We start from the raw sequence: 57,671 nt of genomic DNA on the forward strand, positions 1-57,671 counted from the left end.
CATCTGCCGGCCCAGCAGGTCGCCCGCGACGGCTCGATCACCATCCCCTATGCCGGGCGCATCCGCGTCGCCGGCTCGACGGCGGCGACCGTCGAGAAAAGGATCGTCGCCGCCCTGAAGGACCGGGCGATCGAGCCGCAGGCCGTCGTCGCGGTGTCGCAGGGCAATTCGACGACGGTGACGGTGACCGGCGATGCGATCGGCGGCGCCTCGGTGCCGATCCCGACCTCGGGGCTGAAGATCCTCGACCTGATTGCGAGGGTCGGCGGGCCGAAGACGCCGATCTACGAGACCGCGGTGTCGCTGACCCGCGGCGGGCGGACGGTGCAGATGCCGTTCTCCGAACTCGTCGACGATCCGACCGAGGACGTCTATGTGCGCCCCGGCGACGTCGTGCTCATGACCCGCCAGCCGCGCACCTATGTGGCGCTTGGGGCGACGGGGCGCAGCGACCAGCTGCCGCTGCAGGGCTACGAGATGTCGCTCGCCGAGGCGCTGGCGCAGGTCGGCGGGCTCAATCCGGCGCTCGCCAATCCGATGGGGGTCTTCGTCCTCAGGCGCGAGGCGGGGGCGGAGATGCTCGCCCGCTACGAGGGCGAGGCGTTCAAGCACAGCGATCCGGGCGATCCGGAGGCGACGCGGCTGACCGGCCAGGTGCCGGTGGTCTACCGCTTCAACCTGCGCGAACCGTCCGGGCTGATCTTTGCCCAGGACTTCAAGATCCGCTCCGGCGACATGGTCTATGTCGCGACCGCTCCCTACGTCCCGGTCAAGCAGGTCTTCGACGCCTTCAACGGCGTGGTAACCCCGGCGCTGAGCGCCGTTAATACGGCCGCGGTAGCCGCAATCCGGCTCAATCAGTAGGCGGGGCTCGGCGAGCCGGGCCGATCCGTCACGGACCGGCCTTGGTCTTCCCGCGGCCGGCCCCCGGCGCATCGCGGCCGGCCCGCGTCCCGCGGCGGCGCTCCTTGTGTCAGCGCGCCGAGAACCGGTCGACGAAGCCGCGGTCGATCCAGTCCTTCAGCCGGAAGGCGATGCTGGACTGCAGTGCCAGCCGGCCCCTGACGGCGATGGCATCGCCGTCGGAAAGCGCCAGCAGCATCAGATGCGCCTTCTGGGCGCGGTATCGCCGCAGCGGCCGGCCGAGCGCCGCGCGGCGCAGGTTTTCGGCGAGCACCACGCCTTCGCGGACGGCGAAGACGCCGGCCTTCGGCCGTTCCTGCCCGAGAAGCCCGACGCAGTCTCCGGCGCCGAAGATGCGATCGTCGCTCGCGCTCTCAAGGGTCGGGCGAACGGCGAGGAACCCCCCGCCGTCGACGGCAAGGCCGGCGTCACGGAACAGCGCCGGCGCTGCGGCGGCCGTCGTCACGATCGCTTCGTCGGCATCGATCTGTCGCCCGTCGTCGAGAACGACCCGGCCCGGTCCGATCGACGCCACCCGTGCGCCCTCGATGCAGCCGATGCCGGCATCTTGCAGCGAATGCCGGGCAAGTCGGCGCGCCCGCTCCGGCAGGCCGGCGAGCAGCGTCGTGCCGGCGGCGAGGGTGATCGCGACATTGTGTCCTTTGCACGCCGCCGAAAAATTCGCGCGCCGTCTGAGGGCCTGGGCGAGTTCGAAGCCGGCAGGCCCGCCCCCGACGACCGCGAGGTGGCGGATGCGGCCGTCATCGAGGCCGTCGACGAGGCGTTCGAAACGTTGCCGGAAGGTCGAGATCGGCTTGACGAGGAGGCCATGGGCCTCGGCGCCGCCGATGGCGGAAACGTCGGGGACGATGCCGATGTCGAGGGAGAGCAGGGAGTAGGGGATCGGCGGGTGCCCCTCGACGGCGACCTCGCGCCGGCCGCAGTCGATCGCCGTCGCCGCAGCGTGGATGAAGCGCGCCCCGGCCCGTCCGGCCAGACGCTGAAGGTCGATCTCGCCGGCGTCGATCGGATACTGGCCGGACACCCGCCCGGGCAGCATGCCGGAATAGGGCGCGAAGGCTTCCCTCGCGACGAGGGTCAGCCGGACGTCGTCGAGCGGCCTCTTCGCAAAGGCTTCGAGGACGAAGAGATGGGCGTGGCCGCCGCCGACGAGGACGATGTCGTGCATCGCCCGGCTATCGCCGATGCCTCGCCGGCCGGCAAGGCGCCGCGACGATGCGTCCCAAGCCTGCCGACGAAGCGTCGTCGGATCGCCGGCCGGTAGTCAGCCGACGAAACCGCAGATCAATGCGGTGCAGAGGATCACCGCCGCTGCGAGCTGCATCAGTTCCAGCACCGGGAACGGCCGCCGGTAATGGCGCCGGTCGCCGCCGATCGGCCGGAAATCCGCCCGCTGCCGGTCCCCGGCGTCCGGCAAGCGCTGCTCCCCCGTCGCCGTGCAGCAGGTCATATGCCGCCTCCCGCGTCGACGATGCTCGGATCGGCGGAGCTTGCCTCCGGCACACGATGGGCGCCGAAGGCGACGGCGAGAAACGGCCGGATCAGGAAGTCGAGGACGGCGATCATCGGCACGAGGGCGAGCGGCATCTGAAAGAGCAGCGCCAGGAGGCCGACCAGCACCGAACCAGCGATCCGGGCGCGGATCTTCGCCCGCCGGTGCGCGGCGTCGCCGCGCGCCGCCTCTCCGAGCCAGAGACGCCCGATCGTCGCAAGGCCCGGCCCGGCCTCGGAAGAGCTCTCGGTCGAGGCGGCATTCTGAGGTCCGGCGACGCCGCGAACCACGCCGAGCGCCACCGTCTCGTTGGTCACCGGATCGATCAGGATGAACGCGCCGAGCTCACAGTTTTCGGCATAGGGCAGCGCGACGACCGGCCGTTCGGCGGTGATCGTCACCTTGCCGATCTCGTTCATCGACAGGGCGTCGGCGGGCTTTTCCTCGTAGGAATGGATGTCGATCGTCGCATCGAGGTGGCTGAGCGCCGCCGGCGTCTGCGTCGTGCCGAGCTTGAGAATCAGCCGTGCGCCCTGCACCAGGGGCCGGTTCGCCATCCAGAGGACGTCGCCGGAAAGCCGGCGCGACACCCCGGCTGCCGCCGCCTCCGCCACCAGCACGTCGCCGCGCGAGACGTCGATCTCGTCTTCGAGCGTGACGGTGACCGCCTCGCCCGCCTCGGCGCTCTCGACCGCGCCGTCCGGCCCGTGGACGCCCCTGACCCGGCTGCGGCCGCCCGAGGGCAGAGCGACGACGGCGTCGCCCTTCTGAACCCTGCCGCCGGCGATCGAGCCGGCAAAGCCGCGGAAGTCGAGATTCGGCCGGTTCACCCACTGCACCGGCAGCCGGAACGGCTCGGCCGCGGCGTCGAAGGTTTCCGGCTGGGCGGATTCGAGGCGCTCGAGCAGCGTCTCGCCATCATACCAGGGCGTGTTCGGCGAGCGCGTCGCGACGTTGTCGCCCTTCTTCGCCGAGACCGGAACGAAGGTCACGTCGGTGAAGCCGAGCGCCGGCAGGATCGCCCGGTAGCCCTCTCTGATCTCCTCGAAGCGTTGCTCGGAAAAGTCGACGAGGTCCATCTTGTTGATCGCGACGATCACCGACTTGATGCCGACCAGCGAGGTGATGAAGGAGTGCCGGCGGGTCTGCGGCAGGATGCCCTTGCGCGCGTCGACCAGGATCACCGCGAGCTCGGCCTGCGAGGCGCCCGTCGCCATGTTGCGGGTGTACTGCTCGTGGCCCGGCGTGTCGGCGATGATGAAGGCGCGGCCCGGCGTCGAGAAGTAGCGGTAGGCGACGTCGATGGTGATGCCTTGCTCGCGCTCGGCCGACAGACCGTCGACGAGCAGTGCGAAATCGAGCTCCTCGCCGGTGGTGCCGAACTTTTTCGAGTCGCGCCGCAACGCCTCCATCTGGTCGTCGAAGACGGCATTGGTCTCGAAAAGCAGCCGTCCGATCAGCGTCGACTTGCCGTCGTCGACCGAGCCGCAGGTGATGAAGCGCAAGAGCGAGGCGGCCGGCGAGGCGACCGGCCGCATCGCCTCCCGCGGGTCGATCGCCGCGCCGGCGGCGGCGGCGTCAGGCGCCGGCCCGGCGAAGGTCTCGTCTTCGAGGGCTGCGGGCGTCGAGCCCTGGGCGAGGTCGGCCTCGTCGGGAAGGCGGCGGGCGGAAATGGCGCTGTTCATCAGAAATAGCCTTCCTGCTTCTTTTCTTCCATCGAGGCGCCGGAATCCTGGTCGATCACCCGGCCCTGGCGTTCCGAGACCCGCGAGCCGCGCATTTCCGCAATCACGTCGTCAAGGGTCGCTGCCGTAGATTCGACCGCGCCGGTGAGCGGGTAGCAGCCGAGGGTGCGGAAGCGGACCATCATGGTCTCGACGCTCTCGCCCGGCCTGAGTTCCATCCGCTCGTCGTCGCGCATGATCAGCGCGCCGTCGCGCCTGACGATCGGGCGCGGCGCAGCGAAATAGAGCGGCACGACGGGGATGTTCTCGATGGCGATGTAGTCCCAGACGTCCTGCTCGGTCCAGTTCGACAGAGGGAAGACCCGGAAGCTCTCGCCCTTCCTCTTGCGGGTGTTGAACAGCCGCCAGGGCTCGGGCCGCTGGTTCTTGGCGTCCCACCTGTGTTCCGGCGTCCTCAGCGAGAACACCCGTTCCTTGGCCCGGCTCTTCTCCTCGTCGCGCCGGGCGCCGCCGAAGGCCATGTCGAACCGGTACTTGTCGAGCGCCTGCTTCAGCGCCTCGGTCTTCATCACGTCGGTGTGGACGCGCGAGCCCGAGGCGAACGGGTTGATCCCGGCCCGCAGACCCTCCTGGTTGGTGTGGACGATGAGGTCGAGGCCGAGGTCCCGCGCGATCTTGTCGCGAAACGCGATCATCTCGCGGAACTTCCAGGTCGTGTCGACATGCAGCAGCGGGAAGGGCGGCTTTCCCGGGCGAAAGGCCTTCATGGCAAGATGCAGCATCACCGCCGAATCCTTGCCGATCGAATAGAGCATCACCGGATTCTCGGCGCCCGCCGCCGCCTCGCGGATGATGAAGATCGACTCGGCCTCGAGCCGCTGCAGGTGGGTCATGTGCTTCATGGGGGAAGCCTTCGTGTTCGTATGGGAGGCGCCGCGCCGCTCTTCGGCGCGGCCGCCTGCCGACCAGACTTGGCGCCGACGGTCCGGCGCCGGGATTGATGTCGTCGTCCGCGGGTTCGTCCCGGAGATCTCCTGCCTTTCAATCGAAGGTCCGGCCGTCGGCGCCCGGCCAACCGGCATCGCCTCTGGAGCGGACGCGCCGGTCGATCATCGGGGCAAGCCCGAGGATGACGCCGCGGAGTGGGTCTCGCCGCCCTGCGTGGTGGGGGGCTGCCGGACATCCCGGCGCCCCTCGCCCTTCGAGGCTCGTTCCGCTCGCACCTCAGGATGAGGGGCTACGGAGAGGCCGCGTTCTCTCCCGCCTTCGTCATCCCGGGCTTGACCCGGGATCCATGCCAAACCGGTCGAGCCGCCGGGTCGCGTGAGACCCAAGGCTGTCTTTCGGACCGGACCGGACCGCCGCCGTCGAGACGTCGGGCCCGGGTCATGCCCGGTGGGACGACGAGGCGTTGATATTGGCGCCTCGCGCCCCTCGCCCTTCGAGGCTCGCGTCGCTCGCACCTCAGGATGAGGGGCTATGAGAGGCCGCGCCGCTTCCGCCCCGCTAAGCGCGCACCTCGGGATGAGGGGCGACGGAAAGGCCGCGACGCCTCCGTTTGTCGTCATCCCGGGCTTGACCCGGGATCCATTCCAAACCGGTCGGGCCGCCAAATCGGCTTCGGTTCGCCCCTCATTCTGGACCAAACCATCGCGTTGCCGCGATGGCATGGATCCCGGGTCAAGCCCGGGACCACGAAGCTTACAGGCTTGCGCCCCTTGCCCTTCAAGGCTCAGTCCTCAGGATGAAGGCCCTTGAAGGGCTGTGGCCTGGGCGAAATGCTGAGCGCCACGCGTTTCCCCTCATCCTGAGGTGCAAGCGCAGCGAGCCTCGAAGGACGCGGGCGTCACACCCGCTCAGATCCCCGCGCCTTCGCTCACCATCGTCCGGTCCGGCAGGTGCAGGCCGCATTCGCGCTTGACGTCGTCCTCCCACCACCAGCGGCCGGCACGTTCCGGCTCGCCCGGCTGGATCGCCCGGGTGCAGGGAGCGCAGCCGATCGACAAAAAGCCCTTGTCGTGCAGCGCGTTGACCGGCACGCCGTGGTCGTCGCAGAAATGCGCGATCTTCTCGCGCGAGAGGTCGAGGAGAGGGTTCGCCTTGATCAGCTTCTTCTGCGTCTCGTAGCTCGCGAACGGCATCGACAGCCGGTTCTGCGACTGGTCGCCCCTCAGCCCCGTCACCCAGGCCGCCGCGCCGTCGAGCGCCCGGCCGAGCGGCTCGATCTTCCTGACGCCGCAGCAGGCCAGGCGGAATTCCTTGGCGTAGTAGAAGCCGTCGATCCCCTGGTCGTCGACGAGGGTCTCGAGCGCCTCGGCCTGCGGATATTTCGCGTGGATGCGCTTGCCGTATTTCTCTTCGGTTCGGCGCCAGACGTCGTAGCTTTCCGGAAACAGCCGGCCCGTGTCGAGCGTGACGACGTCGATCTTGATGTCGTTGCCGAAGATCAGATGGGTCAGCATCTGGTCTTCCAGCCCGAGGCTCGTCGTGAAGACGATGCGGCCCTTGACCTTTTCGCGCAGGGTCTTCAGCCGATCGAGCGGCGACATTTCGGCAAATTCGGCGTCGAGCGTCGTTGCGAGGAGAGTGGGATCCTGGATCATCGGGTGGCCCCTTTGCGGGCAGTGAGGCGCTGTTGGAGGATGCTCGGCTCCGTCCCGTAGCCGGTCTGGTAGTGGACGCTCATCGTCTCTTTGGCGGCGAGCCACTGCTGCACCGGCTGGCGATTGGCCATGGTCTCGGGCAGTTCCACCTCGGTGAAGCCGCAGGCGAGCGCATCGGCGAACTGGTCGGCGATCAGCGGCCCCGAGGCGCGCAGCGTTCCCGCGAAGCCCTCGCGCCGGATCTTCCTGGCGAGCGAGAAGCCGCGCCCGTCGGAAAAGCCCGGAAACTCGACGGCGACGAGGGCGGCTGCGGCGAGATGCGGCCGGATCTCGTCGATCGACGTCGCGCCGGGCACCGAAATCCCCGTCTCGGCCCCCGGCCGCTTCGCCAGATAGTCGGCGGCGACCGGTAGCGGCACCAGAACCGGGCCCTCGGCCGCAAGCGCCGCCTCGAGCGTGTCTGCGCGGGTGAAGCGGTCCTCGGCCGCGCCGTCTTCGGTGATCAGCGTCATTATTCCGCGGCCTCGCTGGCTGGCGCCCGGTCGTCGAGGAAGCTGGCGAAACCGGCCTTGAACGGCTCGATGCCGGCCCGGCGCACGGTCTCGATGAAGCTTTCCCCGCCTTCCCGTTCGGCGAGATAGGTTTCGACGATCGCCTCGATCGCCGCCGGCACGTCCTCGGCGTCGATGCCGGGGCCGAGCCGCTCGCCCAGCGCCGCATGTTCGCTCGCGTCGCCGCCGACGGTGATCTGGTAGTTCTCGCGCCCGCCCTTTTCGAGGCCGAGAATGCCGATCGCGCCGACATGGTGATGGCCGCAGGCATTGATGCAGCCGGAGATCTTGATCGGCAGTTCGCCGATTGCCGCTTGGCGCTTCTCGTCGGCGAAGGTCTTGGCGATCGCCTGGGCGATCGGGATCGACTTCGCCGTCGCCAGCGCGCAGTAGTCGAGGCCGGGGCAGGCGATGATGTCGGTGATCAGGCCGGCATTCGCCGAAGCGAGGCCGGCGGCCTTCAGCGCCGCGAACACCGCCGGCACGTCGTCTTTTCTGACATGCGGCAGGACGAGGTTCTGGCTGTGCGTCACCCGGAACTCGTCGAAGGAGTAGGTCTCGGCGAGGTCGGCGAAGGCCCGCATCTGCGCCGCGCTCATGTCGCCCGGCACCGCGCCGATCTCCTTCAGCGCGATGGTCAGCGCGATGTAGCCCGGCTGCTTGTGGGCAAAGCCGTTCTGCGCGACGAAGCGGTCGAGCGCCGGGTCCGCCGCCCGGGCCGCGTCGAGCACCGCGGAGGTCTCGGGCAGCGTCGCGTAGGCCGGCGGCGCGAAATAGGCGGCGATCCGCCGGACTTCCTCGTCCGGCGCGTTGATCGTCGGGCCGTCGAGCCTGGCATACTCCTCCTCGACCCGGGCGCGGAATTCCTCCTCGCCGGTCTCGTGGACCAGGATCTTCACCCTGGCCTTGAACTTGTTGTCGCGGCGGCCCTCCGAATTGTAGACCCGCATGACGGCTTCGAGATAGGCGAGCAGTTCGTCCTTCGGCAGGAACTCGCGGATCACCTTGCCGATCATCGGGGTGCGGCCGAGGCCGCCGCCGACGATGACCTCGTAGCCGACGGCGCCGGCGGCATCCCGCTTCAGCTTCAGGCCGATGTCGTGGACCTTGATCGCCGCGCGGTCGTGGCTCGCGCCGGTCACGGCGATCTTGAACTTCCGCGGCAGCCAGACGAATTCCGGATGGAGGCTCGACCACTGGCGGATGAGTTCCGCGGTCGGGCGCGGATCCTCCACCTCGTCCGCGGCGACGCCGGCGAACTGGTCGGAGGTGACGTTGCGGATGCAGTTGCCGGAGGTCTGGATGCAGTGCATCTCGACGTCGGCGAGAAGGCCGAGGATGTCCGGCACGTCCTTCAGCTTCGGCCAGTTGAACTGCAGGTTCTGGCGCGTGGTGAAGTGGCCGTAGCCCTTGTCGTAGGTCTCGGCGATATGGGCGAGCTGGCGCAGCTGCCTCGAATTCAGCGTGCCGTAGGGAACGGCGATCCGCAGCATGTAGGCGTGGAGCTGCAGATACAGCCCGTTCTTCAGCCTGAGCGGCTTGAATTCGTCCTCCGACAGCGACCCGTCGATCCGGCGCTCCACCTGCCCGCGGAACTGGGCGACGCGTTCGCGCACGAAGCGTTCGTCGAATTCGTCGTAGCGGTACATGGTTGTTCCTCGAAAAATTTGCGTCTTGCGAAGGGCGCCGCGCGGCCTCGGCCGGCGCCTCGAATTGGCCGGTCCGGCCGCGTCTTATTCGAGCGGCGCGAATTCCGCCTGCTTGCCCATGTCGGGATGGACGGAGGGGCCCTTCTGGCGCATCGCGTCGCGGAAGTGCCGGGCGATCGGCAGTCCCGCCTCGGAAAGGTCCACCGGAACGAGATAGGGGTCGATCACGGCGTTCGCCGCCGCGGCCGCCTTGCCCTCGGCCTCCATCGCCGCCGCGGTCTCGGCGTCGTGGGCGATCCGCGCCGCGGAGGGATCGCGGGTCCAGCCGGCCTTGCCGAGAAAGACCGTGTCGCCCTCGATGAGATGGCTCGCCATCAGGATCGCCGGCAGCTTGTCGCCGCGCACCTTCGATCCCGCCCGGTGGTCCTTCGCCATCGTCTCGCTCCCTTCCTGCCGGCAGCCGCCGCCGATGAGGGGCGAGGCCGGATGAATCTGGTAGCATTCTAGATAAGCCGGATCGCCCGGCCGATCACCGGCGGCCATTGCGGAGTGAGCGGGCGAAGCGAAACAGATTTGCCGGGGATGGCCGCGGGACGGGAAAATCGTCCGAAGGGCTCCCGGCGATCCCCGCCATCCGCCGATCGGGGCCAGTCTCCGCCACGTCGAACCGGCCGCATCCTTCCTTTCGCTCCGCTTCGTCGCTCTCGCTCTGCGGTTCGATTTGCCCTTGCGGCGGAACTCCGCCACTCTCCCCCCGGGCATCGTGCGGGCCGGGAAGCGGCGCGCGGCGTCGGCGGCAGGGAGGCCGCCGTCGCAAGGCCGGTGCCCGGACGTTCTTCGGGAGGAGACAGGGCATGAAATTTCTGACGACGGTTCTTCTGGCGGGTGCCGCGACGGCGCTTGCCGGTGCGGCGAGTGCCGCGGACGGCAAGGGGATCAGCGACGATGCCGTGAAGATCGGCATGATCCTCGACATGTCGGGCGCCTATTCCTCGATCGACGGCCAGGGCTCGGTCGCCGCCGTGCAGATGGCGATCGACGAAATGGGCGGAAAGGTCGCCGGCAAGCCGATCGAGCTGATGTCGGGCGACCACCAGAACAAGGCCGACATCGGCTCCAACATCGCCCGGCAGTGGGCCGATCAGGACCATGTCGACCTGATCCTCGGCGGGGCGAATTCCGGCGTCGGCATCGCGCTGCAGGGCATCACCGCCGAGAAAAACGTCGCCTACATCAACAACGGCGCGGCCTCGAACGCTTTGACCAACGAGAGCTGCGCACCGAAGACCGGGCTCCACTGGACCTACGACACCGACGCGCTCGCCAACGGAACCGCCGTCGCGATGGTGAAGGAGGGCAACAAGTCCTGGTACTTCATCACCGCCGACTACGCCTTCGGCCACAATCTCGAAAAGACCGCGGCCAACGCCGTCAAGGCGAATGGCGGCGAGGTGGTCGGCTCCGTCGCCGCGCCCTTCCCGACGCCGGACTTCTCGTCCTTCCTGTTGCAGGCGCAGGGCTCGGGCGCGCAGGTGATCGGTCTCGCCAATGCCGGAACCGACACCCAGAACTCGGTCAAGCAGGCGCAGGAGTTCGGCATCGTCTCGGGCGGCCAGAAGCTCGCCTCGCTGCTGCTCTTCATCTCCGACGTCGATGCCCTCGGCCTCGACGCGGCGCAGGGCCTGACGCTGACGACCGGCTTCTACTGGGATCTCGACGACGATACCCGGGCGTGGAGCGCGAAATACGAGGAGAAGACCGGCGCCAAGCCGTCGATGGTGCAGGCCGGCATGTATTCCTCGGCACTGCAGTATCTGAAGGCGGTCGAGGCCGCCGGCACCGACGATCCGGAAACGGTGATCGCCAAGCTGAAGGAGATGCCGATCGACGACGTCTTCGCCCGCAACGGCAAGGTCCGGGCCGACGGGCTGATGGTCCACGACATGTATCTCGCCCAGGTGAAGACGCCGGAGGAGAGCAAGGGCAAGTGGGACTATTACAACATCGTCCGCACGATCCCCGGCGACCAGGCCTTCCAGTCGATGGACAAGGGCAGCTGCGAGGCGGCGAAGAAGATGTGATGGAATGACGGAGCGGCCCGCGGGCTTGTCGGCCGCGGGCCGCGGCCCTGCCCGTCGGCGTTCGCCAGGATGCGGACGCATCGAAGCTTCGTCATCCCGGCCCCCGAGCCGGGATCCATTCCAAATCGTCGCCGCCGTAGTCGCTGCTGAATCGGATGACGGGCTTTCCTGACGCCGGCGAGGTGTGTTCGCCGCCGAGGAATGGATCCCGGGTCAAGCCCGGGATGACGAGGCGGCGCGGTCTGCGGCCGTCCTGATCGGCCCCGGCCGCCTCAGATCGCCTCGCCCTGCAGCAGCCGCGGGCTCGGCCCCTTGGTCAGCCCGGCCGCCTGCCCGATGAAGAAATCCTTCAGCGGCGGAGCGCGGTCGACGAGGGACAGGCCGAAGGAGCGGGCCATGCGCAGGACGGCGTTGTCGTTGGAGAACAGCCGGTTGAGGACGTCGGTGGTGACGCCCATCGACAGCGTGTCGAAGCGCCGCCAGCGCTGATAGGTTTCCAGCACGTCGAGGGCGCCGATGTCGAGCCCGCGGCGCTCGGCGTCGACCACCACCTCGGCAAGCGCCGCGGCGTCCTTGAAGCCGAGATTGAGGCCCTGGCCGGCGATCGGATGAATGCCGTGGGCGGCGTCGCCGGCGAGCGCGATGCGCGGGCGCACGAATTCGCGGGCGAGGGTGAGGCCGAGCGGAAACGCCCGTCGCGGGCCCTCGACGGTCAGGGCTCCGAGCCGGTGGCCGAAGCGCTGTTCGAGTTCGAGTTCGAACACCATGTCGTCGGCGGCGACCAGCCGCTCGGCCTCTCTGGTCGGCTCGGTCCAGACCAGCGACGAGCGATTGCCCTTCAAAGGCAGGATGGCGAAGGGGCCGGAGGGCAGGAAATGCTCCTCCGCCCGGCCCTCGTGCGGGCGCTCGTGGGCGACCGTCGCGACGATGCCGGACTGGCCGTAGTCCCAGTGCAGGGTGCGGATCCCCGCCATGTCGCGGACCGCCGACTTCACCCCGTCGCAGGCGACGAGCAGCCGCGCCGACAGCGCCGAGCCGTCCGAAAGCCGCACCTCGACATGGCCGATGCCTTCCGCGATGCCGCGCACCGCGACGCCCTGGCGGATCGAGATGCCGAGATCCGCGGCGCGCGCGCGCAGCGCCCCGTTCAGCCTGACGTTCGGCATCATGTGGGCGAAGGGCTCGCCCGGCCGCGCCTCGCCGCCGAAGGTGAGGAAGACCGGCCGGACGGCGTCGCCGGTCTTCGAATCCGTGACGATCATCTCGGTGATCGGCTGCGCCTCGGCCTCGATGGCGCGCCAGATGCCGAGCTGCGTCAGCATGCGCACCGCCGCGGCGGCGACCGCCGAGGCGCGGGTGTCCTTTTCCCACACGCCGTCCGGCGCGGCGTCGACGATGGCGACGGAAAGATGCGGCGCCGCCTCCTTGATCGCGACGGCGGTGGTGAGCCCCACATAGCCTGCCCCGGCGACGAGGATGTCGACCCTCTCGGCCCCCGGCTTCTGATCGAACGGCACGTCACTCATGATGCTTCCCGATGCTCTTCGTCTCGTTTCCGGTCGGCTGGCCCGTGCGCGACGTCCGGCGGGGCCGGCGCCGCATCGTCGGCGGCGCGATTTCTGACCCGCCGCCGGGCCTTTGCGATCCTTCGATGCACCAGCTACGAGGAACCCTGCATCGAGCGGAGTATCTATGGATGAGCGACCCGGTTGAACAGCTTCTGGCGATCCTCGACCTCGAAAAACTCGAGGAGGACCTTTATCGCGGCGTCAGCCCGGAATTCGGCTGGCAGCGCGTCTTCGGCGGCCAGGTAATCGCCCAGGCCCTCGCCGCCGCCATCCGCACGGTGCCGTCCGAGCGCGCCTGCCATTCGCTGCACGCCTATTTCATGCGGCCGGGCGACCCCGCCGTGCCGATCGTCTATACCGTCGACCGGATCCGCGACGGCGGCTCCTTCACGACGCGGCGCGTCGTCGCCCTGCAGCACGGGGCGGCGATCTTCTCGCTTTCGGCCTCGTTCCAGAAGCGCGAGCAGGGCTTCGAGCACCAGATCACCATGCCAAAGGTGCCGCGGCCCGAGGACCTGCCGCATGGCGAGGCACTGGAGGCGACGATCCTGAAGAACGCCTCGCCGGCGGTGCAGCGCTACTGGCAGCGGCCGCGGCCGATCGAGTTCCGCCCGGTGATCCTGAAGCACTACGTCTCGGGCGAGAAGCTCGAGCCCTACCAGCACATCTGGGTGCGCTGCCGCGGCGAGATCGGCGACGATCCGGTCAAGAACGCCGTCGTCCTCGCCTATCTCTCCGACATGACGCTGCTCGACACGGCGCTCTTCGCCCACGGCCTGTCGGTGTTCGACGAGAGCGTGCAGGCGGCGAGCCTCGACCATGCGATGTGGTTCCACCGGCCGGCGAAGGTCTCGGAATGGATGCTCTACACGCAGGATTCGCCGTCCTCCTCGGGCGGCCGCGGCCTCACCCGCGGGGCGCTCTACGCCCTCGACGGGACGCTCGTCGCCTCGGTCGCCCAGGAAGGGCTGATCCGCCCGCGGCGGGGGTAGAGCTAGTGGTCCGATTCCGACATTTGGTATCGCTTTGTCGAGACCGCGCAGCGGATGTCGGAATCGAAAGACCACTAGCCAACATTATGATCCTAGTGGATTTTCCGAATTTGACATTTGATACGACGCCTCACCCGATCGGGACTCAAATGTCAAATTCAATCCGCTAGCCGTGGGCGAGGCATTGCGCGACACTCCGCCCGAAGCGACAATGGCGCGGAGTGCCTGAGGGCCGGAGCGATGGAAGTCGAGACGATGGAAGTCACGACGATCGGGGAAAGAAGGGCGAACGAAGCCGAGCGGCGAAGGAAAGCCGCCGATGCCGTCGTTGCGGCCTTGGCACGCTACGCATCGCGACACGGTGGCCGCTTCGTCGTCTTCGGCTCCTACGTGTCGGGCACCATGCGCTTTGACAGCGACTTCGACGTGCTTCTGGACTTTCCCAAAGAGGCGAGCGCCGAGGCGTGGCGCTTCGTCGAGGAAGCCTGTGCGGAGCGGGACCTGCCGGTGGACATTCACGACGCATCGACGACGACCGTGGCCTTCGTCTCGCGCGTGTGCGCGGCGGGAATGATCGTCCCGTGAGCGATGCGCGTTGGATCGAGGTCGATGACGATGTCGCGGCTGCCTGCCGGCACTATGCCAGAGCGGCGGAACTCTTCGATCTCGGTGGTTTCGGCGACGAGGGGCTCGAGGGATATCGGGCGACGATGGCACTGATGCACGCCATGCAGTCGGCCCATACGTCCGTCGAAGCCGCCCTTGGGCGCATTCTCGAGATGCTGGGTGAAGAAGCGCCGGCCGGCGACCGCTCCCATGCCGATCTCGTCAGGCGCGTGGCGAGGCCCGTGGCGTCTCCCGGCCGGGGGCGCCCTGCGATCCTTTCCGCCGAGTTGGCCGCCGATCTCGATGAATCCCGCAGGTTCCGCCACCGCGCGAGCCATGACTACGACAATTTCGATCCGTCCCGGGCGCTGCCTGCGATGGCGGCGGCCCGGCGGCTGTCGGCAACACTGGCGGGTGCGATCGCGACGTTCCGCGAGATCGTCGACCCGCCGTCGCCGGACGCGTAGAATTCCGTCGGCAACTTTGGCCTGGCCAGGCTGACGCGAAGATCGGCGGGTCCGTTGTTCGTCGCTTGGGGAGAAGCACCCGGGCAGCCGACGAAGAGACCACGAACCGGCCGCTTGCACATGCCTCGCCCGACGTTGCACACTGCTTGACCGTATGGTCAAATTTCACCGAAGGAGCGTTCATGCCGGATGCGGCGCGGCTCACGACCCATGTCCTCGACACCATGCACGGCCGGCCCGCCGCCGGGATCCGGATCGAGCTCGCGCGCTACGAGGGCGCTGCCGCCGCAACGGTGAAGACCGTCTCGACCAATGACGACGGGCGGGTCGACGCGCCGCTCCTTTCCGGGGACGAACTGCGGCCGGGTGAATACGGCCTGACCTTCTTCGTCGCGGACTATTTCCGCGCCGCCGGCGTCGCGCTCGCCGACCCGCCCTTCCTCGACGTCGTGCCGATCCGTTTCGGCATCGCCGGTCCCGCGCACTATCACGTGCCGCTCTTGATCTCCCCTTACGCCTATTCGACCTATCGGGGCAGCTGATGGCCGAGACACCGACTGCCGCGACACCGCCGAGCCGCCCGATCCGCTTCGTCCTGAACGGCGAGGCGCGTGAAGTCTCAGGCGCGAAGCCGACGACGACGCTGCTCGACCATCTCCGCCAGACCGAGCGCCTGACCGGCACCAAGGAAGGCTGCGCCGAGGGCGACTGCGGCGCCTGCACCGTGCTTCTCTGCGAGCCGGACGGAAGCGGCGGCATCGCCCGCCGCTCGGTCAATGCCTGCATCCAGTTCCTCCCGGCGATGAACGGCCGGGCGGTGGAGACGATCGAGCATCTCGGCCGCGATGGCCCGACGAAGCTGCAGACGGCGATGGTGGAAAGCCATGCCAGCCAGTGCGGCTTCTGCACGCCGGGCTTCGTCATGCAGCTCCATTCGGCCTGGCTCACCGGCGCGCTCGGCGACCGCCAGTCGGTCAAGGACGTCGTCTCCGGCAATCTCTGCCGCTGCACCGGCTACGGCCCGATCGTCGACGCTGGGCTCGCGATCGCCGGCGAGCCGGTGCCGGATACCGCCGGGGAGGATGCGGCGCTTTCGGCGCGGCTCACCGAGATGGAGGGTGCGGGCGTCTTCGCCTACGAGGCCTCCGGCGGGCGCTGGTTCACGCCGACCAGCGTCGACGACCTCGCCGACACCTACGCGGCGCACCCGGACGCCGTGCTCGTCGCCGGCGCGACGGACGTCGGCCTCTGGGTGACCAAACAGTATCGCGAACTGCCGCTCCTCATCGACGTCTCGAAGGTCCGCGACCTGATGATGATCGAGGAGCGGCAGGACAAGGTCTATCTCGGCGCCGCCGTGACCCACCGCACGGCGCGGCAGGTCCTCGCCTCGATCCACCCGGATCTCGGCGAAATGCTGCGCCGCTTTGCCGGCTATCAGATCCGCAACGCCGGCACGGTCGGCGGCAACATCGCCAACGGCTCGCCGATCGGCGACCTGCCGCCCTGCCTGATTGCGCTCGGGGCGCGGCTGTTCCTGAGAAAGGGCGACGACCTGCGCGTCGTGGCGCTCGAAGACTTCTTCATCGACTACGGCCGGCAGGACCGGGAAAAGGGCGAGTTCGTCGCCGCCGTCGAGGTGCCGCGGCTTTCCGACGACCAGCGCTTCTTCGCCCACAAGATCTCGAAACGCTTCGACTCGGACATTTCGGCGGTGATGGCGGCCTTCCGGCTGACATTTGCGGCGACGGGCGACGGCGCGGTGGTGAGCGAGGCGCGGCTCGCCTTCGGCGGCATGGCGGGAATCCCGAAGCGGGCGAAGGCGGCCGAGGCGGCGCTCGTCGGCCGGCCCTTCGACGCGGCTGCCGCGGAGGATGCGATGGCGGCGATGGCCGGCGACTTTGCGCCGCTCACCGACATGCGGGCTTCGAGCGGCTACCGGCTGAAGACCGCGCAGAACCTCCTGAAGCGCTTCCAGCTGGAGCATTCGGGCGTGGCCACCGCCCGAATCGCCGTCATCGGCCCTGACGCCCTCGAAGAGGTCGCGTGATGGACGAGACCAGGATCCAGGACCGCTCCGGCGCCGGCGGGCCGGGGCTCGCCGAACTCGACGAGCGCGCACCCTCGCACGCTCCCCGCATCAGGGGCGGCGTGGCGTCGCCGACGGTGCACGACAGCGGCCTGAAACACGTCACGGGCGCCGCCCGCTACACCGACGACGAGCCGGAACTGCCGGGGACGCTGCAGGTCTTCATCGCCATGTCGCCGAAGGCGCATGCGCGGATCACCCGGCTCGACCTTGCCGCCGTGGGTGATGCGCCGGGCGTCGCCGTGGTGCTGACCGCCGCGGACATTCCCGGCCAGAACGACTATTCCCCGGTCTTCGGCGACGATCCGATCTTCCCGCCGCTGACGGGAGACGGCGCGATCGTCCAGTATGTCGGCCAGCCGCTCTTTGCCGTCGCCGCCGAGACCGAGGGCGCCGCGCGCGCCGCGGCGAAGCTGGCGGTGGTGGAATACGAGGATCTGCCGGCGGCGGTCTCGATCGACGATGCCGTCACCCATGCCGACGAGGCGGGTGCGGACCTTTTGCCGGCCTACGAGATGCGGCTCGGCGACGTCGGGGCGGCGCTCGAAGCGGCCCCGGGGCGCGCCGGCGGCCGCGTCGAGGTCGGCGGCCAGGACCATTTCTATCTCGAAGGGCAGGTTGCCTATGCCGTGCCGATGGAGGACGGCGACGTATTCGTGCGTTCCTCCACCCAGCATCCCTCGGAGGTCCAGCACAACGTCGCCAAGATGCTCGGGCTTCCGGACCACGCGGTGACGGTGGAGCTTCGCCGCATGGGCGGCGGCTTCGGCGGCAAGGAGAGCCAGCCGGCGCTGTTCGCCGCCGTCGCGGCGCTCGCCGCGGTGAAGACCGGGCGACCGGCGAAATGCCGGCTCGACCGTGACGACGACATGGAGATGACGGGAAAGCGCCACGAGGTGCGGATCGACTACGATCTCGGCTTTGCCGAGGACGGGACGATTCTCGCCGCCGATTTCGCCCACGTCGTACGCTGCGGCTATTCCTCCGATCTTTCCGCCGCCATCGCCGACCGGGCGATGTTCCATGCCGACAACGCCTACGACCTCAAGGCCGCGCGCATCAATTCGCGCCGGCTGAAGACCCACACGGTCTCGAACACCGCCTTCCGGGGCTTCGGCGGGCCGCAGGGCATGGTCGGCATCGAGCGGGCGATGGACGAGATCGCCTTTCTGACGGGGCTCGACCCGCTCGACGTCAGGAAGCGCAACTTCTATCCGGCGGTCGGTGCGGAGCCGGCGACGACGCCCTACCACATGAAGGTCACCGACTGCGTCATCGGCGAGATCGTCGCGGAACTGGAGGCCTCGTCGGACTATCGCGCCCGGCGCGAGGCGGTGAAACGCTTCAATGCCGGAAGCGGGGTCCTCAAGAAGGGGCTGGCGCTGACGCCGGTGAAGTTCGGGATCTCCTTCACGACCACGCATCTCAACCAGGCCGGGGCGCTCGTCCACGTCTACAAGGACGGGTCGGTGCATCTCAACCACGGCGGCACCGAGATGGGGCAGGGGCTCTTCGTCAAGGTGGCGCAGGTCGTCGCCGAGGAGTTCCAGATCGATCTCGACCGGGTGAAGATCACCGCGACGACGACCGCCAAGGTGCCGAACACCTCGGCGACGGCGGCATCCTCCGGGTCGGACCTCAACGGCATGGCGGCGCAGGCGGCGGCGCGGACGATCAAGGACAGGCTGATCGCCTTTGCCGCGACGCGCTATCACGTCGCCCCCGATCAGGTGGTGTTCAAGCCGAACCGGGTTCTCGTCGGCAACATGGAGAAGCGCTTCTCGGACCTCGTCGGCGAGGCCTATCTCGCCCGCGTCTCGCTTTCCTCGACCGGCTTCTACGCGACGCCGGAGATCGACTACGACCGTGAAGCGGCGAGCGGCCGGCCGTTCTACTATTTCGCCTATGGGGCGGCATGCTCCGAGGTCGTCGTCGACACGCTGACCGGCGAATACCGGCTGCTCCGGGCGGACATCCTGCACGACGTCGGCAGGTCGCTGAACCCGGCGATCGACATGGGGCAGATCGAGGGCGGCTTCATCCAGGGCATGGGCTGGCTGACGACGGAAGAGCTCTGGTGGAACGACAAGGGCCGGCTGATGACCCACGCGCCCTCGACCTACAAGATCCCGACCGCCAACGACCGGCCCGACGACTTCAGGATCGCCATCTGGGAGAAGGGCGAGAACCGCTCCGAAACGGTCTATCGCTCGAAGGCCGTCGGCGAACCGCCCTTCATGCTGGCGATCTCGGTCTTCTCGGCGCTGACCGACGCGGTGATTGCGGCGGGCGAGGGGAAGGCGTTTCCGCGCCTCGACGCCCCGGCGACGCCCGAGCGGGTGTTGAAGGCGGTGGAGGAGGTGAGAGACGGGCTGTGATGGGCGACGCGATCAAGATCGACGGTCATGAAGCCAGGGTAGCGTTCGATCCGGAGATCGGGATGTTTCGCGGCGAGTTCCTAAATCTCCGGGGCGGGGCCGACTTTTATGCCTCGACCGAAGACGGGCTGGAGCAAGAGGGGCGAATTTCCCTGCAGGTCTATTTCGATCTTTGCTCCGAGTACGGCCTCGATGGGATGTCTGGCGGCCGAAAGGCCTGACGCAATGGCGCCGAGGCACCCCCCTCTGTCCTGCCGGACATCTCCCCCGCAAGGGGGGAGATTGAAGGCGTCGCTGCTTCCGCCTTTTGCTGAAACATCCCTGCCACGACGAACGCCGAATTCGAGGCAGCGGCGTTCGTGCGAGGTCGATCTCCCCCCTTGCGGGGGAGATGTCCGGCAGGACAGAGGGGGGTGCGCAGGGGCGCCGACTTGCGACCGTCTGGAAGCTTTTCGCTGTCGGGAAAAATCAGACGTCGGGCGGGCCTTACCCCGATGACCAGCCTCCTCGCAGCCGTAAAGACCGCGTTCGAACGGCGCGACGCCGCCGTCCTCGTCACCGTCGAGACCGCCCTCGGCTCCACCCCGCGCGAGGCGGGGGCGCGGATGCTGGTGACGGCGGGCGGGACCGCCGGCACGATCGGCGGCGGGCGGCTGGAATTCGATGCCATCGACAAGGCGCGGGCGATGATAGCCGCCGCCGAGGCCGAAGCGACGTGCGACGTGCCGCTCGGGCCGGAGATCGGCCAGTGCTGCGGCGGCCGCGTCGGCCTGTCCTTCCGGCGGATCGACGCGGCGGAGCTGGCGGCCATGGCCGAAGAGGAAGAGCGCCGGCGTGCTCGGCTCCCCGCCGTCCTGGTCTTCGGCGCCGGCCACACCGGCCGGGCTCTGGCGACGGCGCTTGCGCCGCTGCCGCTTGCCGTCAGCCTCGTCGATTCGCGGCCGGAGACGTTCGTCGGCCTGCCGGAAGGCCTGTCCACCGTCGCCGCCGCGATGCCGGAATCGCTGGTCGAGGGCGCGCCGCCGGGCGCCGCCTATGTCGTCATGACCCACGACCATTCGCTCGACTTCCTGATCGCCGCGGCAGCGCTCGCCCGGGCCGACGCCGCCTATGTCGGAATGATCGGGTCAGCGACCAAGCGCGCGCGCTTCCGGCGCCAACTGGAGGCGGAAGGACGCGCGGCCGACGCCGCCCGCCTGACCCTGCCGATCGGCGGCTCGGCCCTGCGCGACAAGCGCCCGGCGGTGATCGCGGCGCTGGCGGCGGGGGAGATCGTCACGTGCCTGTTAAAACGTCACCAAGAAACCCTGCCGTGAAGCTTGGCAGGGGGCTCTTCCGGATGCCATAGTGCCGAAGCAACATCGGGTTGAGGCAGGGACGGAGATCCATGGCGGGAGCGGCGGCGGCGCCACGTCTGGAATTGCGGGAGATCTCCAAGCGGTTTCCCGGCGTCGTCGCCAACGACGCCGTGTCCTTCCAGGTGCCGGCCGGCGCCATCCACGCGCTGCTCGGCGAGAACGGCGCCGGCAAGTCGACCCTCGTCAAGATCATCTACGGCGTCCAGCAGGCGGACGAGGGCGAGATCGCCTTCGATGGCAGGCCCGTTCACATCGGCTCGCCGCGCGAGGCGCGGGCCCTCGGCATCGGCATGGTGTTCCAGCATTTCTCGCTGTTCGAGGCGATGACGGTGCTCGAAAACATCGCGCTCGGCATGGACGAGCCGCCGCCGCGCGGCGAACTCGAGACGCGGGTGCGCGAGCTGCTCGATTCCTACGGCCTCGCCCTCGATCCGCACCGCCGCGTCCATACGCTTTCGGTGGGCGAGCGCCAGCGCATCGAGATCGTCCGGGCGCTGCTGCAGAATCCGAAGCTGCTGATCATGGACGAGCCGACCTCCGTCCTGACGCCGCAGGAGGTCGAACAGCTGTTCGGAACGCTCCGGCGCCTCGCCGCGGAGGGATGCTCGATCCTCTACATCTCCCACAAGCTGCACGAGATCAAAGCGCTGTGCGAATCGGCGACGATCCTTCGCGGCGGCAAGGTGGTGGCGAGCTGCGACCCGCGTGAGGAATCGGCCAGGTCCATGGCCGAGCTGATGATCGGCGGCTCCCTGAAGGACCTGTCCCAGAAATCCACCGGCGCGGCGGGCAAGGAGCGCTTCGTCGTGTCCGCACTCTCCGCCCCCGGTGAGCCGCCCTTCGGCACCAGCCTGAAGGACGTCTCCTTCATGGTGCGGGCCGGCGAGATCTTCGGCATCGCGGGCGTCGCGGGCAACGGCCAGAACGAGCTTCTCGCGGTGCTTTCCGGCGAGGAGCGGGCCGGGGTCACCGGCTCGATCCGCCTCGACGGGCGGGAGCTCGCCGCCCTCTCCGTCGGGGCGCGGCGCCGGGCGGGGCTCGCGACCTCGCCGGAAGAGCGCAACGGCCATGCCGCGGTGCCGGGCATGTCGCTCTCCGAAAACGCCCTCCTCTCGGCCCGCAGCCGCATGGGCCTTGCATCCGCCGGCGTCGTCCGGGCGGGCGCGACGAAAGCCTTCGCCGCAAAGGTGATCGAGGCCTTCTCGGTCAAGGCGACCGGCCCCGGCGCGGCCGCGGGCAGCCTTTCGGGCGGCAACCTGCAAAAATTCGTCATGGGCCGGGAGATCATGGAGAATCCGGCCGTCCTCGTCGTCTCCCAGCCGACCTGGGGCGTCGATGCCGGGGCGGCCTCCTTCATCCGCCAGGCGATGATCGACCTCGCGGCCGGCGGTGCCGCCGTCGTCGTCGTCAGCCAGGATCTCGACGAACTCCTCGAACTCTGCGACCGTCTCGCGGTGATCAACGAAGGGCGGCTGTCCGAGACGATGGACGTGACCGGCATCTCCATCGAGCGCGTCGGGCTCCTGATGGGCGGCATCCACGGCGGCGCCCACGCCGCCGGGCAGGCCGGCGCTGCGGCCGGGCATGACGGCCGTTCTCCGGCGCCGCGCCAGCCGGAGCCCGCCCTGTGAGCCTCCTGCGCCTCGAACCGCGGCGGCAGGAAAGCCGGGCGATGATGCTGGCCGCGCCGGTGATCGCGGTGGCGGCGACGCTCATCGCCGGAGCGATCCTCTTCACCCTCCTCGGCCATGACGGCCTCGGCGCGACGCTGGAGATCTTCGTCAAGCCGCTGTTCGATCCCTATCGCTGGCAGGATCTTCTGGTGAAGGCCGCACCGCTCGCCATGATCGCGACGGGCCTTGCCATGGGCTTCAGGGCGAATGTCTGGAACATCGGCGCCGAGGGCCAGTACATTCTCGGCGGCCTCGCCGGGACGGGCGTCGCGCTCTCGACCCTCGACATGACCGGGTCGTGGATCCTGCCGCTGATGCTTATCTGCGGCGTCGTCGGCGGTATGGTCTGGGCGGCGGTCCCGGCGCTCTTGAGAACGACCCTCGGCGTCAACGAGATTCTCTCCAGCCTGATGCTGAACTACGTCGCGATCCAACTCCTCTTCTATCTGATGCGCGGGCCGTGGAAGGATCCGGAGGGCTTCAACTTCCCCCAGACGGCGATGTTCTCCGCCGACCAGACGCTGCCCATGGTGGTGCCCGGAACGCTGATCCATCTCGGCGTGCCGCTCGCCGCCGCCGTCGCGCTGACCGCCTTCTTCGTGATGGCGCGCACCGTGACCGGCTTCCAGCTCAAGGTGGTCGGGCTGGCGCCGCGGGCCGCGGCCTTCGGCGGCTTCGGCGCCGCCTCGACGGTGTGGATCGCCATGCTCTGCGGCGGCGGCCTCGCCGGGCTCGCCGGCATCCTCGAAGCCGCCGGGCCGTTCGGCCAGATGGTGCCGCAATTTCCGACCGGCTACGGCTACACGGCGATCATCGTCGCCTTTCTCGGCCGGCTGAACCCGCTCGGCATCCTCCTCGCCGCTCTCGTCCTGGCGCTGACCTATGTCGGGGGCGAGAGCGCCCAGACGACGATCGGCCTTCCCTCCGCGGCGACCGGTGTTTTCCAGGCGATGATGCTGTTCTTTCTGCTCGCCGCCGACATCCTCGTGCGCTACCGGATCGTCTCCGGCCGCGCCGCCGCGGCGTCCGCGCCCCACGCGGCCGCCGCCAAGGAGGCCGAGCCCGCCAAGGGCAAGGCGGTGACGGCATGAGCCTCGATCTCCTGGTCGCCATCCTGATGACGGTCGCCGGCGCCGCGACGCCGCTTCTCATCGCCGGGCTCGGCGAACTCGTCGTCGAAAAGTCGGGCGTCCTCAATCTCGGCGTCGAGGGGATGATGCTGATCGGCGCGGTCACCGGCTTTGCCGTCGCCACCTCCACCGGCGTGCCGGTCCTCGGCGCCCTGGCCGCGATGGCCGCCGCCGCCGCCGCCTCGCTGATCTTCGCCGTCCTCGTCCTGACCCTGATGGCCAACCAGGTGGCGACCGGCCTTGCCCTGACGATCTTCGGCACCGGCGTCTCGGCGCTGATCGGCGCGCCCTTCGTCGGCATCACGACGCCGACCCTCGGGCCGGTCTTTCCGGATTTCTTGACGTCGTCGCCGCTCCTGCGGCTCGTCTTCGGCCATTCGCCGCTGGTCTATGTCGGGCTGATCCTCACCGTCGCCGTCGCCTTCTTCCTCAACCGCTCGCGTTCCGGGCTGATCCTTCGCGCGGTCGGCGAATCCGACGCCGCCGCCCATGCGATCGGCTATCCGGTCCTGAAGATCCGCTATCTCGCCGTCCTCTTCGGCGGCGCGATGGCCGGGCTCGCGGGCTCCTACTATTCGCTGGTCCTGACCCCGATGTGGGCCGAGCGGCTCACCGCCGGCAGAGGCTGGATCGCCATCGCCCTCGTCGTCTTCGCCTCGTGGAAGCCGGGGCGCATGCTCGCCGGCGCCTATCTCTTCGGCCTCGTCATGACCATGGAGCTGCAGGCCAAGGCCGCCGGCTTCAACGTCTTCGCCCCCGAGCTCCTCGCAGCGCTCCCCTATGTCGCGACGATCGCCGTCCTCGCCATCATTTCCGCCGCGAGGCGCACCGGAACGGCCGCGCCCGCCTGTCTCGGCAAGCCGTTCCGGGCGGCCGCCTGACCAGATCCCCGCCATCCCCTCAAGAGGAGACACGAAGATGTTTCAGACCAATCGCCGCCACCTTCTCGCCGGCGCCGCAGCGCTCGGCGCCAGCTCTTTCGTCGGGCTTCCGGCCCGCGCCGCGATCGGCGAGAAGAAGGACAAGGTGAAGGCCGCCTTCGTCTATGTCGGCCCGGTCGGCGACTACGGCTATTCCTTCGCCCACGACCAGGGCCGCAAGTATCTGGAGAAGGAGCTCGGCGACAAGGTCGAGACGAACTTCGTCGAGAACGTCGCCGAAGGGCCGGATGCCGAGCGTGTCATCCGCCAGCTGGCGCAGGGCGGCAACGACATCGTCTTCACCACCTCCTTCGGCTTCATGAACCCGACTCTGAAGGTCGCCAAGCAGTTCCCGAAGGTCGCCTTCGACCACGCCACCGGCTACAAGACCGCCGCCAACATGGGCGCCTACAATTCGCGCTTCTACCAGGGCCGCGCCGTGCTCGGCACCATCGCCGGCATGATGTCGAAGACCGGCGAGGGCGGCTACATCGCTTCCTTCCCGATTCCCGAAGTCGTCATGGGCATCAACGCCTTCACGCTGGCGGCGCGGGCGAAGAACCCGAAATTCGTCACCAAGGTCGTCTGGGTCAATTCCTGGTACGACCCGGCCAAGGAGGCCGACGCCACCAAGGCGCTGCTCTCCCAGGGCGTCGACGTGATCAGCCAGCACACCGATTCGCCCGCCCCGCTGCAGGCGGCCGAGCAGGCCGGCGTCATCGCCTTCGGCCAGGCCTGGGACATGTCGAAATTCGCGCCGAAGTCGCACATGACGGCGATCGTCGACCACTGGGGCCCCTATTACGTCGACGAGGTGAAGAAGCTCCTCGCCGGCGAGTGGAAGCCGAGCGACATCTGGTGGGGCATGAAGGAGGACATCCTCGAAATGGCGCCGTTCAACGACGCGATGCCCGAGGACGTGAAGAAGGCGGCGCAGGACATCGTCGATCGCACCAAGGCGGGCGAATACGACGTCTTCACCGGCCCGATCAACAACCAGGCCGGCGAAAAGAAGGTCGCCGATGGCGAGAAGATCCCGGACGCCGACCTCCTCAAGATGGACTGGTACGTCGAGGGCGTGCAGAGCTGAGGCGTCAAGAAGTCCGGCGGCCTTGCTTTCAGAGAGACTCAGCCATTCCAAAGGTCGGCTGAGTCTCGAAGAGGCGTGAAGGGGTGCAGGCAATCGCTTCTGCGACGCTCGCGCCGAGGCACCCCCCTCTGTCCTGCCGGACGTCTCCCCCGCAAGGGGGGAGATCGGCGGCTTCGCCCGTTTCGCCTTCTCTGAAGTGCTGGTGTCGGCTTCGGCACCGAAAGTGAGCCACGGCGTCCCTGCAGGGTCGATCTCTCCCCTTGTGGGGGAGATGCCAGGCAGGGCAGAGGGGGGTGACCGGCGCCGACGTCCATGAATGGCCGGAAAGGGTGGGCTGCGCGGAGGCGATCCGTCCTTGCATCCAGCCCAATCCCATGTCGCGCAAATCCAAGGGACCCGACCCCGCATGTGGACATACCTTTCCGAATGGCTGCAGTTCGCGGTGCGGTGGATCCACGTCGTCACCGCCATCGCCTGGATCGGCTCGTCCTTCTATTTCATCGCCCTCGACCTCGGCCTGAGGCGCCGCCGCGCGCTGCCCGAGGGGGTTTCCGGCGAGGCCTGGCAGGTGCATGGCGGCGGCTTCTACAACATGCAGAAATACACCGTGGCGCCCGACGAGATGCCGGACGAACTCACCTGGTTCAAATGGGAGAGCTACGCGACCTGGCTGTCCGGCGCGGCGCTGCTCTTTCTCGTCTATTACGTCCAGGCCGATCTCTTCCTGATCGACCCTAAGGTCGCCGACCTGCCGGTCTGGGGCGCGAGCCTCATCGGCATCGCCGGCCTCGGCCTCGGCTGGATCGTCTACGACCTCCTCTGCAAGTCGCCGCTGAAGGAGAACGACACGGCGCTGCTCGCCGTCCTCTTCGTCTATGTCGTCGCGTCGAGCTATCTGTTCTCCCAGGTGTTTTCCGGCCGCGGCGCGATGCTCCACACCGGCGCGCTGATCGCGACGATCATGACCGCCAACGTCTTCCTCCTGATCATTCCGAACCAGAAGATCGTCGTCGCCGATCTGAAAGCCGGCAGGAGCCCCGACCCCGCCCTCGGCAAGGCGGCCAAGCAGCGCTCGCTGCACAACAACTATCTGACGCTGCCGGTCGTCTTCCTGATGCTGTCGAACCATTATCCGCTGGCCTTCGCGACCGAGTGGAACTGGGCGATCGCCGGCCTCGTCCTTTTGATGGGCGCGGTCGTGCGGCACTTCTTCAACACCATGCATGCGACGGGCGAAAAGCTCTGGTGGTGCTGGCCGGTCGCCGGGATCCTCTTCACCATCGTCATCACGCTCTCCGGCGCGCCGGGCTGGCGCAGCGCCGGGGCCGGGGCCGGGGCCGGAGACGAGAGCTCGCAGCGGGAATGGGGCGGCGATCCGCAATATGCGCTCGCCAACTCGCCGCATTTCGAGGCGGCGGAATCCATCGTGCTGTCGCGCTGCTCGATGTGCCATGCGAAGGAGCCGCTCTGGCCGGGCATGATCCACGCGCCGAAGAACGTCCGCCTCGAGACGCCCGCCGAGATCGTCCACTACGCCGCCCTGATCGAGCGCCAGGCGGTGCGCAGCCACGCCATGCCGCCCGGCAACGTCACCGGCCTCGAACCCGCCGAGCGCGAGATGCTGGGCCGCTGGCTCGCCGACGGTGCGGCGCCGGGTCTCGGTCGGGGACTGTAGGAACCGGGGCTGCGGGGAGGGGCTGTCGGGCCGCCGCGTTTGCGGCTATGACCGGGACATGACAGCAAGGCCCGGCACGATCGCGATCCGCGGACGGCTTCTCTCCTTCGATGCGGACCCCGCGATCGAGGCGGAGGCGCGCGCCGTCCGCTTCATCGAGGACGGCATCGTCGTCGTGCGCGACGGCCTGGTCGCCGAGGTCGGCGAAGGGCCGGCGATCGCCCGCCGCCTCGATCCCGGAACGCCGCTCGTCGACCACCGGCCGCATCTCGTCCTGCCGGGCTTCGTCGATCCGCACCTGCATCTGCCGCAGACCCAGGTGATCGCCTCCTACGGCACCGAGCTGATGGAGTGGCTGCAGAAATACACCTTTCCGGAAGAGCTGCGCTACGGCGACTCCGGCGTTGCCGGCGATGCCGCGCGCTTCCTGCTCGATACGCTGGCGGCGAACGGCACGACGACGGCGGCGGTCTACTGCACCTCCCATCCGATCAGCGCCGAGGCCTTCTTCCACGAGGCCGGGCGGCGGAACCTCAGGATGGTCGCCGGCAAGGTGATGATGGACCGCAACGCCCCGGCGGGCCTCCTCGACACGCCGCAGCGTGGCTACGACGAGACAAAGGAGTTGATCGCGACGTGGCACGGCCGCGGCCGGCTCGAAGTCGCGATCACGCCGCGCTTCGCCCCGACCTCGACCGAGGCGCAGCTGGAAGCCGCCGGGGCGCTCGCTGCCGAATATCCCGAGCTGCCGGTCCAGACGCATCTCTCCGAGAACGCCGCCGAGATCGCCTATGTCGCGGAGGCCTTGCCCTGGTCGACGGACTATACGGACGTCTACGAGCGCTACGGTCTCGTCCGCCCCCGCGCGCTCTTCGGCCACTGCATCCATCTTACCGGCCGCGAGCGCGCGGCGCTCGCCGAAAAGGGCGCGTCGGCGATCTTCTGCCCGACCTCCAACCTCTTCCTCGGTTCGGGGCTCTACGACCTTTCTGCATCCCGCGCCGCCGGCCTCATGACCGGGATCGCCACCGACATCGGCGGCGGCACCTCCTATTCGATGCTGACGACGGCCGCGGAGGGCTACAAGGTGCTGGCGCTGAAGGGCCAGAAGCTGCCCGCCTTCGAGGCCTTCCACATGCTGACGGCCGGCAATGCCGCCGCCATGGGCCTTCAGGACAGGGTCGGCCGGCTGGCGCCGGGCCTCGAGGCCGACATCGTCGTCCTCGACAGCCGCGCCACCGAGGCGATGCGCCGGCGCATGGAGCGCGTCGAGACGCTTGCCGAGGAGCTGTTTGCCCTAATGATCCTCGGCGACGAGCGGGCGACCGTCGCCACCTATGCGATGGGACGGCGGATCTTCGACCGCCATCACGCCGGCCGTCTGGCGCCGAAGCTCGACCAGCCGCCGCAGCCGAAGACCCCGCAAGGCGGCGAGAGCGCGCAGTAGGTCAAGTGGAGGCGAGGCGGCCGCCCTCTGCCCGTTTCGCGGCTTCGATTTCGCCGAACGTCCGGAGGTCGTGCGGTGAGTAGTGCAGAATGTTCTTCAGCAGGTTCTGCCGCGCGCTGATCCTGATGAGAGCGCTCTTGTCTGGCCGCCCGAAGCTTTCCTGCACGGCGTTGTAGGCGATCGCGTTGACGACATGGTAGGTCGGCGGCTCCTCGCCGTAGAAGGTCGCCATTTCGCTCTCGATTTCCGCGGCCAGACGGTCCGGCTCGCTCCCCGGCCGCTCCGCCTTTGCCAACAGGCCGTAGAAGCGGGCCTGGAACATCGCGTGGTCGCGGGCGCGGCCGCCGAAGTTGAAGACGAGCTGCAGGCCTCCGACGAGCGCGACGAGAAAGCCGATCGCGAGAGCCGCGTTGTTCTCGTCACCGATCGTCCGTGCCGTCACCTGCGCGACGCTGGCGGCGCCGAGGAGGAGGACGGCGAGGTTGCCGAGCCGTTCGCAGCGCTCGAAGAATTGCCGGCGCATCGAATGATAGATGCCATTCCGCATGGCGCGCATTCGGGTGAGGTCGATTGGAGTGAGATCGCTCATCGCGTCAATATACACACCTGCGTCGTCTATTTCCCGTCTTTCGGGGGACGTGGATCGGGAGGAAGTCTGCCGGCGTCGCGATCCTGCCTGACGATCTCCCGCGAAATGCGCGCCTGATTTGCCGGCGAAAGCGGGCCGGGCCGGCGTCTGCCGCCGTCGGAGGAGCCTTGGCGATCGCTGCCGGCACCGCGACTTCCCCCATGTCGCGGATCCTTTCCCACACCACGCTCCTCGAACCCTTAGTTGCATGATGTCCTGGATGCAATGAGGCAGTCAACACGACGAGCCGACGGAGGTGCGCGCTTTTTCGCCTCGGAGGGTCGAACCCCGGAGCCTCTTCGGGCGTTGCGACTGGACATGCCACCCGGCCCGCCTATCCCTTAACCAAGTGCTCAGCGACCGCCGTCACCTGTCGGCGGTCATCGCCCGACCCGAAATCTCGTCTCGGAAGGTTCGTGCATGTCCGATGTGGAATTGCAGTCGAAGAAGCCGAAAAAGTCCGCGAAAGCCGGCGACCCGGCGAGCGAGGCGCGGCTCTTCGCCCTTGCCGAGAACCGTGTGGCGATCGAGGGCGTCGAGCCCGAGATCGACGGTGGCCGCTTTGCGGTCAAGCGGGTCGTCGGCGAGCCGCTGACCGTCTCGGCGGACATCTTCTGCGACGGACACGACAAGATCGACGCCGCGCTGATCTACGGCCCGGCCGAGGTCGACCCGGCGAAATGGTCCGAGGTGAAGTTCGAATTCGTGGAGAACGACCGCTGGCAGGCGACGGTCACCTTCGACCGGCCCGGGCCGTATCGCTATTCCATCATCGCCTGGCGCGACCTCTACGCCTCCTGGCGGGACGAGGCGAAGAAGAAGCGCGCCGTCGGCAAGCTCACCGACCTCGAACTCATCGAGGCGCGCGAACTCGTCGCCAAAGCCGCCGATTCCGGCCGCGGAACGCGAGCCGATCAGCGGGGCCTCGCCAAGCTCTCCGAAAAGCTCGAAAAGCTCGGCCAGAAGGGCGATCATGAGGGCCAGTATGCGCTGCTGGCCTCCGACGAAGCGATCGGCCTCCTCATGGCCGCCGGCCACCGCACGCATCTGTCGCGCTATCCCGGGCAGGTGCCGGTCTGGGTCGACCGCGAGCGGGCGGCCTTCTCGGCCTGGTACGAGCTCTTCCCGCGCTCGCAGTCCGGCGATGCGGGCCGCCACGGTACTTTCGACGACGTCATCGCCCGCCTGCCGGACATCGAGGCGATGGGCTTCGACGTCCTTTATTTTCCGCCGATCCATCCGATCGGCGTCACCAACCGCAAGGGCAAGAACAACTCGCTGAAGGCCGAGCCCGGCGAGCCGGGCAGCCCCTATGCGATCGGCGGCAAGGAGGGCGGCCACCTCGCCATCCATCGCGAACTCGGGACCTTCGACGACTTCCACCGGCTGATCGACGAGGCGAAGAAGCACGGCCTCGAGATCGCCCTCGACATCGCGCTCAACGCCTCGCCGGACCATCCCTGGATCAAGGAGCATCCGGAGTGGTTCGACTGGCGACCGGACGGCACGATCAAATATGCCGAGAATCCGCCGAAGCGCTACGAGGACATCGTCAACTTCCACTTCTACCGCGGCGCGCTGCCTTCGCTGTGGTTCGCCATGCGCGACATGTTCCTGCACTGGATGAAGCACGGCGTCCGGATCTTCCGCATCGACAATCCGCACACCAAGGCCTACCCGTTCTGGGAGTGGGTGATCGGCGAGGCGCGCAAGGTCGATCCCGGCGTCATCTTCCTCGCCGAGGCCTTCACCCGCCCGAAGGTGATGAAGCGCCTCGCCAAGGTCGGCTACAACCAGTCCTATTCCTACTTCACCTGGCGGAACGAGAAGTGGGAACTCGCGGAATATCTGACCGAGCTGACCACCGAGGAATGCGCCGAATACATGCGGCCGAACTTTTTCGTGAACACGCCGGACATCAACCCGATCTATCTGCAGACCTCGGGCCGCCCGGGCTTCCGCACGCGGCTCGCCCTCGCAGCCTCGCTCGCCGGCAATTACGGGATCTATTCCGGCTTCGAGCTCTGCGAATTCCTGCCCATCCCCGGCAAGGAAGAGTATCTGAACTCCGAAAAATACGAGATCCGCGCCTTCGACTGGCATGCCGAAGGCAACATCCGCGACGACATCGTCTTCTTCAACCGGCTGAGGAAGGACGAGGCGGCGATGAAGGACTTCCGCTCGCTCGCCTTCTTCAACTTCTGGAACGAGCAGGTCCTCTACTACGGCAAGCGGACGAAGGATCGTTCGTCCTATCTCCTGTTCATGGTGAACCTCGATCCGCATCACGATCAGGGCGGGCATTTCGAGGTGCCGCTGTGGGAGTTCGGCCTGCCGGACGACGCGACGATCCATGCGACCGACATGGCGACCGGCAACGCCTTCGCCTGGACCGGCAAGATCCAGCACTGGTGGCTGAATCCGCAGGACCGGCCCTACGCCGTCTTCAAGCTGTCCCGATAAGAACCAGAACGCCGAAAGCGCCCGCCTCAATGAACGAGTTTGCCGCCATCGTCGCCCCGGAGACCACTTCTGGGCCGGATCTCAACGCCCCGGACTGGTACAAGGACGCGATCATCTACCAGCTCCACGTCAAGACCTTCGTCGATTCGAACGGCGACGGGATCGGCGACTTCGCCGGCCTGTTGTCCCGGCTCGACTACATCCAGGAGCTCGGCGTCACCGCGATCTGGCTCCTGCCGTTCTACCCGTCGCCGCTGCGCGACGACGGCTACGACATCTCCGACTACCGCTCGGTGAACCCGTCCTACGGCACGCTGGAAGACGTCGAGCGGCTGATCGAGGAGGCGCACAAGCGCGGCATGCGGGTGATCACCGAGCTGGTGATCAACCACACCTCCGACCAGCATCCCTGGTTCCAGGCGGCGCGGCGCGCGCCGAAGGGGAGCCCCGAGCGCGACTTCTACGTCTGGGCGGACGACGACAAGGGCTACGACCTCACCCGCATTATCTTCCTCGACACGGAGACCTCGAACTGGACCTGGGATCCGGTCGCCCAGCAGTATTTCTGGCACCGCTTCTATTCGCACCAGCCGGATCTCAACTTCGACAATCCGAAGGTCATGGAGGAGGTTCTCTCCACCATGCATTTCTGGCTGGACAAGGGGGTCGACGGGCTGCGCCTCGACGCGATCCCCTATCTCGTCGAACGCGAGGGTACCAACAACGAGAACCTGCCCGAGACCCACGACGTCCTGAAGGCGATCCGCGCCGATCTCGACGTGCACTATCCCGGCAAGATGCTGCTCGCCGAGGCGAACCAGTGGCCGGAGGATACGCGGCCGTATTTCGGCGAGGGCGACGAATGCCACATGGCGTTCCACTTCCCGCTGATGCCGCGCATGTACATGGCGCTGGCCCAGGAAGACCGGCACCCGATCACCGACATCATGCGCCAGACGCCGGACATCCCGGACAACTGCCAGTGGGCAATCTTCCTCAGGAACCACGACGAGTTGACGCTCGAAATGGTGACGGAGGAGGAGCGCGACTATCTCTGGTCGACCTATGCCGCCGACACCCGCGCCCGCATCAATCTCGGCATCCGCCGGCGCCTGGCGCCGCTGATGGGCAACGACCGGCGCAAGGTCGAGCTCCTGAACGCTCTCCTGATGTCCATGCCCGGGACGCCCGTCGTCTATTACGGCGACGAGATCGGCATGGGCGACAACTACTATCTCGGCGACCGCGACGGTGTCAGGACGCCGATGCAGTGGTCGGCCGACCGCAACGGCGGCTTCTCGCGCTCCGATCCGCAGCGGCTCTATCTGCCGGTGATCCAGGACGCGGTCTACGGCTACCAGGCCCTCAACGTCGAGGCGCAGTCGAACAATCCCGCCTCGCAGCTCAACTGGATGCGGCGGCTGATCCAGGTGCGCCGGACGAAGGAGGCCTTCGGGCGCGGCGAGATCAACTTCATCCTGCCCTCCAACCGCAAGGTCCTCGTCTATCTGCGCGAATTCGCCGAGGAGCGGGTGCTGTGCGTCGCCAATCTCTCGGGCTCCGCCCAGGCGGTCGAGATCGACCTTTCGGCCTATGCCGGCTCGGTGCCGATCGAGATGCTGGGGCTTTCCGCCTTCCCGCAGATCGGCACGCAGCCCTACGTCCTGACGCTGCCGGCCTACGGCTTCTTCTGGTTCGATCTCGCCGACGGCAGTGCGGCGCAACAGCGCTATCCCTCCGCGCCGGTGGCGCTGCCGGCCTTCTCGACGCTGGTCGCCCAGGGCGATCTCAAGGCGACGGTCGGCGGGCGCAACCTCACCGAACTGAAGACGATCCTGCCCGACTACGTCGCCAACCAGCGCTGGTTCGCCGGCAAGGCGGCCGGGCGGCGGGCCCTCGACGTCTCGGTGCTCGGCCCGCCGTCGCCGGACAGCCGCCGCCACCTCCTCACCGAACTGCGGGTCGACACGCCGGACGGCGGCCAGAACTATTTCATGCCGCTGTCGGTGCGCTGGGGCGAGGCGCATCTGTCGACCCAGGACCCGGACCTGCCCTACACCATCGCGAAGGTGCGCCAGGGGCCGCGCATCGGCGCGCTGATCGACGGCACGCGCAGCGCCGATTTCGCCAAGGTCGTGATCGCGCTGATCGCGGCGGACGCCGGCGTCGAGCTCTCCGGCGGCGAACTCGTCGTCGAGGCTTCGGCGAGCGAGCGCGAGGGGCTCGCCCGCACCCTTCTCGTCGACAACGATGCCATCCGCGTCCTGTCCGGCGAACAGTCGAACACCTCGCTGCTGATCGGCGGCGAGGCGATCCTGAAATACTACCGGCGGCTGCGCGACGGCATCCAGCCGGAACTCGAGGTCACCCGCTTCCTCACCGAAAAAACCGACTTCGAGGCCGCACCGGCGCTCTACGGTTCGATCGAGCTGAAGCGGCCGGACGGAACCCGCACCGCCATCGCGGCGCTGTTCGAGCAGGTGCAGAATCAGGGCGATGCCTGGACGGTGATCGTCGAGGCGCTGGCGCGCTACCTGCGCGATCACGCCTATGCCCATCAGCCGCTCGCCGACGAGAATCTCGAAACCGGCGCGCTCAGCGAACCGAAGCTGCAGATCCAGATCGATCCGGCCGAGGTTCTCGGGCGCCGCACCGGCGAGATGCATGCCGCGCTCGCCACCTCGACCGGGGATCCGGCTTTCGAACCCGAGCCCCTCGACGACGACAGCTACATGGCGATCGTCAACGAAGCGAAGGAGGATGCGCGCGAGGCGCTGGGCGTCCTCGCCAAGGCGCGCGCGAACCTGCCGGCCGAGGAGATGGAGAACGTCGACCGGCTGCTCGGGTCGGAAAAGGACATCCTCACCTTCTTCGACCGCTTCGGCGGGCTGAAGGTCGAGGCAGCGAGAACCCGCATCCACGGCGACTACCATCTCGGTCAGATCCTCGTCGCCAAGAACGACGTCGTCATCCTGGATTTCGAGGGCGAGCCGGGCCGGTCGCTGGAGGAGCGCCGCGCCAAGACCTCGCCGCTGCGGGACGTCGCCGGCATGCTGCGCTCGTTCGACTACGCGGCTTTCGCCGCGAGGGACCGCTCCGGCCCCGTCGACGAGGCGACGGCCGAAAGGCTGCGCGAGATGGCGACGAGCTGGCGCGACGAGGTGAGCGAGCAGTTCCTCCTGCACTGGAGCGAGGCGTCGAAGATCGCCCTCGACGAGCCGATGCGCCAACTGCTCGATCTCTTCGTCCTGCAGAAGGCCTTCTACGAGCTTCGTTACGAGGCCGCCATGCGGCCTGCATGGCTGTCGATTCCCCTGCGCGGCATCGTCGCCCTCCTCGAGAAACGACAGGTACTGAAATGAACATGATTCCCGCAAAACCTCCCGAAGGCGTCGAGCACAGGCCCGACGAGCGCCAGGCCTGGGAGATCGGTCGCGGCGTTCACGGCGACCCGTTCTCGATCCTCGGCCGCTTCCCCACAGACGGCGGCGCGATCGTCCGGGTCTACCGGCCCGGCGCGCATTCGGCCAAGGTGGTCGACGCCGGCGGCAAGGAACTCGCCTTGCTGGAATCCTTCGGTCCTGAAGGGTTCTTCACCGGCTACGTGCCCGGCCTCGACGGCGGCGCCGCCTATCGCATGCGCTACGGCCATGGCGGCGGCCAGGAGTGGGACGAGGAGGATCCCTACCGCTTCGGACCGATCCTTGGCGATCAGGACGTCTATCTTCTCGCCGAGGGCAACCACTACCGCTTCTACGAGAAGCTCGGGGCCCATCCCAAGGAGATGGACGGCACCTCCGGCGTCGCCTTCGCGGTCTGGGCGCCGGGCGCCCGCCGCGTCTCGGTGGTCGGCCACTTCAATTCCTGGGACGGCCGGCGCTCGGTCATGCGCAAGCGTCACGAATGCGGCGTCTGGGAGCTCTTCGTGCCGAATCTCGGCAGGGGCGAGGTCTACAAGTTCGAGGTGATCGGTCCGGACGGCAACGTGCAGCCGCTGAAGGCCGATCCCGTCGGCTTCCGGCAGGAACTCGCTCCCTCCACCGCCTCGCTCGTCGACGGCCTCGTCGAGCACGAGTGGCAGGACGCCGAGTTCCGCGCCCAGCCCGACGACTGGCAGAGCCGCGAGAAGCCGATCGCCATCTACGAGGTGCATCTCGGCTCCTGGCGCCGCGGCGACGGTAACGAGATGCTCGACTACGACGCGCTCGCCCGCGAGCTCGTCCCCTATGTCAAGGACATGGGCTTCACCCATGTGGAGTTCCTGCCGGTCTCCGAGCACCCGTTCTACGGCTCCTGGGGCTACCAGCCGATCGGCCTCTTCGCGCCGACCTCGCGCTGGGGATCGCCCGAGGCCTTCGCGCGGCTCGTCGACGCGCTGCATCAGGAGGGGATCGGCGTTCTCCTCGACTGGGTGCCCGGCCACTTCCCGACCGACGTGCACGGCCTCGTGCGCTTCGACGGCACGGCGATCTACGAGCATCCGGATCCGCGGCGCGGCTTCCACAAGGACTGGAACACGCTGATCTACGACTACGGCCGGCCGCAGGTGAAGAACTTCCTCGTCGCCAACGGCATGTACTGGCTCGACCGCTTCCACATCGACGGGCTGCGCGTCGATGCCGTCGCCTCGATGCTGTATCTCGACTATTCCCGCTCGCACGGGGAATGGGAGCCGAACATCTACGGCGGCCGCGAGAACCTCGAGGCGATCACCTTCCTGAAGGACGCCAACGAGCGGATCGGCGAGTACTACCCGAAGGCGACCACCCACGCCGAGGAATCGACGGCCTTTCCGGACGTGTCGAAGCCGACCTATGCCGGTGGCCTCGGCTTTCACTTCAAGTGGAACATGGGCTGGATGCACGACACCCTGCATTACATGCAGGAGGACCCGGTCAACCGGCGCTACCACCATCATCACATGACCTTCGGGATGGTCTACGCCTATTCGGAAAACTTCGTCCTGCCGCTCTCCCACGACGAGGTCGTCTACGGAAAGGGCTCGCTGCTCGGCAAGATGCCCGGCGACGAGTGGCAGAAGTTCGCCAATCTGAGGGCCTATTTCGGCTTCATGTGGACCCACCCCGGCAAGAAGCTGCTGTTCATGGGCGGCGAGTTCGGCCAGTGGGCGGAATGGAACCACGACCAGTCGCTCGACTGGCACCTGCTCGACAATCCGCGGCATGCCGGCGTCCAGAGGCTGGTGCGCGACCTCAACACCCTCTACCGCGAGGTGCCGGCGCTGCATCAGCTCGACTGCGACCCCGGCGGCTTCGAATGGGTCGACACCGCCAATGTCGACGAGAGCGTCATCGCCTTCCTGCGCAAGGACCGCGACGGGCGGCAGGTGCTGATCGTCTCGAACTTCACGCCGATCCCCCGGCACGACTACCGGGTCGGCGTCTCGAAGGACGGCACCTGGACGGAACGGCTGAACACCGATGCGGAGATCTACGGCGGCTCGAATGTCGGCAACATGGGCGGCAAGGCGGCGGAAGAGCATTCCGTCCACGGACGGCCCTATTCGATCTCGCTGACGCTTCCGCCGCTCGCGACCGTCGTCATGGTCCACGAAGGCTGAGGCACCGTCCGCTCAGACGGGCAGACCCATCCCGCGCGGGAGGATCGGCGGGGTTTCGGCCTCGGCCTCTCGCAGGGCGGCGTCCTCGACGCGGTTGCGGCCGCTGGTCTTCGCCCGGTAGAGCGCCTCGTCCGCCCGGAAGAGCAGCGCCTCGAGCCTTTCAGGTTCCTGGGTCGTCGTCAGGCCGATGCTGACCGTCGCCGAGACCGGGCCGAGGTCGAGATCGAGCATCGCACGTTCGAAGTCGAGGCGGATCGCCTCCGCGAGGCGCCATGCGCCCGCCGGGTCGCCGTCGGCGATCACGACGGAAAATTCCTCGCCGCCCAACCGGGCGAAGATGTCGCCGGGCGCGAGGCGCGCCCGGACGATCGCGGCGAAGCGCCGCAGCACCTCGTCGCCGAAGCTGTGGCCGAAGATGTCGTTCACCTGCTTGAAGTTGTCGAGGTCGAGCATCATCAGTGCGGCCGTCCGATGCGGGCCGGCCCTGGCGAGCGCGCGCTCGGCCTTCAACTGGAAGGCACGGCGGTTGTCGGCACCCGTCAGAAAGTCGGTCTCGGCGAGCCTGATCAGCGAGGTCTCGCGCTTCTCCCGCAGCAGGGCGAGCATCAGATAGCCGACGAGGACGGACGTCCAGAGGCCTTCCATGATGACGATCTGGAAGCCGACGCCGCGGGCTGCGTCGCTGACCGGACCGAGGGCGCCGACGGACCAGATCAAACGCCCGAGAAAGAAGGCGGCGCGCAGCGACATGACGACCGCGAGAACGCGGCCGAGCCGGTCGATCCGCGGGGAAAAGGCCAGACGGGCGCTGATTGCCGAGATCGTCGCCGTCGCCGCCGACATGACGACCACCCTCGTGTCGAAGTCGGCCGCCAGGGGGGAGGTGAACCAGAAGACCAGCCAGCAAAGGCTCGGGAACAGGACGAGGGCAAGGCTCGGTCGCCGGCCCGCAAAGGCGGCGATGCCGGCGCCGACCGCGCTGTAGGAGGCGAGGAAGGCGGCGTTCGACAGGCCGATCGAGAGAAAGTCGAAGGCCAAAATTCCCCGCAGCGGGAAGACCGATGCGCCGGCGGCGCTCGAAAGGAAGGCCGCGCACCACCAGCCGGCGGCGGGATCGCGAAACTTCCGCCACTCGGACAGCATCGCCGCGCCGGCGATGAGGCAGGTACCCATGGTGAGACAGAGAATGAGCGGGATGTTGCCGGTCATCGGCGGCCCGCGAGGGGAGCAAATTGCGACTTCATCTGCCCACGACCTCGCCCCGACCCTCGTTCCAGGCGTTCCCGCCACTCGCAGCACCGAACCTCGCGCCGCGGATGGCGCGCCGCGATGCGGCAGGCGCCTCCAGGACGGGCATCTCCTCATCGCTTTCCGCCGTCCGGTGGCGAGGGTCTCGGGCGTCCCCGGTCCCGTCTTTCCCTGGACGGTCGGCGACGACAGTGCGGCCGATATCTGGAAAAAGCCTTAACGCATGACCGGAGAATTCCGGGCGGCGGGGCGGTCGGTCCGACCGGCGTTTCGCGCGGGCCGGAAACGCCGAGGTCCGGCGACGAACCGTTCACATCAGGCGACCGGCACCACGTCGACGAAGTGCCGGGTCTCCTGCGAGCCGGAGGTGACGAAGGTGCCGGCGATCGGCTGGGCGTCCTCGTAGTCGCGGCCAACGGCGACGACGATGTGGTCGTCGCCCGCGGCGATGCCGTTGGTGGGGTCGAAGCCGACCCAGCCGCAGTCCTCCCCGAGCCATGCCTCGATCCAGGCATGCATCGCGTCGGCGCCTTCGAGGCGCGGCTGGCCCTTCGGCGGGTCGGTGCGCAAAAAGCCGCTGACGTAGCGCGCCGCCATCCCCCGGGCCCTGAGGCCGGCGATCATCAGATGCGAGAAATCCTGGCAGACGCCGCGCCGTTCGGCGAAGATCTCGGCGACGCTGGTACCGACGACGGTCGAGCCCGGCCGATAGGCGAATTCCTCGCGGATCCTCCTCGCAAGCGCCATCACAGCCTCGCCAGCCGGGCGCTTCGCCGTCTCGAACGTCTCGGCGACCCAGTCGGAAAGCGGCGCGAAGCCGCTGATCCTCGGGCTCGGCCCGAGATGATGCAGCGGCGAGCCGGCGTCGAGCGAGCGGACGGCACAGGTCTCTGCGAGAATCCGCTCGATCTCCGGCGTCTCCGACAGCCGCGCCGCCGGCCGCTCGACGCTCACGTCGGCCCGCATATCGATGGCGAGTTCGGTCTGCGGGGCGAAGAAGGCGATCGCGTCGACGGGGTTGCCGAAGAAGTCGGTCTCGCCGCGCTGCTCCTCGGGGCGCGGAGCGATCGAAACGGCGACGTTCCGCACGAACTGGTCCGTCTCCCGGCGCGGGCGGATGCGCAGGAGATGGCGCGCATCGGTCACCGCGGCGGGATAGTCGTAGGTGATCCTCAGCCGGACGGCGTATCTCATTCCGGACCTCCGAGCCATTCGGCCCTCGCCCGCGGGCTCGACAGGAGGTAGCGCTGGGTGAGGAGGTCGGAGATCAGCGAGAGATCGCCGACCACCCGGTCGAGAAAGGCGCTGTCGACCTCCACCGCGTCGGCCGTCTGCAGGCGGACGCGAAGCCGCGCCAGACGGCGGATCAGAAGATCCGGCGTCTCGCCGAGATGGACGCCCGGCAGCGCCGAGGTGACCTCGGCGAGCCTGTTGACCTGGAAGGCGAGGGAGCGCGGATTGAGCGGATCGAGCACCGCGAGGTCGACGACGGTCTCCTCGGAAAGATCCACCGAATAGCGGCGCCGGTAGGTGACGGAGGAGTCGGTGAAGGTCAGCACCGCCTCGAGCGCCCCGACGGGAGCTTCGCCTGCGATGAGCGACGAGATCACCGCCGCCGTCGCCTGGCCGCGTTCCAGCGCCCGGCCGCACTGCATGAAACGCCAGCCGGTGAACTGGTACATGTTCTCGTGGGCGAGGCCGGCGAAGCCCGAGAGCTGGGTGAGGATCGCGCTGGTCAGCTCGACGGTCGCCTGGTCGTCCTCGGCGATGGCATCGAGCACCAGGGAGACGATCTCGTTCAGCGTGCGCCAGGCGTCGGGGGAGAAGCGCTCGCGGATGCGCGAGGCGGTGTCGGCGGCCTGCCGGGCGAGGGCGAGCAGGCCGCGCTTCGGCCGGCCGGGATCGATGTCGACGCCGTAATCCTTGAGGATGACGGCGAGCCGGGCTTCCAGTTCGCCCGCCGCCCAGCCCTCGGTGGTCCTCGCGGCGTGGAGCCGCGTCAGCCGGGTGGCGCCCTCGCAACGCTCGGCGTAGCGACCCAGCCAGAACAGGTTGTCGGCGGCACGGGCCGGCAGCGCGCCGGGCAGCCGACGGGCGAAGCGGTCGCCGCGCGGCCCGATCAGGGAGATCGGCTTGATCGGCTGGTCGGAGGGAATCCAGACGTCGATCGAGCCGCCGCCGCGCTGCATCGAGATCACCCGCGCGTCGCGGGAATCGGCGACCCGGGCGAAGCCGCCCGGCATGACGTGCCAGCCTTCCTCGTCGCGCATCAGAAAGGCGCGCAGCGTCACCGGCCGCGGCTCGAGACCGCTTGCCCCGAAGACCGGCGTCGTCGAGAGGGCAGCGATCTCCTGTCCGACGAAGGCGACGCCCTCGCGCGCCGTCGCCGGCATCGCCTGCGGTTCGCTTCTGCGCTGGGCGGAGGTTTCGTCGCCCGCCGCCGCCATGGTCGCGGGAAAGGCCGGGCCGAGCTGCAGGCGTCCGGCATTTTCCGCGACGTAGCGGCGGACCGCCTCGTCGCCGCACCACCATGTGGCGATCGTCGGCAGTTTCAGCTCCTCGCCGATCAGCGCCTTCGCCAGCGCCTTCTGGAAGGCGAGCAGTGCCGGGGTCTCGAGAATGCCGGAGCCGAGGGCGTTGACGAGGCTGAGCGCGCCGGAGCGCACGGCCCGGCAGAGCCCCGGCGTGCCGATGCGCGAAGCGCCGAAAAGCTCCAGCGGATCGCAGAAATCGGCGTCGAGACGGCGCCACAGGACGCGGATCGGCTGGAAGCCGTCGACCGTGCGCACCTCGGCGCGGTCGCCATGGACGATGAGGTCGCCGCCTTCGAGGAGCAGCAGGCCGAGATAGCGGGCGAGATAGGCGTGCTCGTAATAGGTCTCGTTGTGCGGGCCGGAGGTGAGGAGGCCGATGCGGCTGCGCTCCGGGCCGCCGAGGGCGAACAGCATCTCGCGGAAGTTGCGGAAGAAGCCGGCGAGACGTTCGACGTTGAGGGCGCGCGACAGGTCGGGGAACGCCTTTGAGGTCGCGACCCGGTTTTCCAGCGCGAAGCCGGCGCCGGAGGGTGCCTGGGTGCGGTCGCCAAGCACCCACCAGCGCCCGTCGGGGCCGCGGCCGAGATCGACGGCGATGAAGGACAGAAGCGGGATGCCGAGACGCGCCTGGTCGGCGACCGGGCGCAGGAATTCCGGATTCCGGCCGACGAGGACGCCCGGCAGGACGCCCTCCGCCACCACGCGGCGCTCGCCGTAGAGGTCGGTCAGCAGCGCTTCGAGAAACCTCGCACGCTGAACGAGACCCGCTGAAAGCGCCGTCCATTCCGCCCGGTCGATGATCAGCGCCGGATGGCCGAGCGGCCAGTCGTGGCTCTGCTCGCTCTCCTCGCCATAGACCTGGTGGAACACGCCGGCTTCGGAAAGATACTGCCGTGCCGAGGCGAAGCGGCGTTCGACCTCGCCGCCCGGCATCGCCGCCAGCCGCCGCATCAGCGGCGTCCAATGCGGCCGGACCGCACCGCCGGGCGCGATCATCTCGTCGCGCGACTTGGCGGCGAGGCTGGCATAGCGACGGAGTTGGACGGTATCGGGAGGCACGTTCGTCCGCGCGTTGCGGCATCGCTCTGGTCGGAAGTCGCAGGCGATTTCCGATCGGCAAAATGCCTGGATCCAAGGTGCCGGAGCGTTCTTCGGGCGTTTGAGAGAACGCCCGAAGTATCAGCCCGGCCGGGGCAAGCTACAGCATGGCCGGCACGATGGGGAGACGTCGGCGTCGTCGCTTCGCGGTTCGGCGCGGGCGCGCGGCCTCGGATTATCGCGGCGGGGCCTTCGCTCCTGCGTCAAGCCTGATGCCGTCGACCGGTCACCGTCGGCCAGCGGGAGACATCGATCCCCGTCAGGGCCGAAAACTCGCGTACATCGGCGAGATACCGATCGCGCAGAAACCGGAAATCCTCCGCCGACGGTGCTCGATAGTCCTCGAGATCGCCACGGCGCATCAAATGCGCAGCCGTACCGTTTGGCGGGGCGTCGAGACCGAGGAAGTCCATGATCTCCCGCATCCGGAAATCATCGTCCTGCCATACGTCTTCCGCCTGCAGGAAGAGCACCTGCTCGCGCGGGAAAAGGGAAAGTATCCGTTCGGCCTGGCCATGATAGTATCCCCGGCCGACATAGCTGTAGATCCGGGCCTCCCGGGACAACGCCATGCCGATACGCGAGGTCTCGCTCCGGATCGCCTCGGAAAAGCCCTGCCTCTCCAGTCCCCTCGCATGCTCCATGCACCAGTGCGACCATGCCCGCTCGATCGGGTCACGGAAGACCACGATGATCTTCGCGCCGGGATTATACGTGGCGATCCGCTCCATGGCCGGCGGCCAGAAGCAGTAGATCGGCGTCGAATCGATCCACATCTTCGCCGTCGAATCGAAAAACGCGTCGATCGGACGATAATCGGGATCGTCCCAGTCGACCGTCAGCTCGTCGTCGAAGAAATGAAGTTCCTTGCGTGTCGGCGCGGCAATCCGCGGATGATCGGTCATCCGACTGTGGAGAGATGACGTCCCGCCCTTCTGGACGCCGCAGATGAAAACGTCGATCTTCTTCAAGCCGCAACCCGACCACTGAGATGGCGGCTCGAATCCACTGTCTGCCCTGCCGACGCGATCGCCGCGCGTCGGCGAAGCCTCCTAAAACCGCACGCCGTTGCGTCAAATTCAACAGTTTCCGCAACCGAATGCAATGCGACAATTAATCTTCGGCAACGATCTCATACGCCCAGCCGGCCCGCGGGACGCCGCAGATCGAGCGTCATCGGGAAGCTCGGATCGGGGAGTTCGCGGACCGGCTGGTAGCCGCCGGGGGTGTGGCCGATGGCTTCGAAGCGCGCGAGGCGGCGCGCCTCCGCCTCGTAGGAATTCACCGGGAAGGTCTCGTAGCTGCGCCCGCCGGGATGCGCGACGTGATAGACGCAGCCGCCGAGCGAGCGCTTCGACCAGCGATCGTAGATGTCGAAGGTCAGCGGCGCGTGGACGGGGATCGTCGGATGCAGGCCCGAGGCCGGCTGCCAGGCCTTGAAGCGGACGCCCGCGACCGCCTCCCTGCCGCGCCCCGTTGCCGCCAGCGGCACTTCCCGGCCGTTGCAGGTGACGACGTGCCGGGCCGGCTCGAAGTCCGACAGCTTCACCTGCAGCCGCTCGACGGAGGAATCGACGAAGCGCACCGTGCCGCCGATCGCCCCGGTCTCGCCCATCACGTGCCAGGGTTCCAGCGCCTGGCGCAGCTCCAGCGTCACGCCCTCGCGCTCGATCCTGCCGCAGAAGGGGAAGCGGAACTCGGCCTGCGCCTCGAACCATTCGGGCCGGATCGGATAGCCGGAGCGGCCGAGGTCGTCGAGGACGCCGAGGAAATCCGCCCAGACGAATTCCGGCAGCATGAAGCGGTCGGCGAGCGCCGTTCCCCAGCGCACGAAGCTGCCGTCCTCCGGCTCCTTCCAGAACTTCATGATCAGCGCCCGGATCAAAAGCTGCTGGGCGAGGCTCATCCGGGCGTCCGGCGGCATCTCGAAGCCGCGGAACTCGACGAGGCCGAGCCGGCCGGTCGGCCCGTCGGGCGAATAGAGCTTGTCGATGCAGATCTCGGCGCGGTGGGTGTTGCCGGTGACGTCGACGAGGAGGTTGCGGAACAGCCGGTCGACCAGCCAGGGCGGGGTCGAGAAGCCGTCCTGCGTCACCTGCGCCATGGCGATCTCCAGCTCGTAGAGCTGGTCGTGGCGGCCCTCGTCGATGCGCGGCGCCTGGCTGGTCGGACCGATGAAGAGGCCCGAGAAGAGATAGGAGAGCGAGGGATGGCGCTGCCAGTAGAGGACGAGCGACTTCAGGAGGTCCGGGCGACGCAGGAAGGGCGAATCGAGCGGCGTCGCGCCGCCGACCACGACATGGTTGCCGCCGCCGGTGCCGGCATGCTTGCCGTCGATCATGAACTTGTCGGTGCCGAGGCGGGACTGGCGGGCGTCCTCGTAGACGCCGGTGGTGATCGCCTTGGCCTCCTCCCATGACGCGGCGGGATGGACGTTGACCTCGATGACGCCGGGGTCGGGCGCGACGCGGATGACGCCGAGCCGCGGGTCCGGCGGCGGCGCGTAGCCCTCGATCTGCACCGGCAGGCCCTCGGCGGCGGCAATTTCCTCGATCGCCCCGAGAAGGTCGAGATAGGCCTCGGCGAATTCCAGCGGCGGCATGAAGACGCAGAGCTTGCCGTCGCGCGGCTCGACCGAGAGCGCGGTGCGCACGGAGCCCGAGATCTCGGTCGAGAGCGGGGCGAAGCTGCCGAAGCCCGGCATCAGGCCGCCGGCCGCGCCGCCGCCCGCTGGCAGCGGCGGCAGCGGCGGCATCCACTGCCGCATGCCTTCCCGGCCCATCTTCTGGCTCATGCCGCCTTCGTCAGCCGCCTGGGCGGAGCCGCCTGCCGCGCCGAGATGCTGCTGCATCTCGATCCGCCCCCATTGCTGGCGGCTCTGCGGCGGCAGCGGCGGGAAGGGCTGCGTCGGATCCTCGGGATGGATGAACGGATAGTGCGAGGGGCCGAGATGCGGCAAAGCGGAAAGCGGCAGGCGGTAGCCCATGGCGGAATCGCCTGGAACGAGGAAGAGCTGCCGGCGCCGGGTCGACCAGCGCTCGGAGAACCACCTGACGCCGCGGGCCCGGCCCTGCCAGGCCTGGATCGGCAGGACGTGGCCGGTCGGCTTCGGCAGGCCGCGCTCGAACACCTTGGCGAGCCGCGCGCGCTCTTCGCGGTCTTCGAGCTTGGAATTCGTCGGTTCGACGTTTTCCGGCAGTTGCGCCTCGCGCAGCAGCCAGTAGGCGGTGTCCTCGTAGGCCGGCAGGACGTAGTCCGTCGCCACGCCCAGCGCGTCGGCGACGGCGCGCGTGAAGCGCTCGGACTCCGCTGCGCCGACCGCAAGTCCGGTCTTTTCGCGGGCGATGGTCTCGGCGTTCTGCCAGATCGGCACGCCGTCCTTGCGCCAGTAGAGGGAGAAGGTCCAGCGCGGCAGCGTCTCGCCCGGATACCACTTGCCCTGGCCGTAATGCAGGAAGCCGCCGGGCGCGAAGCGGTCGCGCAGGCGCCGGATGAGGTCGTCGGCAAGGCCCCGCTTGGTCGGGCCGGTGGCGTCGGAATTCCACTCCGCCGCCTCGAAGTCGTCGATCGAGACGAAGGTCGGCTCGCCGCCCATGGTCAGGCGCACGTCGCTGGCCTTCAGTTCGGCGTCGACCCTTTCGCCGAGCGCGTCGAGTTCCTGCCAGCTTTCCTCGGAGAAGGGGTGGGAGACGCGCGGTCGCTCCTCCACCCGCGTCACCGACATGGAGAAGTCGAACTCGACCTCGGCATAGTCGACGGCGCCGGTGATCGGGGCGGCGGAGCGGTAGTGCGGGGTCGCCGCGAGCGGCACGTGGCTCTCGCCGGTGAGAAGGCCCGAGGTGGGGTCGAGGCCGATCCAGCCGGCGCCGGGAAGATAGACCTCGGCCCAGGCGTGCAGGTCTGTGAAGTCGTGGGAGGTGCCGGCCGGCCCGTCGATGGCCACCTTGTCGGGCTTCAGCTGGATCAGATAGCCGGAGACGAAGCGCGCGGCGAAACCGAGGTGCCGCATCACGTTGACGAGGAGCCAGGAAGAATCGCGGCAGGAGCCCGACCCCTTGCCGAGCGTCTCTTCGGGCGACTGCACGCCCGGCTCCATGCGCACCAGATAGTCGATGCGCTTTTCCACCGCCTGGTTCAGCCCGACGAGGAAGTTGACGGTGTTCTTCTCCGAGCGGTCGAGCTCTTTGAGAAATGCCGCGAGCAGTCGGCCCGCCGGCTCCGGGACCAGATAGGCGGCAAGGTCGCTCTTCAGGATCTCGTCGTACTGGAACGGCCATTCCTCCGCCGCTTCCTCCACGAAGAAGTCGAACGGGTTGTAGACGGTCATGTCGGCGAGGAGGTCGACCTCGATGCGGAACTCGGTGGTCTTTTCCGGAAAGACGAAGCGGGCGAGATAGTTGCCGAAGGGGTCCTGCTGCCAGTTGACGAAGTGGTCCTCGGGCGTCACCCGCAGCGAATAGGACGGCACTTTCGTCCGCGAATGCGGCGCCGGGCGGAGCCGGATGGTCTGGGGTGCGAGGGAAACGGGGCGATCGTATCGGTAGTGGGTGACGTGGTTGAGGGCGGCAAGGATCGACATGGTCGCTTTCGTTCATCCCGTTTCGTTGGCGGGAAGCTTAATCGCATCTCGCAATGCGGCAAGCGCCTCGACACGCGACCTCGACACGCGACATGGGCGAAGCGGTCGTAGAGGCAGGGAAAATTCCCGCGGCCACCGGTCCGGCCCGGAACCCTTCGCCCCCGTAAGCATTGATGCGCGCAACCGATATCCGGCGATATACGGCGATTTCCGGCGCGGCGCCGCGCCCTGAGGACCTCGATGAAACTCTTTTCCTGTCCCGCCTGCGCGCAGGTCGTTTTCTTCGAGAACGTCGTCTGCGAGCGCTGCAACCACGCCCTCGGCTACGAGCCGGATTCCAACCGGATGCTGGCGCTCGACCCGGCGGACGGCATCTTCGTCGCCGCCGGCACCCATAGCGACGGCTCGAAGTGGAAATACTGCGCGAACTATGCCTTCGGCGTCTGCAACTGGCTGGTTCCGGGCGAAGGCCCGGAGGTCTACTGCAAGGCCTGCCGCCACAACGTGACGGTGCCCGACACGTCCGACCCGACGAACGTCGCCCGCTGGCAGAAGATGGAGATCGCCAAGCGGCGGATGTTCTACACGCTGCTGCGCCTACGCCTGCCGCTGGCGACGCGCGACGAGGCGGGGGAGGGTCTCGGCTTCGACTTTCTCGCCGAAACGCCCGGCGAGCAACATGTGATGACCGGCCACGACCTCGGCCTGATCACCATCGCCCTCGCCGAGGCCGACGACGCCGAGCGGGAGAAGCGTCGGACGTCGATGGGCGAGCCCTATCGCACGCTGCTCGGCCACTTTCGCCACGAGGTCGGCCACTGGTACTGGGACCGGCTGGTGCGCGACGGCAATCCGGGCGCGCTGCAGGCATGCCGGGCGATCTTCGGCGACGACACGGTCGACTACGGCGAGGCGCTGCAGCAGCATTACATGAACGGCCCGAAGCCGAACTGGCAGACGGAATACGTCTCCTCCTATGCCGGCTCGCACGCCTGGGAGGACTTCGCCGAGACCTGGGCGCATTACCTCCACATCGTCGACAGCCTCGAGACCGGCCACTGGTGGGGTGTCTCGGTGGATCCGCGCGTGCGCGATTCCGGCCTGCTCACGACGACGATCGATTTCGACGTCTATCGCGACGAGGTGACGATCGACGAGATCGCCGATGCCTGGCTCGCGCTGTCGGCGGCGCTGAACTCGTTCAACCGCTCGATGGGCCATCACGACCTCTATCCCTTCGTCATTTCCGAGACGGTGAAGCAGAAGCTCGGCTTCATCCACGATCTGGTGCGGGGCAGGGCGGGCCGTTAGTCGCCTGCCTGGACGGTCGATGCGTTGCCGACCCCTGGCGGCGTGCGCATGCCGCGGGATCGTCCGACGTAGTCTCCGGCCGAAAACCGTCGGAACGCTCGCGGTGCGTTGGCCCGACAGCCGAATACGGAAATTTCCTCGACAGCAAGGGCTGGAAGCCTGCGCGCCCGCTTTAATTAAGATGCGGTGCGGCAAGCGGTCCGCTCGACCGCGAGCGTCTGTGGCCTCGGTTCGGGACCTCGTAGGCAAGACCGCCCGCACGGAAATCAGCCTTCAGGGACGGGGACTGAGGACATGGCACAAACTGCCGACCGCTTCTTATTCGAGACGCATTGGGGCCCGCGCCTTCTTGCAGGCCGGACCGAATTCCGACTCTGGGCGCCGTCGGCGCCATCGATCGAACTCGCGATGGGGGACGGGGCCGGCAAGCCGGCCGGTTTCCTGCCGATGGAAAAGGACGCCCGAGGCTGGTGGCGGATCGAGACCGACCGCGTCGCGGTCGGGCAGGGATACGGCTTTCGGCTCGACAGCGGCCTCGTCGTTCCCGATCCCGCGGCGCGGGCGCAATGCGGCGACGTCCACGGCCTGTCGAAGCTGGTCGATCCGAAAGCCTATGCCTGGAAGACGGCAGGCTGGAACGGCCGCCCCTGGGAGGAGGCGGTGTTCTACGAACTCCACACCGGCACCTTCTCGCCCGAGGGGACCTTCGACGGCGTCGCCGAGCGGCTCGACTATCTGAAGGAGACCGGCGTCACCGCCGTCGAGCTTTTGCCCGTCGCGGAGTTCGCCGGCCGCCGGGGCTGGGGCTATGACGGGGTGCTGCTCTACTGCCCGCACGAGGTCTATGGCGGCGGCGACGGGCTGAAGCGGCTCGTCGATGCCGCGCACGAGCGCGGCCTGATGGTGTTCCTCGACGTCGTCTACAATCACTTCGGGCCGGACGGGAACTACATCGGCTCCTACGCGCCGGAGTTCTTCCATCAGGAGATCCACACGCCCTGGGGGGCGGCGATCGCCTATGACGAGAAGCCGGTGCGCGACTTCATGATCGACAACGCCCTGTTCTGGCTGGAGGAGTTCCGCATCGACGGGCTCAGGCTCGACGCGATCGATTCCATCGAGGACACCACCGACGTGCCGCTGGTGCGCGAACTCGCCGCGACGGTCCGCGCCGCCTTCCCGGACCGCCACGTCCACATCACCACCGAGGACGACCGCAACATCACCTGGCACGTCGAGCGCGAGAACGGCCGGGCCGCCCTCGTCTCCGGCGAGTGGAACGACGACTTCCACCATACCGCCCACGTCATCGCCACCCACGAGGAAGAGGGCTACTACGCCGACTATTCCCGCAAGTCGGTGGCGCAGATGGCCAAGGCGCTCGCCACCGGCTTCGTCTTCCAGGGCGAGCACTCCAAGCATCGCGGCCGCGACGTCGGCAGACCCTCCGGGCACCTGCCGCCGACCGCCTTCGTGAACTTCCTGCAGAACCACGACCAGATCGGCAACCGCGCCTTCGGCGACCGGCTGACCGACCTCGCCTCGCGCCGCGTGGTGGAATGCCTGCAGGCGATCCTCCTGCTCTCGCCGCAGATCCCGCTCATGTTCATGGGCGAGGAATACGGCAACACCGATCCGTTCTGCTTCTTCACCGACTTCGACGGCGAACTCGCCGACGCGGTGCGCGAGGGGCGGCGCGCCGAATTCAAGAAGTTCGCGGCCTTCCACGATGCCGACGCCCGCAAGCTGATCCCCGATCCGAACGCCGAGACGACCTTCAAGGCGTCGAAGCTCGACTGGTCGCTGCTCGACCGCCCGACCTACCGGCGGCGTTGGGCGATGGTGAAGACGCTGCTCGAAAAGCGCCAGCAGCGCGTCGTGCCGCTGATCGCCGGCGAACTGGCGGGCGGCTGCGGCGAATATCACGTCTCCGACGACACGCTGGCCTTCGTCGTCGCCTGGCATCTGAAGAACAATGCCGTGCTGCATCTCTTCGCCAATCTCGACGACGAGCCCTGGGCGCTGCCCTCCGACGTCGTCAAGAGCGATCTGACCTGCGGCGACCTCCTCCACTCCCATCCGAAGGACGCTGCCCCGATGCTTGAAACCGGCTGCCTGCCCGGGCCCTCCGTGGTCTTCCGCATCGAAGGACAGAAGCTGATCTCCGGGACCGCACGATGACGTCACGCCTCGACCTGCTTGCCGCGAGCCACGGCATCCAGCTCGCCTACGTCTCCGAACTCGGCGAAGAGAAGGTCATCGACGATACCGCCAAGCGCGCGCTTCTCGGCGCCCTTGGCGTCGATCCAGAGACCGGCGCGCCCGGCGACTTCCACGACAGGGTCGAGGCGCCGCGGCGCGCCTGTCCGCTGCCGGAGGCGATCGCCGACCACCGGCACTGGGGCGTCGCCTGCCAGCTCTATGCGCTCCGCTCCAGCCGCAGCCTCGGCATCGGCGATTTCGAGGATCTCGCCCGGCTTTCCGTCATCGCCGCCGGAGAGGGGGCCGCCTTCGTCGGCGTCAATCCGCTGCACGCGCTCTTCCTCGCCGAGCCGGCCCGCTACAGCCCCTATTCGCCCTCGACACGGCGCTTCCTCAACCCGTTCTATCTCGCCGTCGACCACATGGAAGGCGGCGCTGCGGCGATCGAGGCCGTCAGGGCGCAGGCGCCGGAACTCTTCGACGGGCTCGAGGGCGACCTCGTCGACTATCCGGCCGTCGGCCGGCTGAAACGGGCGCTGTTTTCCCGGCTGTTCGAGGCCCGCCGCGGCGAGATCGAGGACGAGCAGGCCTTCCAGCGTTTCGTCGAGGCCGGCGGGGAGGCGCTGCAGGGTTTCGCCCTGTTCGAGGCGATCTCGGAAGCCGAGGTCGAACGGGGCGGCCATGCCGGCTGGCATCACTGGCCGGAGGCAATGCGCGACCGCCATTCGCCCGAGGTCGCCCGCTTCGCCGAGGAACGGCGCGAGCGCGTGCTCTTCCATCTCTGGCTGCAGTTCGAGGCCGAGGAGCAGCTCGCCAGCGCCCAGGCCCGGGCAAGGGGCGCCGGCATGGCAATCGGCCTCTATCTCGATCTCGCAGTCGGCGTCACGCCCGATGGGGCCGAGACCTGGGCCGATCCGGCGCTCACCGTCAACGGCGCGCGGGTCGGCTCGCCCCCCGACATGTTCAACAGCCAGGGCCAGGACTGGGGCCTTGCGCCGCTGTCGCCGAAGGCCCTCGCCGAACGCGACCACAAGCCGCTGTTCGAGGCCTTCACGGCACTGACCCGCAATGCCGGCGCGGTGCGGATCGACCACGCCATGGGGCTTGCCCGGCTGTGGTGGATCCCGAACGAGGCGCGCTCGGCCGGCGGCGGCTACGTGCGCTATCATCTCGGCGCGATGATCGACGCCGTGGCGAAGGCCGCCGCCGACAACCGCTGCCTCGTCATCGGCGAGGATCTCGGCACCGTGCCGCCCGGCTTTCGCGAGGTGATGGCGGCGGCGAACGTCTTCTCCTACCGCGTGCTTTACTTCGAGCGGCATGCGGACGGCAGCTTCGTCGACCCCGGCGCCTATCCGCGGCTCTCCCTCGCCTGCATCTCGACCCATGACCTCGCGACGCTGTCGGGCTGGTGGACGGCCGGCGACATCGCGCTGCGTTTCGAAGCGGGCACCCAGGACGAGGCGGCGACGGCGCGCGACAGGCAGTCCCGGTCGGGCGAGAAGCGCATGCTGCTCGAAGCGCTGCACCGGTCGGATCTCCTGCCGGAAAGTCTCGAGGCCGTGCGCCGCGGCGCCGCGGCGATGCCGGAGGAACTGCCGGACGAACTCGCCGTGGCGGTCCACCGTCACCTCGCCCGCAGCGCCGCGCTGGTCTTCGCCGTCCAGCTCGACGACATGGTGGGTGCCGTCCGGCAGGCGAACCTTCCCGGCACCACCGACCAATATCCGAACTGGCGCATCAGGACGCCGGTCCCCCTCGAGGACCTGTCGAGCGACAGGCGCTTCCTCGAAATGGCGGCCGCCATGCGCGAAGAAAGGCCCACCCGTTCATGAGCCGCATGCTCGTCGCAACCTATCGCCTGCAGTTCCGCGAGGGGATGGACTTTGAGACCGCCGCCGGCCTCGCCCCCTATCTGAAGAAGCTCGGCGTCAGCCATCTCTATGCCGCGCCGATCTTCGCGGCGGCCGCCAACTCCACCCACGGCTACGACGTCACCGACTACAACGCCCTCGACGAGGCCCTCGGCGGCGTCGCCGGCTTCACCGCGATGAGCGACGCGCTGTCCTCGGCCGATCTCGGCCTGCTGCTCGACTTCGTGCCCAACCACATGGGCGTCTCGCCCGCCAATCTGTGGTGGGAGGACGTCCTGCGCTGGGGCCAGGAAAGCCGTTTCGCCCGCACCTTCGACATCGCCTGGGAGGCCGAGAAGATCCTCGTGCCGGTGCTCGGCAAGCCCTATGGCGAGGCGCTGGAGGCGGGCGACCTCTCGGTGCGGCTGGACGGCAGGGCCGGCACGCTCCGCTTCGACGCGTCCGGATACGGTCTGCCCATCGATCCGCGCAGCTACGGCCACGTGTTCGGCCTCATCGACCATGCCGAGCGGGACCGGCTCGTCCGGCGCTTCTCGGTCTCCACCCCGGCGGAGGCCGACGAGCTGGCCGAGCTCCTGCTCGAGCACCTGCAGGAAAAGGATTTCTCCGAGGCGCTGGAAAAGGCGCTCGCCGCCATCAACGCCGACCAGGCGGCGCTGCACGATCTCCACGAGGCCCAGGCCTGGCGCCTCGCCTGGTGGCGCACGGCCCGCGAGAAGCTGACCTACCGCCGCTTCTTCGAGATCGCCGACCTCATCGGCGTGCGCCAGGAGTCGCGCCGCGTCTTCCGCGAGTCGCACCAGCTGGTCATCCGCCTCGCCCGCGAACGCCGGCTCGACGGCATCCGCATCGACCATGTCGACGGCCTCGCCGACCCGAAGGGCTATCTCGAACAGCTCCGCCAGGCCTTCCAGTCGGTGCGGCGCTCGCCGTCGATCCACGTCGAGAAGATCCTGACCGGCGACGAGCGGCTGCGCACCTCCTGGGAGATCGAGGGCACCACCGGCTACGAGTTCATCACCGCGCTCGCCGGCCTCTATGTCGACCCGGCGAAGGAAGCGGCGATGAACGGGGCCTATCACGCCTTCGTCCGCGACGAGCCGGACCTGCGCGCGATGATCCTCCGCCAGAAGCGTTCGATCTTCCAGCGCAACCTCGCCGGCGAACTCGCGGCGCTGACCGGCCTTGCGCTTTCCGTCGCCTCGCGCGGCCTTTCCACCCGCGACCTCGGCCCGGACACGATCGCCCGGGCGATCGTCGAGGTGGCGGCGGCGCTGCCGGTCTACCGTACCTACGTCTCCGTCGACGGCGTGCCGCGCCGCGACATCGCCGTCATCGACGAGGCCGTCGACCGCGCCCTGACGTCGCGCGAGGTCGAGGCCGACGAGCCGATCCAGTTCATCGGCCGGCTCTTGAAGCTCGACTTCACCGACGGCGCCGACATCGCCGGCGCGCTCGACTTCACCCGGCGCTTCCAGCAGACCACCGGCGCCGTCATGGCGAAGGCCGTCGAGGACACGGTGTTCTACCGCTACAACCGGCTGATCGCGCTGAACGAGGTGGGCGGCGAGCCGGATCTCTACGGCGCCGAGGTGGAGGCGTTCCACGACGCCATGCGCATCCGCCTCGCCGACCAGCCGCTGGGCCTCCTCGCCACCTCCACCCACGACACCAAGCGCGGCGAGGACGCGCGGGCGCGGCTCTACACCCTCTCCGAGGAGCCGGAGCGCTGGCGCGACCTCGTCGCGGAATTCGCCGAGGCGCTCGGCGCCTCGCGGCTCGAGGTCGAGCCCGGGCTCGATTCGCCCGACCCGGAGACCGAATGGGGGCTCTACCAGTCGCTGCTCGGCGTCCTGCCGGCGGATTTCGATCCGGGCGATGCCGCGTCCCGCGAGGCGGTCGCCGCACGTCTTGCCGCCTATGCCGAAAAGGCGGTCCGCGAGGCCAAGCGCTGGACCAGCTGGACATCGCCGGCCGAAGCCTACGAGGCGGCGCTGGCAGGCTTCGTCGCGGCGATGCTGGAGGGCGGCGGCGAGGGCTCCTTCATCGCGAGGTTCTGGCGCGCGGCCCAGCCCTTCGTTGCCGCCGGTGCCCTCAATTCCCTGTCCCAGACCGCGATCAAGCTCGTGGCGCCCGGCGTGCCGGACATCTACCAGGGCACGGAATTCTACGACTTCTCCCTCGTCGATCCGGACAACCGCCGGGCGATCGACTTTAAGGCCCGCTCCGCGGTCATCGGGACCGACGGCAGCATCGCCGACGACCTTCGCGACTGGCGCTCCGGCGCGATGAAGGCGCGGATCGTCTCGGCGGGGCTGACGCTGCGCGGCGAGATGCCGGAGTTCTTCGCCGCCGCCGCCTACGTGCCGATCGAGCCCCAAGGGCCGCGGGGCGCCCACCTCGTCGCCTTCCTGCGCCGGGACGAGGACCACGGCGCGGTCCTCGCCGTCGCGCCGCGCCTGTCGCTGACGCTCCTCGACGGAGCCGAGGATCTTCTCCCCGCGACCACCGGGTGGGAAGGCACCAGCCTGCCGCTTCCCGAGGGGCTGGCGACGCGGGGATGGCGCAATATCTTCACCGGGGAGATGCTCGCCCCGGCCGGCGCGCTCGACGTGGCGGGGGTGTTTTCCGACCTGCCGGTGGCGATCCTCGTCGCCACCTGAGGGCGGGAGCGGGCAGGGCACGAAGATCGAGGGGTGCCCGCGACCCGCAGGTCGCCCCGGGGAGATATCGCATGACCATCCGCGCACTCGTCTGGAACGAGTTCTTCCACGAACGCCACAATGACACCGTCAGGGCGATCTATCCGGACGGCATCCACGCGACCATCGCCGGCTTCCTCGGCCGCGAGCCGGACATCGAGGCCGCGACCGCGACGCTTCCCGAAGCCGGGCACGGACTTTCGCAGGAGCGGCTCGACGCGACCGACGTCCTCCTGTGGTGGGGCCACAAGGCGCATGGCGACGTCGAGGACGCGGTGGTCGATCGCGTCGCCGAACGCGTGCATCAGGGGATGGGCCTGATCGTCCTGCATTCCGGCCACTTCTCCAAGCCGTTCAAGCGGCTGATGGGTACGCCCTGTTCGCTGAGATGGCGGGAGGCAGGCGAGCGCGAGCGGCTCTGGGCGGTCAACCGCTCGCATCCGATCGTGCAAGGGGTGGGGCCGGCGATCGAACTGCCGAACGCCGAGATGTACGGCGAGCCCTTCCTTGTCCCCGAGCCGATGGAGACGGTGTTCATCTCCTGGTTCGAGGGCGGCGAGGTGTTCCGCTCCGGCCTCACCTACCAGCGCGGTGCGGGAAAGGTCTTCTACTTCCGGCCCGGTCACGAGACCTATCCGATCTACCACAACCCAGACATCCAGCGGGTCATCGTCAACGCCGTGCGCTGGGCCCACAACCCGGTCCCCGCCTGGACCGACGTCTCGGCCGCGCCGAACGTTCCGGTCGACAAGGCGCCGGAAAAGATCGAGCAGAAAGGCGGCTCGCTGCACAAGCCGGGCGAAGAAGGCTACCGGTAGGGCGCGGGCGGATCCATGGCCAACCAGACCCATCAGGCCGCCCGCGAGGCGGCGGCCGTCGCCGGCGAAAAGCGCATCATGATCCTCGGCACGGGTGCGATCGCCCATCGCCATGCCGAGCATTTCATCTCGATCCCCGGCTGCAAGGTGGTCGCCGCCTGCGACGTGGTTCTCGACCGCGTCCGCGCCTTCGCCACCCTGCACGGCATCGACAAGGCCTTCGCCGACCTTTCCGAGGCGCTGGCCTGGGGCGCGTTCGACGCCGTCGTCAACGCCACGCCCGACGCCGTGCACAAGGCGACGACGCTGCAGGTCGCGGCCGCCGGCAAGGCGATCTTCTGCGAAAAGCCGCTGGCGCTGAACGCCGAGGACGCCTTCGAGATGGTCGGGGCGGTCGAGCGGGCAGGGCTGATCAACATGGTCAACCTGACCTACCGCAACGCCCATGCCATCCAGCTCGCCCGGCGCATGGTCGAGGCCGGCGACATCGGCGCGGTCCGCCATGTCGAGGCGAGCTACCTCCAGAGCTGGCTCACCGGCAGCCACTGGGGCGATTGGCGGACCGACGAGCGCTGGCTGTGGCGGCTCTCCTCCGGCCACGGCTCGAAGGGCGTCGTCGGAGACATCGGCATCCACATCCTCGACTTCGTCACCTACGGCTCGGGGCAGGGGATCGCGGCGCTGCAGGCGCGCATGAAGACCTTCGACAAGGCCGAGGGCGGCGCCATCGGCGCCTATACGCTCGACGCGAACGATTCCTGCGCGATGACCGTCGAGTTCGACAACGGCGCTCTCGGCGTTGTCCATATGAGCCGCTACGCCACCGGCAAGGCGAACGATCTCGACCTGACGATCCACGGCACGACCGGGGCCCTGAAGGTCTGGTCGAACACCACCGATTCGAGCCTCGACGTCTGTCTCGGCGAGGACATCCACACCCAGACCTGGCGCCGGGTCGAATGCCCGCCGACGCCGCGCAACGCCGACCGCTTCGTGCTGGCGCTTTTGTCGGGCGTCAACGGCGAGCCGGACTTCCGGCATGCGGCCGAGGTCCAGAAGCTGCTCGACCTCGCCTTCGTCTCCGACGCCGAGCGGCGCATGCTGCCGGTGGTGCTGCCGCCGGTCTGATCCGAGATCCGCTCGATCGAAGCGGGGCTCGTATCAAGCCTGCGCGGCGAATGAGCGTCTTTGTTTTCGGCATCACGACGTGATCTGCCGGAAACCGTCTGACGCCGGCGCCGCGTCTTCGGGCCGCTTGCCTTCGCCGGAACTTTGGATTTTCCGGGTCCGCGTTCAGGCGGCGGTAAGCAGATCGAAAGCATCGCCGTGGCAGGCCGGCCGCCCTTAACGCTCCGTTAGGCATAAGCGGCTATGGCTCGATCCGACGGACTGCGTCCGCCTTCCGGGGAGGGTGTGCGCGTGCCGAGCAACGGGGCCGCCATGCTTTCGACCTTCACGACCTACCAGCTCTACACGCGCGACCAGTCCCGGGTGCTCGACCGGATCGCCGCCGACCCGACGAACAAGCGTCTTGCCGACTACTACCGCGAGAACATCGGCAATGTGACGTCCATCGACGAGTTCATGGGCGACTACAAGCTCTATTCCTACGCGATGACCGCCTATGGTCTGGAAGACCAGATCGATTCCCGCGCGCTGATCAAGAAGGTGCTGGAGAGCGACCTCACCGACACGTCGAGCTTCGCCAACCAGCTCTCGGACGAGCGCTACCGCGACTTCGCCAAGGCCTTCAACTTCACCGCGGCGGCGACGGAGACCGACCCGACGGCCCAGTCCGCCGCCCAGCAGCAGGTGATGGTCGAGAGCTATTCCGAGCACCGGGTGCTGGCCGGACAGGCAATCGCCGCCAACGCCAACTACTTCATGGACAAGATCGGCTCGGTGAAGACCGTCGACCAGTTCCTGTCCGACAGCAAGCTCTTCACCGTCGCGCTGGAGGCCGCCGGCATCGACGCCTCCGTCGCCTCGGAGAGCTTCATCCGCGAGGTCCTGACCGGCACCAAGGCCGACGAGATGTCGAAGAAGGGCGACGACCGCTATCTGCTGCTCGCCGCCATGCTGCCCTTCGGCGAGGACGGCAGGGCCCCTTCGGACGGGCTGCAGTCGAGCTCGGAAGCCAACAGCACCGCCTATCTCTACTACAAGCAGAAGGGGCTCGAGGCCTCGCCCCAGGCCGCCGCCCTGCAGGCCTCCTATTACGAGGCCGAGATCGGCAACGTCACGTCGGCCGACGA

General features: G+C 68.3%; 41 protein-coding genes (1 of these 41 running past the window's edge). 26 read left to right on the forward strand and 15 right to left on the reverse strand.

Annotated features, from left to right (window positions below; translation table 11 throughout):
* Positions 1-864: polysaccharide biosynthesis/export family protein (locus tag J1C47_RS12165; protein WP_207351041.1), on the forward strand; the 864-nt coding region annotated here is incomplete at its 5' end.
* Positions 865-973: 109 nt separating this feature from the next.
* Here the strand turns inward: J1C47_RS12165 and J1C47_RS12170 are convergent.
* The 8 genes from J1C47_RS12170 to J1C47_RS12205 form a co-directional block, all read right to left on the reverse strand.
* A complete protein-coding gene (locus J1C47_RS12170) occupies positions 974-2,092 on the reverse strand; it encodes an FAD-dependent oxidoreductase (protein ID WP_207351042.1) in 1,119 nt (372 codons plus the stop codon).
* A gap of 96 nt (positions 2,093-2,188) precedes the next feature.
* Positions 2,189-2,374 (reverse strand): hypothetical protein, encoded by a 186-nt coding sequence (locus tag J1C47_RS12175; protein WP_207351043.1) that lies wholly within the window; start codon positions 2,372-2,374, stop codon positions 2,189-2,191.
* Complete coding sequence (gene cysN / locus J1C47_RS12180; RefSeq protein WP_207351044.1) at positions 2,371-4,101, reverse strand: sulfate adenylyltransferase subunit CysN; 1,731 nt, start codon at positions 4,099-4,101, stop codon at positions 2,371-2,373. The genes J1C47_RS12175 and cysN overlap by 4 nt, the downstream gene beginning before the upstream one ends.
* Complete coding sequence (cysD, locus tag J1C47_RS12185) at positions 4,101-5,183, reverse strand: sulfate adenylyltransferase subunit CysD (RefSeq protein ID WP_207351045.1); 1,083 nt, start codon at positions 5,181-5,183, stop codon at positions 4,101-4,103. The genes cysN and cysD overlap by 1 nt, the downstream gene beginning before the upstream one ends.
* 774 nt (positions 5,184-5,957) lie before the next feature.
* Positions 5,958-6,704 carry a phosphoadenylyl-sulfate reductase gene (locus J1C47_RS12190; RefSeq protein ID WP_207351046.1) on the reverse strand — a complete coding sequence of 249 codons (747 nt, stop codon included), beginning with the start codon at positions 6,702-6,704 and terminating at the stop codon, positions 5,958-5,960.
* Positions 6,701-7,216 carry a DUF934 domain-containing protein gene (locus J1C47_RS12195; RefSeq protein WP_207351047.1) on the reverse strand — a complete coding sequence of 172 codons (516 nt, stop codon included), beginning with the start codon at positions 7,214-7,216 and terminating at the stop codon, positions 6,701-6,703. Before J1C47_RS12195 ends, J1C47_RS12190 begins: the two co-directional genes overlap by 4 nt.
* The gene (locus J1C47_RS12200) at positions 7,216-8,904 is read right to left on the reverse strand and encodes a nitrite/sulfite reductase (RefSeq protein WP_207351048.1); all 1,689 of its coding nucleotides are present in this window, start codon (positions 8,902-8,904) and stop codon (positions 7,216-7,218) included. The genes J1C47_RS12195 and J1C47_RS12200 overlap by 1 nt, the downstream gene beginning before the upstream one ends.
* An 84-nt stretch (positions 8,905-8,988) precedes the next feature.
* Positions 8,989-9,339, reverse strand: a complete 351-nt coding sequence (locus J1C47_RS12205) for a DUF2849 domain-containing protein (protein ID WP_207351049.1) — start codon at positions 9,337-9,339, stop codon at positions 8,989-8,991.
* Positions 9,340-9,758: 419 nt separating this feature from the next.
* On the opposite strand from J1C47_RS12205, the gene J1C47_RS12210 reads away from it, so the two are divergent.
* Complete coding sequence (locus J1C47_RS12210; protein WP_207351050.1) at positions 9,759-10,985, forward strand: ABC transporter substrate-binding protein; 1,227 nt, start codon at positions 9,759-9,761, stop codon at positions 10,983-10,985.
* Positions 10,986-11,257: 272 nt separating this feature from the next.
* Here J1C47_RS12210 and J1C47_RS12215 read toward each other — a convergent pair whose 3' ends face one another.
* Positions 11,258-12,511: a ubiquinone biosynthesis hydroxylase gene (locus J1C47_RS12215; RefSeq protein ID WP_207351051.1), complete on the reverse strand. Its 1,254-nt coding sequence runs from the start codon at positions 12,509-12,511 to the stop codon at positions 11,258-11,260.
* Between the two features lie 170 nt (positions 12,512-12,681).
* On the opposite strand from J1C47_RS12215, the gene tesB reads away from it, so the two are divergent.
* The 14 genes from tesB (at position 12,682) to guaD (ending at position 28,378) form a co-directional block, all read left to right on the forward strand.
* The gene (gene tesB / locus J1C47_RS12220) at positions 12,682-13,545 is read left to right on the forward strand and encodes an acyl-CoA thioesterase II (RefSeq protein WP_207351052.1); all 864 of its coding nucleotides are present in this window, start codon (positions 12,682-12,684) and stop codon (positions 13,543-13,545) included.
* A 240-nt stretch (positions 13,546-13,785) separates the two neighbouring features.
* Positions 13,786-14,130 carry a nucleotidyltransferase family protein gene (locus J1C47_RS12225; RefSeq protein WP_207351053.1) on the forward strand — a complete coding sequence of 115 codons (345 nt, stop codon included), beginning with the start codon at positions 13,786-13,788 and terminating at the stop codon, positions 14,128-14,130.
* A gap of 125 nt (positions 14,131-14,255) precedes the next feature.
* Positions 14,256-14,618 (forward strand): ribonuclease toxin HepT-like protein, encoded by a 363-nt coding sequence (locus tag J1C47_RS12230; RefSeq protein ID WP_207351054.1) that lies wholly within the window; start codon positions 14,256-14,258, stop codon positions 14,616-14,618.
* A gap of 182 nt (positions 14,619-14,800) precedes the next feature.
* Positions 14,801-15,160, forward strand: coding sequence for a hydroxyisourate hydrolase (gene uraH, locus J1C47_RS12235; protein ID WP_207351055.1), 360 nt, complete (start codon positions 14,801-14,803; stop codon positions 15,158-15,160).
* Positions 15,160-16,668 (forward strand): xanthine dehydrogenase small subunit, encoded by a 1,509-nt coding sequence (xdhA, locus tag J1C47_RS12240; RefSeq protein WP_207351056.1) that lies wholly within the window; start codon positions 15,160-15,162, stop codon positions 16,666-16,668. Before uraH ends, xdhA begins: the two co-directional genes overlap by 1 nt.
* On the forward strand, positions 16,668-19,085 hold the full coding sequence (gene xdhB / locus J1C47_RS12245; protein WP_207351057.1) for a xanthine dehydrogenase molybdopterin binding subunit: 2,418 nt from the start codon (positions 16,668-16,670) through the stop codon (positions 19,083-19,085). The genes xdhA and xdhB overlap by 1 nt, the downstream gene beginning before the upstream one ends.
* The gene (locus tag J1C47_RS12250) at positions 19,085-19,306 is read left to right on the forward strand and encodes a type II toxin-antitoxin system HicB family antitoxin (RefSeq protein WP_207351058.1); all 222 of its coding nucleotides are present in this window, start codon (positions 19,085-19,087) and stop codon (positions 19,304-19,306) included. The genes xdhB and J1C47_RS12250 overlap by 1 nt, the downstream gene beginning before the upstream one ends.
* 273 nt (positions 19,307-19,579) lie before the next feature.
* Positions 19,580-20,401, forward strand: coding sequence for a xanthine dehydrogenase accessory protein XdhC (gene xdhC / locus J1C47_RS12255; protein WP_207351059.1), 822 nt, complete (start codon positions 19,580-19,582; stop codon positions 20,399-20,401).
* 71 nt (positions 20,402-20,472) lie between these two features.
* Positions 20,473-22,074 (forward strand): ABC transporter ATP-binding protein, encoded by a 1,602-nt coding sequence (locus J1C47_RS12260; protein WP_207351060.1) that lies wholly within the window; start codon positions 20,473-20,475, stop codon positions 22,072-22,074.
* Between the two features lie 41 nt (positions 22,075-22,115).
* Positions 22,116-23,207: an ABC transporter permease gene (locus tag J1C47_RS12265; protein WP_207351083.1), complete on the forward strand. Its 1,092-nt coding sequence runs from the start codon at positions 22,116-22,118 to the stop codon at positions 23,205-23,207.
* A complete protein-coding gene (locus tag J1C47_RS12270) occupies positions 23,204-24,127 on the forward strand; it encodes an ABC transporter permease (protein WP_207351061.1) in 924 nt (307 codons plus the stop codon). Before J1C47_RS12265 ends, J1C47_RS12270 begins: the two co-directional genes overlap by 4 nt.
* A gap of 37 nt (positions 24,128-24,164) precedes the next feature.
* Positions 24,165-25,256 (forward strand): BMP family ABC transporter substrate-binding protein, encoded by a 1,092-nt coding sequence (locus tag J1C47_RS12275; RefSeq protein ID WP_207351062.1) that lies wholly within the window; start codon positions 24,165-24,167, stop codon positions 25,254-25,256.
* A gap of 406 nt (positions 25,257-25,662) precedes the next feature.
* Positions 25,663-26,931: a urate hydroxylase PuuD gene (locus J1C47_RS12280; RefSeq protein ID WP_207351063.1), complete on the forward strand. Its 1,269-nt coding sequence runs from the start codon at positions 25,663-25,665 to the stop codon at positions 26,929-26,931.
* Between the two features lie 58 nt (positions 26,932-26,989).
* Positions 26,990-28,378: a guanine deaminase gene (guaD, locus tag J1C47_RS12285; RefSeq protein ID WP_207351064.1), complete on the forward strand. Its 1,389-nt coding sequence runs from the start codon at positions 26,990-26,992 to the stop codon at positions 28,376-28,378.
* Between the two features lies 1 nt (position 28,379).
* On the opposite strand, the gene J1C47_RS12290 is transcribed toward guaD, so the two are convergent.
* On the reverse strand, positions 28,380-28,925 hold the full coding sequence (locus J1C47_RS12290; protein WP_207351065.1) for a hypothetical protein: 546 nt from the start codon (positions 28,923-28,925) through the stop codon (positions 28,380-28,382).
* Positions 28,926-29,426: 501 nt separating this feature from the next.
* On the opposite strand from J1C47_RS12290, the gene J1C47_RS12295 reads away from it, so the two are divergent.
* Genes J1C47_RS12295 through glgB form a run of 3 tightly spaced genes read left to right on the forward strand, consistent with a single transcriptional unit; the run spans position 29,427 to position 37,050 of the window.
* Positions 29,427-31,469: an alpha-1,4-glucan--maltose-1-phosphate maltosyltransferase gene (locus J1C47_RS12295; protein ID WP_207351066.1), complete on the forward strand. Its 2,043-nt coding sequence runs from the start codon at positions 29,427-29,429 to the stop codon at positions 31,467-31,469.
* Between the two features lie 29 nt (positions 31,470-31,498).
* Positions 31,499-34,831: a maltose alpha-D-glucosyltransferase gene (treS, locus tag J1C47_RS12300; RefSeq protein ID WP_207351067.1), complete on the forward strand. Its 3,333-nt coding sequence runs from the start codon at positions 31,499-31,501 to the stop codon at positions 34,829-34,831.
* A gap of 2 nt (positions 34,832-34,833) precedes the next feature.
* Positions 34,834-37,050 carry a 1,4-alpha-glucan branching protein GlgB gene (gene glgB / locus J1C47_RS12305; RefSeq protein ID WP_207351084.1) on the forward strand — a complete coding sequence of 739 codons (2,217 nt, stop codon included), beginning with the start codon at positions 34,834-34,836 and terminating at the stop codon, positions 37,048-37,050.
* 12 nt (positions 37,051-37,062) lie between these two features.
* On the opposite strand, the gene J1C47_RS12310 is transcribed toward glgB, so the two are convergent.
* From J1C47_RS12310 to J1C47_RS12330, 5 genes are all read right to left on the reverse strand, one after another.
* On the reverse strand, positions 37,063-38,259 hold the full coding sequence (locus tag J1C47_RS12310; protein ID WP_207351068.1) for a GGDEF domain-containing protein: 1,197 nt from the start codon (positions 38,257-38,259) through the stop codon (positions 37,063-37,065).
* Between the two features lie 354 nt (positions 38,260-38,613).
* Positions 38,614-39,492: a transglutaminase family protein gene (locus J1C47_RS12315; protein WP_207351069.1), complete on the reverse strand. Its 879-nt coding sequence runs from the start codon at positions 39,490-39,492 to the stop codon at positions 38,614-38,616.
* Positions 39,489-41,891: a circularly permuted type 2 ATP-grasp protein gene (locus J1C47_RS12320; protein WP_342591974.1), complete on the reverse strand. Its 2,403-nt coding sequence runs from the start codon at positions 41,889-41,891 to the stop codon at positions 39,489-39,491. The genes J1C47_RS12315 and J1C47_RS12320 overlap by 4 nt, the downstream gene beginning before the upstream one ends.
* Before the next feature lie 242 nt (positions 41,892-42,133).
* Positions 42,134-42,901: a sulfotransferase family protein gene (locus J1C47_RS12325; RefSeq protein WP_207351070.1), complete on the reverse strand. Its 768-nt coding sequence runs from the start codon at positions 42,899-42,901 to the stop codon at positions 42,134-42,136.
* 161 nt (positions 42,902-43,062) lie between these two features.
* Positions 43,063-46,509 (reverse strand): transglutaminase family protein, encoded by a 3,447-nt coding sequence (locus tag J1C47_RS12330; RefSeq protein ID WP_207351071.1) that lies wholly within the window; start codon positions 46,507-46,509, stop codon positions 43,063-43,065.
* A 240-nt stretch (positions 46,510-46,749) separates the two neighbouring features.
* Between J1C47_RS12330 and J1C47_RS12335 the strand changes: the two genes are divergently transcribed.
* From J1C47_RS12335 to J1C47_RS12365, 7 genes are all read left to right on the forward strand, one after another.
* On the forward strand, positions 46,750-47,820 hold the full coding sequence (locus tag J1C47_RS12335) for a zinc-binding metallopeptidase family protein (protein WP_207351072.1): 1,071 nt from the start codon (positions 46,750-46,752) through the stop codon (positions 47,818-47,820).
* Between the two features lie 294 nt (positions 47,821-48,114).
* A complete protein-coding gene (treZ, locus tag J1C47_RS12340; protein WP_207351073.1) occupies positions 48,115-50,001 on the forward strand; it encodes a malto-oligosyltrehalose trehalohydrolase in 1,887 nt (628 codons plus the stop codon).
* The gene (gene malQ, locus J1C47_RS12345) at positions 49,998-51,857 is read left to right on the forward strand and encodes a 4-alpha-glucanotransferase (RefSeq protein WP_207351074.1); all 1,860 of its coding nucleotides are present in this window, start codon (positions 49,998-50,000) and stop codon (positions 51,855-51,857) included. The genes treZ and malQ overlap by 4 nt, the downstream gene beginning before the upstream one ends.
* A complete protein-coding gene (treY, locus tag J1C47_RS12350; protein WP_207351075.1) occupies positions 51,854-54,559 on the forward strand; it encodes a malto-oligosyltrehalose synthase in 2,706 nt (901 codons plus the stop codon). Before malQ ends, treY begins: the two co-directional genes overlap by 4 nt.
* Positions 54,560-54,630: 71 nt before the next feature.
* Entirely contained in the window at positions 54,631-55,416 is a 786-nt protein-coding gene (locus J1C47_RS12355) for a ThuA domain-containing protein (RefSeq protein ID WP_207351076.1), read from the forward strand.
* A 15-nt stretch (positions 55,417-55,431) separates the two neighbouring features.
* Complete coding sequence (locus J1C47_RS12360; RefSeq protein ID WP_207351077.1) at positions 55,432-56,544, forward strand: Gfo/Idh/MocA family protein; 1,113 nt, start codon at positions 55,432-55,434, stop codon at positions 56,542-56,544.
* A 291-nt stretch (positions 56,545-56,835) separates the two neighbouring features.
* Positions 56,836-57,671 carry the start of a DUF1217 domain-containing protein gene (locus tag J1C47_RS12365; protein ID WP_207351078.1) on the forward strand. 1,687 nt of this gene lie beyond the right edge of the window, so 836 of the gene's 2,523 nt are visible here — the first part of the coding sequence; it begins with the start codon at positions 56,836-56,838; its stop codon lies beyond the right edge, outside the window.

Source organism: Jiella sonneratiae (assembly GCF_017353515.1).
Lineage (GTDB): Bacteria > Pseudomonadota > Alphaproteobacteria > Rhizobiales > Rhizobiaceae > Jiella > Jiella sonneratiae.

Excerpts from the sequence above, each read along its gene's own strand:
- J1C47_RS12280 (WP_207351063.1), top strand. The coding sequence starts at position 25,663 with ATGTGGACATACCTTTCCGAATGGCTGCAGTTCGCGGTGCGGTGGATC.
- J1C47_RS12260 (WP_207351060.1), top strand. The coding sequence starts at position 20,473 with ATGGCGGGAGCGGCGGCGGCGCCACGTCTGGAATTGCGGGAGATCTCC.
- xdhC (WP_207351059.1), top strand. The coding sequence starts at position 19,580 with ATGACCAGCCTCCTCGCAGCCGTAAAGACCGCGTTCGAACGGCGCGAC.
- xdhB (WP_207351057.1), top strand. The coding sequence starts at position 16,668 with ATGGACGAGACCAGGATCCAGGACCGCTCCGGCGCCGGCGGGCCGGGG.
- J1C47_RS12195 (WP_207351047.1), bottom strand. The coding sequence starts at position 7,216 with ATGACGCTGATCACCGAAGACGGCGCGGCCGAGGACCGCTTCACCCGC.
- J1C47_RS12265 (WP_207351083.1), top strand. The coding sequence starts at position 22,116 with ATGATGCTGGCCGCGCCGGTGATCGCGGTGGCGGCGACGCTCATCGCC.
- J1C47_RS12175 (WP_207351043.1), bottom strand. The coding sequence starts at position 2,374 with ATGACCTGCTGCACGGCGACGGGGGAGCAGCGCTTGCCGGACGCCGGG.
- treS (WP_207351067.1), top strand. The coding sequence starts at position 31,499 with ATGAACGAGTTTGCCGCCATCGTCGCCCCGGAGACCACTTCTGGGCCG.
- J1C47_RS12215 (WP_207351051.1), bottom strand. The coding sequence starts at position 12,511 with ATGAGTGACGTGCCGTTCGATCAGAAGCCGGGGGCCGAGAGGGTCGAC.
- J1C47_RS12225 (WP_207351053.1), top strand. The coding sequence starts at position 13,786 with ATGGAAGTCGAGACGATGGAAGTCACGACGATCGGGGAAAGAAGGGCG.
- J1C47_RS12270 (WP_207351061.1), top strand. The coding sequence starts at position 23,204 with ATGAGCCTCGATCTCCTGGTCGCCATCCTGATGACGGTCGCCGGCGCC.
- J1C47_RS12200 (WP_207351048.1), bottom strand. The coding sequence starts at position 8,904 with ATGTACCGCTACGACGAATTCGACGAACGCTTCGTGCGCGAACGCGTC.
- J1C47_RS12310 (WP_207351068.1), bottom strand. The coding sequence starts at position 38,259 with ATGACCGGCAACATCCCGCTCATTCTCTGTCTCACCATGGGTACCTGC.
- J1C47_RS12275 (WP_207351062.1), top strand. The coding sequence starts at position 24,165 with ATGTTTCAGACCAATCGCCGCCACCTTCTCGCCGGCGCCGCAGCGCTC.
- J1C47_RS12330 (WP_207351071.1), bottom strand. The coding sequence starts at position 46,509 with ATGTCGATCCTTGCCGCCCTCAACCACGTCACCCACTACCGATACGAT.
- cysN (WP_207351044.1), bottom strand. The coding sequence starts at position 4,101 with ATGAACAGCGCCATTTCCGCCCGCCGCCTTCCCGACGAGGCCGACCTC.
- J1C47_RS12230 (WP_207351054.1), top strand. The coding sequence starts at position 14,256 with ATGGCACTGATGCACGCCATGCAGTCGGCCCATACGTCCGTCGAAGCC.
- treZ (WP_207351073.1), top strand. The coding sequence starts at position 48,115 with ATGGCACAAACTGCCGACCGCTTCTTATTCGAGACGCATTGGGGCCCG.
- J1C47_RS12315 (WP_207351069.1), bottom strand. The coding sequence starts at position 39,492 with ATGAGATACGCCGTCCGGCTGAGGATCACCTACGACTATCCCGCCGCG.
- glgB (WP_207351084.1), top strand. The coding sequence starts at position 34,834 with ATGATTCCCGCAAAACCTCCCGAAGGCGTCGAGCACAGGCCCGACGAG.
- J1C47_RS12355 (WP_207351076.1), top strand. The coding sequence starts at position 54,631 with ATGACCATCCGCGCACTCGTCTGGAACGAGTTCTTCCACGAACGCCAC.
- treY (WP_207351075.1), top strand. The coding sequence starts at position 51,854 with ATGAGCCGCATGCTCGTCGCAACCTATCGCCTGCAGTTCCGCGAGGGG.
- J1C47_RS12360 (WP_207351077.1), top strand. The coding sequence starts at position 55,432 with ATGGCCAACCAGACCCATCAGGCCGCCCGCGAGGCGGCGGCCGTCGCC.
- J1C47_RS12335 (WP_207351072.1), top strand. The coding sequence starts at position 46,750 with ATGAAACTCTTTTCCTGTCCCGCCTGCGCGCAGGTCGTTTTCTTCGAG.
- cysD (WP_207351045.1), bottom strand. The coding sequence starts at position 5,183 with ATGCCGGTTGGCCGGGCGCCGACGGCCGGACCTTCGATTGAAAGGCAG.
- J1C47_RS12295 (WP_207351066.1), top strand. The coding sequence starts at position 29,427 with ATGTCCGATGTGGAATTGCAGTCGAAGAAGCCGAAAAAGTCCGCGAAA.
- J1C47_RS12205 (WP_207351049.1), bottom strand. The coding sequence starts at position 9,339 with ATGGCGAAGGACCACCGGGCGGGATCGAAGGTGCGCGGCGACAAGCTG.
- malQ (WP_207351074.1), top strand. The coding sequence starts at position 49,998 with ATGACGTCACGCCTCGACCTGCTTGCCGCGAGCCACGGCATCCAGCTC.
- J1C47_RS12290 (WP_207351065.1), bottom strand. The coding sequence starts at position 28,925 with ATGCGGAATGGCATCTATCATTCGATGCGCCGGCAATTCTTCGAGCGC.
- J1C47_RS12250 (WP_207351058.1), top strand. The coding sequence starts at position 19,085 with ATGGGCGACGCGATCAAGATCGACGGTCATGAAGCCAGGGTAGCGTTC.
- xdhA (WP_207351056.1), top strand. The coding sequence starts at position 15,160 with ATGGCCGAGACACCGACTGCCGCGACACCGCCGAGCCGCCCGATCCGC.
- tesB (WP_207351052.1), top strand. The coding sequence starts at position 12,682 with ATGAGCGACCCGGTTGAACAGCTTCTGGCGATCCTCGACCTCGAAAAA.
- uraH (WP_207351055.1), top strand. The coding sequence starts at position 14,801 with ATGCCGGATGCGGCGCGGCTCACGACCCATGTCCTCGACACCATGCAC.
- guaD (WP_207351064.1), top strand. The coding sequence starts at position 26,990 with ATGACAGCAAGGCCCGGCACGATCGCGATCCGCGGACGGCTTCTCTCC.
- J1C47_RS12210 (WP_207351050.1), top strand. The coding sequence starts at position 9,759 with ATGAAATTTCTGACGACGGTTCTTCTGGCGGGTGCCGCGACGGCGCTT.
- J1C47_RS12190 (WP_207351046.1), bottom strand. The coding sequence starts at position 6,704 with ATGATCCAGGATCCCACTCTCCTCGCAACGACGCTCGACGCCGAATTT.
- J1C47_RS12170 (WP_207351042.1), bottom strand. The coding sequence starts at position 2,092 with ATGCACGACATCGTCCTCGTCGGCGGCGGCCACGCCCATCTCTTCGTC.